At 48.2% G+C, this 57,132-nt stretch carries 59 protein-coding genes and 1 pseudogene (1 of these 60 running past the window's edge); 17 read left to right on the top strand and 43 right to left on the bottom strand.

The window, feature by feature from the left end:
* Positions 1 to 111 precede the first annotated feature (111 nt).
* Together nhaB and dsbB are read left to right on the top strand one after the other, a co-directional pair.
* Positions 112 to 1,695 carry a sodium/proton antiporter NhaB gene (gene nhaB, locus SAQUA_RS10850; protein WP_380673424.1) on the top strand — a complete coding sequence of 528 codons (1,584 nt, stop codon included), beginning with the start codon at positions 112 to 114 and terminating at the stop codon, positions 1,693 to 1,695.
* A 121-nt stretch (positions 1,696 to 1,816) separates the two neighbouring features.
* The gene (gene dsbB / locus SAQUA_RS10845) at positions 1,817 to 2,347 is read left to right on the top strand and encodes a disulfide bond formation protein DsbB (RefSeq protein WP_380673640.1); all 531 of its coding nucleotides are present in this window, start codon (positions 1,817 to 1,819) and stop codon (positions 2,345 to 2,347) included.
* Positions 2,348 to 3,086: 739 nt separating this feature from the next.
* Here the strand turns inward: dsbB and SAQUA_RS10840 are convergent.
* The 13 genes and pseudogenes from SAQUA_RS10840 to SAQUA_RS10780 all read right to left on the bottom strand — a co-directional run bounded on the left by SAQUA_RS10840 (position 3,087) and on the right by SAQUA_RS10780 (position 15,373).
* A complete protein-coding gene (locus SAQUA_RS10840) occupies positions 3,087 to 3,533 on the bottom strand; it encodes a YcgN family cysteine cluster protein (RefSeq protein ID WP_380673422.1) in 447 nt (148 codons plus the stop codon).
* A 229-nt stretch (positions 3,534 to 3,762) separates the two neighbouring features.
* Positions 3,763 to 4,395: a LuxR C-terminal-related transcriptional regulator gene (locus SAQUA_RS10835; protein WP_380673420.1), complete on the bottom strand. Its 633-nt coding sequence runs from the start codon at positions 4,393 to 4,395 to the stop codon at positions 3,763 to 3,765.
* 176 nt (positions 4,396 to 4,571) lie between these two features.
* Positions 4,572 to 6,149: a Wzy polymerase domain-containing protein gene (locus SAQUA_RS10830; protein ID WP_404413184.1), complete on the bottom strand. Its 1,578-nt coding sequence runs from the start codon at positions 6,147 to 6,149 to the stop codon at positions 4,572 to 4,574.
* A gap of 440 nt (positions 6,150 to 6,589) precedes the next feature.
* Positions 6,590 to 7,111 carry a fimbrial protein gene (locus SAQUA_RS10825; protein ID WP_380673418.1) on the bottom strand — a complete coding sequence of 174 codons (522 nt, stop codon included), beginning with the start codon at positions 7,109 to 7,111 and terminating at the stop codon, positions 6,590 to 6,592.
* A 10-nt stretch (positions 7,112 to 7,121) separates the two neighbouring features.
* A complete protein-coding gene (locus SAQUA_RS10820) occupies positions 7,122 to 7,652 on the bottom strand; it encodes a fimbrial protein (protein WP_380673416.1) in 531 nt (176 codons plus the stop codon).
* Positions 7,653 to 7,692: 40 nt separating this feature from the next.
* Positions 7,693 to 8,289, bottom strand: coding sequence for a fimbrial protein (locus SAQUA_RS10815; RefSeq protein ID WP_380673414.1), 597 nt, complete (start codon positions 8,287 to 8,289; stop codon positions 7,693 to 7,695).
* 29 nt (positions 8,290 to 8,318) lie between these two features.
* The gene (locus SAQUA_RS10810) at positions 8,319 to 9,029 is read right to left on the bottom strand and encodes a fimbria/pilus periplasmic chaperone (protein ID WP_380673412.1); all 711 of its coding nucleotides are present in this window, start codon (positions 9,027 to 9,029) and stop codon (positions 8,319 to 8,321) included.
* Between the two features lie 16 nt (positions 9,030 to 9,045).
* Entirely contained in the window at positions 9,046 to 11,526 is a 2,481-nt protein-coding gene (locus SAQUA_RS10805) for a fimbria/pilus outer membrane usher protein (RefSeq protein ID WP_380673410.1), read from the bottom strand.
* A gap of 82 nt (positions 11,527 to 11,608) precedes the next feature.
* A complete protein-coding gene (locus SAQUA_RS10800) occupies positions 11,609 to 12,046 on the bottom strand; it encodes a fimbrial protein (protein WP_380673408.1) in 438 nt (145 codons plus the stop codon).
* 180 nt (positions 12,047 to 12,226) lie between these two features.
* A complete protein-coding gene (locus SAQUA_RS10795) occupies positions 12,227 to 12,769 on the bottom strand; it encodes a fimbrial protein (RefSeq protein ID WP_380673406.1) in 543 nt (180 codons plus the stop codon).
* Between the two features lie 1,285 nt (positions 12,770 to 14,054).
* Positions 14,055 to 14,711 carry a fumarylacetoacetate hydrolase family protein gene (locus SAQUA_RS10790; protein ID WP_380673404.1) on the bottom strand — a complete coding sequence of 219 codons (657 nt, stop codon included), beginning with the start codon at positions 14,709 to 14,711 and terminating at the stop codon, positions 14,055 to 14,057.
* Positions 14,712 to 14,821: 110 nt separating this feature from the next.
* Positions 14,822 to 14,917, bottom strand: a pseudogene (locus SAQUA_RS10785) (lytic murein transglycosylase); the annotation flags it as partial.
* 183 nt (positions 14,918 to 15,100) lie between these two features.
* Positions 15,101 to 15,373, bottom strand: coding sequence for a YcgL domain-containing protein (locus tag SAQUA_RS10780; RefSeq protein WP_380673402.1), 273 nt, complete (start codon positions 15,371 to 15,373; stop codon positions 15,101 to 15,103).
* A gap of 136 nt (positions 15,374 to 15,509) precedes the next feature.
* On the opposite strand from SAQUA_RS10780, the gene minC reads away from it, so the two are divergent.
* The 3 genes from minC to minE are packed head-to-tail and all read left to right on the top strand — an operon-like array spanning position 15,510 to position 17,307.
* Positions 15,510 to 16,196, top strand: a complete 687-nt coding sequence (gene minC, locus SAQUA_RS10775; RefSeq protein WP_380673400.1) for a septum site-determining protein MinC — start codon at positions 15,510 to 15,512, stop codon at positions 16,194 to 16,196.
* A 25-nt stretch (positions 16,197 to 16,221) separates the two neighbouring features.
* On the top strand, positions 16,222 to 17,034 hold the full coding sequence (gene minD / locus SAQUA_RS10770) for a septum site-determining protein MinD (RefSeq protein ID WP_380673398.1): 813 nt from the start codon (positions 16,222 to 16,224) through the stop codon (positions 17,032 to 17,034).
* 3 nt (positions 17,035 to 17,037) lie between these two features.
* The gene (gene minE, locus SAQUA_RS10765) at positions 17,038 to 17,307 is read left to right on the top strand and encodes a cell division topological specificity factor MinE (RefSeq protein ID WP_380673396.1); all 270 of its coding nucleotides are present in this window, start codon (positions 17,038 to 17,040) and stop codon (positions 17,305 to 17,307) included.
* Positions 17,308 to 17,529: 222 nt separating this feature from the next.
* On the opposite strand, the gene rnd is transcribed toward minE, so the two are convergent.
* From rnd to SAQUA_RS10740, 5 genes are all read right to left on the bottom strand, one after another.
* Positions 17,530 to 18,651, bottom strand: coding sequence for a ribonuclease D (rnd, locus tag SAQUA_RS10760; protein ID WP_380673394.1), 1,122 nt, complete (start codon positions 18,649 to 18,651; stop codon positions 17,530 to 17,532).
* A gap of 88 nt (positions 18,652 to 18,739) precedes the next feature.
* On the bottom strand, positions 18,740 to 20,428 hold the full coding sequence (gene fadD, locus SAQUA_RS10755) for a long-chain-fatty-acid--CoA ligase FadD (RefSeq protein ID WP_380673392.1): 1,689 nt from the start codon (positions 20,426 to 20,428) through the stop codon (positions 18,740 to 18,742).
* Between the two features lie 209 nt (positions 20,429 to 20,637).
* A complete protein-coding gene (locus SAQUA_RS10750) occupies positions 20,638 to 21,243 on the bottom strand; it encodes a Slp family lipoprotein (RefSeq protein ID WP_380673390.1) in 606 nt (201 codons plus the stop codon).
* A 106-nt stretch (positions 21,244 to 21,349) separates the two neighbouring features.
* Positions 21,350 to 22,051: a tRNA (adenosine(37)-N6)-threonylcarbamoyltransferase complex dimerization subunit type 1 TsaB gene (gene tsaB, locus SAQUA_RS10745; RefSeq protein WP_380673388.1), complete on the bottom strand. Its 702-nt coding sequence runs from the start codon at positions 22,049 to 22,051 to the stop codon at positions 21,350 to 21,352.
* Between the two features lie 66 nt (positions 22,052 to 22,117).
* A complete protein-coding gene (locus SAQUA_RS10740; protein ID WP_380673386.1) occupies positions 22,118 to 24,025 on the bottom strand; it encodes an ATP-dependent DNA helicase in 1,908 nt (635 codons plus the stop codon).
* 133 nt (positions 24,026 to 24,158) lie between these two features.
* Here SAQUA_RS10740 and SAQUA_RS10735 point away from each other — a divergent pair, with 133 nt between their 5' ends.
* Entirely contained in the window at positions 24,159 to 24,503 is a 345-nt protein-coding gene (locus SAQUA_RS10735) for a RidA family protein (RefSeq protein ID WP_380673384.1), read from the top strand.
* A gap of 39 nt (positions 24,504 to 24,542) precedes the next feature.
* On the opposite strand, the gene mdtI is transcribed toward SAQUA_RS10735, so the two are convergent.
* The 4 genes from mdtI to zwf form a co-directional block, all read right to left on the bottom strand.
* The gene (mdtI, locus tag SAQUA_RS10730; protein ID WP_380673382.1) at positions 24,543 to 24,872 is read right to left on the bottom strand and encodes a multidrug/spermidine efflux SMR transporter subunit MdtI; all 330 of its coding nucleotides are present in this window, start codon (positions 24,870 to 24,872) and stop codon (positions 24,543 to 24,545) included.
* The gene (gene mdtJ, locus SAQUA_RS10725) at positions 24,859 to 25,227 is read right to left on the bottom strand and encodes a multidrug/spermidine efflux SMR transporter subunit MdtJ (protein WP_380673380.1); all 369 of its coding nucleotides are present in this window, start codon (positions 25,225 to 25,227) and stop codon (positions 24,859 to 24,861) included. Before mdtJ ends, mdtI begins: the two co-directional genes overlap by 14 nt.
* Before the next feature lie 775 nt (positions 25,228 to 26,002).
* Positions 26,003 to 26,644 (bottom strand): bifunctional 4-hydroxy-2-oxoglutarate aldolase/2-dehydro-3-deoxy-phosphogluconate aldolase, encoded by a 642-nt coding sequence (locus tag SAQUA_RS10720; RefSeq protein WP_380673378.1) that lies wholly within the window; start codon positions 26,642 to 26,644, stop codon positions 26,003 to 26,005.
* Between the two features lie 167 nt (positions 26,645 to 26,811).
* Positions 26,812 to 28,287 (bottom strand): glucose-6-phosphate dehydrogenase, encoded by a 1,476-nt coding sequence (gene zwf / locus SAQUA_RS10715; protein ID WP_380673376.1) that lies wholly within the window; start codon positions 28,285 to 28,287, stop codon positions 26,812 to 26,814.
* A gap of 419 nt (positions 28,288 to 28,706) precedes the next feature.
* On the opposite strand from zwf, the gene SAQUA_RS10710 reads away from it, so the two are divergent.
* The 4 genes from SAQUA_RS10710 to SAQUA_RS10695 all read left to right on the top strand — a co-directional run bounded on the left by SAQUA_RS10710 (position 28,707) and on the right by SAQUA_RS10695 (position 32,146).
* Entirely contained in the window at positions 28,707 to 29,579 is an 873-nt protein-coding gene (locus tag SAQUA_RS10710) for a MurR/RpiR family transcriptional regulator (RefSeq protein WP_380673638.1), read from the top strand.
* Positions 29,580 to 29,764: 185 nt separating this feature from the next.
* Complete coding sequence (gene pyk / locus SAQUA_RS10705) at positions 29,765 to 31,207, top strand: pyruvate kinase (protein WP_380673374.1); 1,443 nt, start codon at positions 29,765 to 29,767, stop codon at positions 31,205 to 31,207.
* A gap of 72 nt (positions 31,208 to 31,279) precedes the next feature.
* Positions 31,280 to 31,471 carry a hypothetical protein gene (locus tag SAQUA_RS10700; RefSeq protein WP_380673372.1) on the top strand — a complete coding sequence of 64 codons (192 nt, stop codon included), beginning with the start codon at positions 31,280 to 31,282 and terminating at the stop codon, positions 31,469 to 31,471.
* Positions 31,472 to 31,507: 36 nt separating this feature from the next.
* Positions 31,508 to 32,146 carry a leucine-rich repeat domain-containing protein gene (locus SAQUA_RS10695; RefSeq protein ID WP_380673370.1) on the top strand — a complete coding sequence of 213 codons (639 nt, stop codon included), beginning with the start codon at positions 31,508 to 31,510 and terminating at the stop codon, positions 32,144 to 32,146.
* Between the two features lie 55 nt (positions 32,147 to 32,201).
* Here the strand turns inward: SAQUA_RS10695 and lpxM are convergent, their stop codons facing one another.
* The 3 genes from lpxM to znuA form a co-directional block, all read right to left on the bottom strand.
* Complete coding sequence (lpxM, locus tag SAQUA_RS10690; protein WP_380673368.1) at positions 32,202 to 33,170, bottom strand: lauroyl-Kdo(2)-lipid IV(A) myristoyltransferase; 969 nt, start codon at positions 33,168 to 33,170, stop codon at positions 32,202 to 32,204.
* A gap of 216 nt (positions 33,171 to 33,386) precedes the next feature.
* Entirely contained in the window at positions 33,387 to 34,706 is a 1,320-nt protein-coding gene (mepM, locus tag SAQUA_RS10685; protein WP_380673366.1) for a murein DD-endopeptidase MepM, read from the bottom strand.
* 21 nt (positions 34,707 to 34,727) lie between these two features.
* Entirely contained in the window at positions 34,728 to 35,663 is a 936-nt protein-coding gene (znuA, locus tag SAQUA_RS10680; RefSeq protein ID WP_380673637.1) for a zinc ABC transporter substrate-binding protein ZnuA, read from the bottom strand.
* Positions 35,664 to 35,740: 77 nt separating this feature from the next.
* Here znuA and znuC point away from each other — a divergent pair, with 77 nt between their 5' ends.
* Both znuC and znuB read left to right on the top strand, forming a co-directional pair.
* Positions 35,741 to 36,502 (top strand): zinc ABC transporter ATP-binding protein ZnuC, encoded by a 762-nt coding sequence (znuC, locus tag SAQUA_RS10675; RefSeq protein WP_380673364.1) that lies wholly within the window; start codon positions 35,741 to 35,743, stop codon positions 36,500 to 36,502.
* Positions 36,495 to 37,280 carry a zinc ABC transporter permease subunit ZnuB gene (gene znuB, locus SAQUA_RS10670; protein WP_380673362.1) on the top strand — a complete coding sequence of 262 codons (786 nt, stop codon included), beginning with the start codon at positions 36,495 to 36,497 and terminating at the stop codon, positions 37,278 to 37,280. Before znuC ends, znuB begins: the two co-directional genes overlap by 8 nt.
* A gap of 33 nt (positions 37,281 to 37,313) precedes the next feature.
* Here the strand turns inward: znuB and ruvB are convergent, their stop codons facing one another.
* The 7 genes from ruvB to SAQUA_RS10635 all read right to left on the bottom strand — a co-directional run bounded on the left by ruvB (position 37,314) and on the right by SAQUA_RS10635 (position 43,036).
* Positions 37,314 to 38,318 carry a Holliday junction branch migration DNA helicase RuvB gene (gene ruvB, locus SAQUA_RS10665; protein WP_380673360.1) on the bottom strand — a complete coding sequence of 335 codons (1,005 nt, stop codon included), beginning with the start codon at positions 38,316 to 38,318 and terminating at the stop codon, positions 37,314 to 37,316.
* A gap of 17 nt (positions 38,319 to 38,335) precedes the next feature.
* Positions 38,336 to 38,950, bottom strand: coding sequence for a Holliday junction branch migration protein RuvA (ruvA, locus tag SAQUA_RS10660; RefSeq protein WP_380673358.1), 615 nt, complete (start codon positions 38,948 to 38,950; stop codon positions 38,336 to 38,338).
* A gap of 133 nt (positions 38,951 to 39,083) precedes the next feature.
* On the bottom strand, positions 39,084 to 39,605 hold the full coding sequence (ruvC, locus tag SAQUA_RS10655) for a crossover junction endodeoxyribonuclease RuvC (RefSeq protein ID WP_380673356.1): 522 nt from the start codon (positions 39,603 to 39,605) through the stop codon (positions 39,084 to 39,086).
* Positions 39,606 to 39,711: 106 nt separating this feature from the next.
* A complete protein-coding gene (locus SAQUA_RS10650; protein WP_380673354.1) occupies positions 39,712 to 40,455 on the bottom strand; it encodes a YebC/PmpR family DNA-binding transcriptional regulator in 744 nt (247 codons plus the stop codon).
* Between the two features lie 20 nt (positions 40,456 to 40,475).
* A complete protein-coding gene (gene nudB, locus SAQUA_RS10645) occupies positions 40,476 to 40,922 on the bottom strand; it encodes a dihydroneopterin triphosphate diphosphatase (protein WP_380673352.1) in 447 nt (148 codons plus the stop codon).
* Positions 40,922 to 42,706: an aspartate--tRNA ligase gene (aspS, locus tag SAQUA_RS10640; RefSeq protein WP_380673350.1), complete on the bottom strand. Its 1,785-nt coding sequence runs from the start codon at positions 42,704 to 42,706 to the stop codon at positions 40,922 to 40,924. Before aspS ends, nudB begins: the two co-directional genes overlap by 1 nt.
* Positions 42,707 to 42,847: 141 nt before the next feature.
* A complete protein-coding gene (locus SAQUA_RS10635) occupies positions 42,848 to 43,036 on the bottom strand; it encodes an FmdB family zinc ribbon protein (protein WP_380673636.1) in 189 nt (62 codons plus the stop codon).
* A 258-nt stretch (positions 43,037 to 43,294) separates the two neighbouring features.
* On the opposite strand from SAQUA_RS10635, the gene SAQUA_RS10630 reads away from it, so the two are divergent.
* The 5 genes from SAQUA_RS10630 to cmoB all read left to right on the top strand — a co-directional run bounded on the left by SAQUA_RS10630 (position 43,295) and on the right by cmoB (position 47,056).
* Entirely contained in the window at positions 43,295 to 43,867 is a 573-nt protein-coding gene (locus tag SAQUA_RS10630) for a hydrolase (protein WP_380673348.1), read from the top strand.
* Positions 43,868 to 43,940: 73 nt separating this feature from the next.
* Positions 43,941 to 44,756 (top strand): DUF72 domain-containing protein, encoded by an 816-nt coding sequence (locus SAQUA_RS10625; RefSeq protein ID WP_380673346.1) that lies wholly within the window; start codon positions 43,941 to 43,943, stop codon positions 44,754 to 44,756.
* A gap of 101 nt (positions 44,757 to 44,857) precedes the next feature.
* Complete coding sequence (locus tag SAQUA_RS10620) at positions 44,858 to 45,253, top strand: MAPEG family protein (RefSeq protein WP_380673344.1); 396 nt, start codon at positions 44,858 to 44,860, stop codon at positions 45,251 to 45,253.
* A 91-nt stretch (positions 45,254 to 45,344) separates the two neighbouring features.
* A complete protein-coding gene (gene cmoA, locus SAQUA_RS10615; RefSeq protein ID WP_380673342.1) occupies positions 45,345 to 46,088 on the top strand; it encodes a carboxy-S-adenosyl-L-methionine synthase CmoA in 744 nt (247 codons plus the stop codon).
* On the top strand, positions 46,085 to 47,056 hold the full coding sequence (cmoB, locus tag SAQUA_RS10610) for a tRNA 5-methoxyuridine(34)/uridine 5-oxyacetic acid(34) synthase CmoB (protein WP_380673340.1): 972 nt from the start codon (positions 46,085 to 46,087) through the stop codon (positions 47,054 to 47,056). The genes cmoA and cmoB overlap by 4 nt, the downstream gene beginning before the upstream one ends.
* Before the next feature lie 261 nt (positions 47,057 to 47,317).
* Here cmoB and ptsG read toward each other — a convergent pair whose 3' ends face one another.
* The 11 genes from ptsG to SAQUA_RS10555 all read right to left on the bottom strand — a co-directional run.
* On the bottom strand, positions 47,318 to 48,751 hold the full coding sequence (ptsG, locus tag SAQUA_RS10605) for a PTS glucose transporter subunit IIBC (RefSeq protein ID WP_380673338.1): 1,434 nt from the start codon (positions 48,749 to 48,751) through the stop codon (positions 47,318 to 47,320).
* Positions 48,752 to 49,073: 322 nt separating this feature from the next.
* The gene (locus SAQUA_RS10600; RefSeq protein WP_380673336.1) at positions 49,074 to 49,862 is read right to left on the bottom strand and encodes a metal-dependent hydrolase; all 789 of its coding nucleotides are present in this window, start codon (positions 49,860 to 49,862) and stop codon (positions 49,074 to 49,076) included.
* Positions 49,863 to 49,985: 123 nt separating this feature from the next.
* A complete protein-coding gene (gene holB / locus SAQUA_RS10595; RefSeq protein ID WP_380673334.1) occupies positions 49,986 to 50,972 on the bottom strand; it encodes a DNA polymerase III subunit delta' in 987 nt (328 codons plus the stop codon).
* Complete coding sequence (gene tmk / locus SAQUA_RS10590; RefSeq protein WP_380673332.1) at positions 50,972 to 51,610, bottom strand: dTMP kinase; 639 nt, start codon at positions 51,608 to 51,610, stop codon at positions 50,972 to 50,974. The genes holB and tmk overlap by 1 nt, the downstream gene beginning before the upstream one ends.
* Entirely contained in the window at positions 51,600 to 52,625 is a 1,026-nt protein-coding gene (gene mltG, locus SAQUA_RS10585) for an endolytic transglycosylase MltG (RefSeq protein ID WP_380673330.1), read from the bottom strand. Before mltG ends, tmk begins: the two co-directional genes overlap by 11 nt.
* 13 nt (positions 52,626 to 52,638) lie before the next feature.
* The gene (pabC, locus tag SAQUA_RS10580; RefSeq protein WP_380673328.1) at positions 52,639 to 53,436 is read right to left on the bottom strand and encodes an aminodeoxychorismate lyase; all 798 of its coding nucleotides are present in this window, start codon (positions 53,434 to 53,436) and stop codon (positions 52,639 to 52,641) included.
* Positions 53,437 to 53,582: 146 nt separating this feature from the next.
* Positions 53,583 to 54,824 carry a beta-ketoacyl-ACP synthase II gene (gene fabF / locus SAQUA_RS10575; RefSeq protein WP_380673326.1) on the bottom strand — a complete coding sequence of 414 codons (1,242 nt, stop codon included), beginning with the start codon at positions 54,822 to 54,824 and terminating at the stop codon, positions 53,583 to 53,585.
* A gap of 80 nt (positions 54,825 to 54,904) precedes the next feature.
* Entirely contained in the window at positions 54,905 to 55,141 is a 237-nt protein-coding gene (acpP, locus tag SAQUA_RS10570; protein WP_004719003.1) for an acyl carrier protein, read from the bottom strand.
* 154 nt (positions 55,142 to 55,295) lie between these two features.
* Entirely contained in the window at positions 55,296 to 56,030 is a 735-nt protein-coding gene (gene fabG, locus SAQUA_RS10565) for a 3-oxoacyl-ACP reductase FabG (RefSeq protein WP_380673313.1), read from the bottom strand.
* A gap of 13 nt (positions 56,031 to 56,043) precedes the next feature.
* Positions 56,044 to 56,973: an ACP S-malonyltransferase gene (gene fabD / locus SAQUA_RS10560; RefSeq protein WP_380673311.1), complete on the bottom strand. Its 930-nt coding sequence runs from the start codon at positions 56,971 to 56,973 to the stop codon at positions 56,044 to 56,046.
* 19 nt (positions 56,974 to 56,992) lie between these two features.
* On the bottom strand, positions 56,993 to 57,132 hold the final stretch of the coding sequence (locus tag SAQUA_RS10555; RefSeq protein WP_380673309.1) for a beta-ketoacyl-ACP synthase III. The gene runs 814 nt beyond the window's last position; only the last 140 of its 954 coding nucleotides appear in the window; the start codon falls outside the window, past its right edge — the gene reads right to left on this strand; the stop codon is at positions 56,993 to 56,995.

Here is a 57,132-nt window from a genome sequence, read left to right as displayed (position 1 = left end):
CAGTCACATAGTTATCTATGCTCCTGGGGCCTCGCAAGCTTGCCGCCTACAAGCAACTCGAATTTTTTTGGGTATAACGCAGTAACTAATTTTAAGGTTTCTCAAAAGAGTATGGCTATGACAATACGCTCGGCACTGATGAAAAATTTTCTCGGTGCATCTCCAAATTGGTACAAATTTGCCATCATCAGTTTCCTGGTAATCAATCCATTGGTCTTTTTTTTAGTCAGTCCTTTCATTGCAGGATGGCTATTAGTCGCCGAATTTATCTTTACACTGGCAATGGCACTAAAGTGTTATCCATTACAGCCTGGTGGGCTGCTGGCTATTGAGGCCATACTTATTGGCATGACCAGCCCTGCCCATGTCAGTGAGGAAATTGCCAATAACCTTGAAGTGATTCTGTTGTTGGTATTTATGGTCGCTGGCATCTATTTTATGAAACAGCTACTGTTATTTGTCTTTACTAAACTACTGCTAAACATTCACTCAAAAATGCTGTTGTCGCTGGCTTTCTGCGCTTCAGCTGCACTGCTTTCCGCTTTCCTGGATGCCTTAACAGTAGTGGCAGTGGTCATCAGTGTCTGTACCGGTTTTTACTCAATTTACCACAACGTGGCATCCAACAAAGCAGGGGATACTTCCGATCTCAGCGATGATAGCAGCTTTGAAAACCCTGATAAAAAGCAGACGTTGGAACAATTTCGTGCTTTCTTGCGAAGCTTATTGATGCATGCTGGTGTAGGTACTGCTTTGGGTGGCGTAATGACCATGGTGGGAGAACCGCAGAATCTGATCATCGCCAAAAGCGCCGGATGGGGGTTTGTGGATTTCTTCCTACGGATGGCACCTGTAACGTTGCCAGTGTTTGTTTGCGGGCTTTTGGTTTGCCTACTGGTCGAACGCTTTGGTGTATTCGGCTACGGTACTAAACTACCAGAGCGTGTTCGTAAAGTGCTAAAGCAGTATGATCGTAAGGCCACGGAAAAACGGAGTTCCCAGGAGAAAATGAAGTTGGCAGTACAGGCATTGATTGGCCTTTGGCTAGTCATTGCGCTCGCTTTCCACTTGGCTGAAGTTGGTCTGATTGGTTTGTCGGTAATCATTCTGGCTACCTCCCTATGTGGTATTACCGATGAGCATGCAATTGGCAAAGCATTTCAGGAAGCTTTACCCTTTACAGCGTTGTTAACCGTATTCTTTACCGTTGTTGCGGTGATTATTGAACAACATCTGTTTACCCCGGTGATCCAGTTTGTGCTCAAAGCGCCAGCCTCTGCTCAATTGTCTCTCTTCTATTTGTTCAACGGTTTGCTCTCTTCCATTTCTGACAACGTTTTTGTTGGTACCGTTTATATAAACGAAACGCGCGCGGCATTAGAGAATGGTTCGATTACACTAAAACAGTTCGAAATGTTAGCCGTAGCTATCAACACCGGTACTAACCTACCATCAGTAGCCACACCAAACGGCCAGGCCGCATTTTTGTTCTTGTTAACCTCTGCAATTGCACCACTGGTACGCATGTCTTACGGGCGTATGGTATGGATGGCATTACCTTATACAGTGGTACTTACCGTGGTTGGCCTGCTCTGCGTACAGCACACATTAGTACCGGCCACAGATTGGTTGACACAATGGCAGTGGTTAACACCCCCATCACTTGACGTAGGGGTATCAACCACTGCACATTAACCGCCATAACCACCCCCGTTAAGGCGATATTTTTCACTGAATAGTGTTCAGATCGCTGGCAGCGGGGATGAATTGGTTTACACTGCCGGTTCAATTGCTTACTGCATGGAAGAATATAGTTATGTTGCAATTCTTTAACCGTTGCTCGCAAGGGCGCGGTGCTTGGCTGTTGATGGGGCTGACTGCACTGATACTGGAGTTGGCCGCTCTCTACTTTCAGCATGTAATGATGCTGCAGCCTTGCGTGATGTGTATCTACGAACGAGTCGCACTGTTCGGGATCCTGGGAGCTTCGCTGATTGGCATGCTGGCGCCGAAGACACCTCTGCGTTACGTGGCTATCCTAGTGTGGATATATAGCGCTTGGGAAGGTTTACAATTGGCGTGGAAACATACCATGATCCAGTTGCATCCATCACCATTTAATACTTGTGATTTCTTTGTCAGTTTCCCTTCTTGGTTGCCGCTTGATAAATGGCTACCTGAAGTATTCCATGCTTCAGGAGACTGTTCAGTCCGTCAATGGCAGTTTTTGTCACTGGAAATGCCGCAATGGCTTGTTGGGATCTTTGCAGCCTATCTGCTAATCGGTGTTCTAGTGCTGATCAGCCAATTTGTACGCCAACGCAGACGTGATCTATTTGGCCGCTAGTAATCATCCTCAAAAACGGTGCCTATAGGCACCGTTTTTATTGAATAGTGTATAATTTCAAGAATTAACTTACATCAGGTATGCGTATAAAAGTAAACGAGCACAATAAGTGCTCCAGCTACAGCAAACAAACGTGCCATTTTCATTATTAAACTCTCTTACTGGGCAAAGGAGCCGACAAACTACCTAATATTTTGTTTAAAATGAAGCTTATCATACCTATTTGACGCGTAATTTACATAACCTTAACTTATTTTGCTAATGCATCCATTTTGTCACCCGGATACTCATTACAAAGCACCGAATCAGGTTTATAATTACTCCAACAACTATACTCACAGTGTATGGAGCTCTCTTCACTTTTTTATCCTAGCCTCGCTGTTATCTATGTTATTGAAACCACATTGATGCAGATTAAGTTATTTATAATGTTGAACATTCATATATCATTCACTGCAGATATTTTTAATGGCAACGAGTGAGAAGAATGACAATTAACTTCAATACTAAAAATGTCCGTTATTAACTCTGTAACCTAACGGCGAACTCGTATTGTTAACAAAACTCTGCTGCCACATACTAATACAACGAATCGGAGGTGAAATATGGTAAATGGTATTCTCACAGTGAGCGGCAACAACATCTCGACGCCTGGCAACAGAGTGGGTTAACCAAATAGCACTATTGTCAGCAACACGATTTAAACCCGGCGACCGTTTATGTGAGATATTATGGGTCGTCATTTAGCCCAACTCGGTTTGTTCAAAATGTGATCCTGCCAGTCTGTAACTTCACTTTCATGCACAGCTATATGACGCACTGTGATGCGTTCGCCGTGCATCGCTGCTTTTGAGCCACTAACCAATGGATGCCAAGAAAATAATGGCCTACCTTCACCGACCAGTCGATACGCACAAGTTGGCGGCAACCAGTCAAATGTAGTCAGATTCTCGCGAGTCAGTTTGATACAGTCCTCCTCAAGCTCGAAGCGGCGTTCATAGTTTCGGCACTGACATGACTTAATATTTAGCTGATCGCAGGCAACGTTAGTAAAATAGATCTCGTCGGTGTCTTCATCGATCAGTTTGTTCAGACAGCACTGCCCGCATCCGTCGCACAGTGACTCCCACTCCGCCTCAGACATTTCGTTGAGGGTTTTCTGTTGCCAAAAAGGGCGTTGTAACATATCGACATCCAAGACCAAGTAAAATGAACAGTTCACCCGAAAACAGGCTGGAAGTGCACTATATAGACACTCAACTTAAAAGGAAATACGCCAGCTGCACTTCAGGTTCCCTACATGCTGGTCTCGGCTACGCTGTCGCGGGTTGCTTTCAGCAGTTTACATGGCGCTTCGTTCCCTTTTACCTACCGGTGACTTAGTCATCAACATCGTTAACCGCCGTCACATATTATTACAATTGTTCGGAATGGATAAGAAAACGATACAAATCTATGTTCCGGCTCATATTGAGTTTTCTCATCGCTGAACGTTTTTGGCTACTCACAGTTTTGACGTTTTTTTTCAGAATACGCGATATATTGGAAATGCTGAACCCCATACCGATATAGCGAATGATTCTTTTCTCACTAAAACTAAGTTGCTGAAAATTACATCCCTCGCATGATGCACATTCGTCCTCTGATTTTTCTTTGCTATTGATTTCCCAAGGGTTCCAGAGCGCATCAAGCTTCGCGAGCAAAGTATCAACACTGTCATTTCTGAATAAAAAAACAGTATCCCGTATACAGGGCCGAACCGCAATTTTGACTAAATCCTCCGGCATACAGATCGGAACAACTCTCTGTTGCCCATTACTAACGAACGGGTAGCAACCGTAGTTATCAATACGCTCGTCCAATGGGCGAAATATCAGCCAGGATTCATCAGCAAAATTTTTATCATAGATGGTGAAATTAACTTTAACATTTTGATAAAAAAAATAACTCTCCAGCAATTTTTTTAAGCCATGTTCAAAGTAACGATCACTCTCTAATATTGATACATTAATCATAATTACCCCAAGAAAAACCATTTGACGAATCACACCGACACTCTTTTGCAAACAAGAGCAAATCGCCCTATACAGAGCTACAATTTGTTATCAAACTCCAAAATACAATTAGTTAACCACAGAGGAAACATTATTTATTGCATTTAGCAATCACATTACGAATAACAAGACCAAGGAAGAACCACTCATTAACATCATAGTAAGAAAAACTATTTCCCCATATTTTTTGTCAATGCATTAATCCGGGTGCTTTCAGGGAAAAGTAATTTAGCCTCTTGTGAGAACTCCTCTACTAGTAATGGATTATTGAGTATTTTACCAACAACAATCAAATTTGCATAAACGTTAGCATCAATGTCAACCATCACGTAATTACGCGCCCATTCCGTATATTGGATTAATAACCTATTATCTTTAGATTGGTTATAAGACAAAAGATCGTATAAGTGCCGGTCATAATCGTAACGCCTAGCCTGGCTCCAGGGGTTAATTAGTGCTGCAGGTGTTGGCAAAACCTTAAGTTGCTGTCTCTCTGCCCGAGTCAATACTCCAGCGGCATGGATCCCTGTAGCCATAAACAGAATTACCCCAACGGAGCCTGCAACCATTACCGACTGCAACCCACGGCTACCAAACTGCCTCCGACTCCGTAACCGTTTACCGCAGAGTGAGTCGAGTAATGCTAGTAGCAAAAGAAAAACTAGCCATGATGGCACTGCCATATAAAATGGATATTCTGTTTGGGTATGCAAAGCCAGCGGCAAGGTGATTAGGCCAACCCCAAAGGCGCTATATTCCCTGTTTTCAGCGCGGTCGTGTTGCCACGCTCTTATCAGTAAACTCAGGTAACCAGCAGCCAGCAGCAACATACCAGCCAAGGCAACTATACCCCCTTCCATCCAGCCATAGAGTAGTTCGTTATGGGGGTGATCGGCATGTTCACCGATCAATATCGGGGGTTGTTGTTGAATAAGGAAGTGGTGAAAGTGGTAATCGAAACTGCCATAACCCCATCCCAATAATGGCTTTTGTGCAATCATCGCTAACGTCTGTTTCACCATTATCCAGCGATAATAGTTGGAACCAGGATGATCAAGACTCTCTAGAGTGGGATTACCCAGCATAGCAAAACCGATCAAAATGCCGCATAGCATAGCCACAGTGCCTACAATGGTCATTTGCCGCTGTTGGCGTAGTAGTACCAGCATCGTAGACGCCATTAAGCAAGCGCCAATCCAACCAGTACGAGACCTCATCACCACTATCAAGGCTGTTATCAAAGTTACCAGCAACACCAGCAGGCAACGCCGAACCAGCATTTTGCATTGGCTTTGCAGCAATAGACAAAGCGTAGCACCCAGACCAGTTGCTAGAAATGTAGCCATCACGTTGGTTTGTTGGAAAATACCGTATGGTCGTGCTTTACCGACGTTGAATTCAAACCAGTTACCCGGTTGTAAAACATACATCTGCAAAAGCACAAGCCCGCTTTCCACTACTGCTGCGCCTAAAATCAGCCACAGCACGACTTTAATAGCAGATTCTCGTAAGCAACCTTGTAGTAGCACCAGATAAAAAGCAGCACCGCCTAACATACCCATCACTCTGAATGACGAGTATTCCCGCCAAGGGCTAGCGCTATAAAACCATGGTAAACACAGCATTAGAATACCTAATAGGAAAAGTCTGCTGCTGCTCGTCATTACCCATTGCTCAGGTTCTAAACCTAAACGGCCTAACAGGCAGATAGCTAGTACTATCAGCGCCATCACCAACCATGCCAGCATGTTTCCTGGTAGGGCTAGCCCGCTGCCTCCCATATTGGGAATATAAACGTGCATTATGATCAAAAGATAAAAACCGAGTATCCACAAGACAATTTTCTGACGAATGTTGTTGAACAATATAAAGCCCACCTTTTATACACCGCATATAGCAGCAATTAAAATAATACGAAGCTTGTCAATCACTGACTTTTCGTCTACATTCTGTCTCATTTATTATCATGGATAGCGTCATAGTCAGAAAAATAACCGCCACTGTTTAAACTTGACAAGTAAAGCTCCGCAACCGCCTATCTTCACCCGATTAGGTATGTCTCATATAAAACAACACCCAGCAGCATGAAAGTGAGTAAGCATAATTGCATAAATAGGAAACTTACCTTTATAAATAATCAAGCTAAAGAGAACCCATTTACGTTTAAGCGAAAATTTAAACATCCCACTCATTCGTATTCTAAGTTAAATATGGCAGTCGCACTGAACTCTCCTTCCTTGACACCGCGATTTTCAATACTCTTTTTCGATGCTTGCAAATAAGCCTTTATTTCCAAATATGTTATACCTTTGCGCAAGGTAAATTTTGCTTTCCCACGATTAATCGCTAGTGGTTCTCCCTGTTCTGTTTCAAGAACAATGGCTATACCTTTAGCATCACCGGTAACTGCCAATAACCCTGGTTGTTCCGAGTCATCTTCCCCAGTAAAAGATATGCTTACGCTTTTAGCTATATCAACATCGCATTGTTCGAGCATGATTACAAAACTTTCAGGGGCGCTCCGCGGATGAAGATAGAAATTTCGCGAAGGAATGCTATTAAATTTAACCTGCCGTTCAATTGAGTCTATATTTACTACGCAAGGCTCTGCTACCAGATCTCCAGAGATTCGAAGGTCAACCGCCTCAGCAAATCCTGGAAGGAGAATAGAAAAAAGCGACAAGTTCAGCCATAAATAGAATATACGCATGTCGACACCTTCAGTTATATCTGGAAACAACTGTAGCATTTGCAACAAAGCTACCCTCTGATAATGGTGCGCTATCACTTATTTTCACAGGAATGACCTTTAGCAAAAAACTGGCACTTCTATTTACATCAAAAAACTGGTTGAGTGATATTGCACGGTTATTCCCGGCGTTATATAACGCAATCCCCAAATTGTCTCTATTCGTCTGTAAGACGTTTGCTTTGCCGATAACGCTCTCCCCTTGGATCTGCAGCTGTAAAGGGGCTAGTGTGCCAGCATCGCAGGTGATAGGCAGTGTTTTGATTACAGCATAGTTTTTACCATCAATTTTATCGATGCCTATCTTTTCAAAAGAAATACTTATGGTTTCATCATTATTAATTTTGCAGGGGGCGGGAGCAAAAACCCGGCCAGAGAATGAGAGCGCAAGACCGCCAAAATTAGCAAGGGCCTTTTTTGGCAATACGGCAGATGAAAGAAGTGCCAACAGTAGCAGCCCCCAAACTCTCCCTTTTAACCCTACTGTTAAAGCTGAATGCATGACGAATTCCTATTGCAAACCTTTTGTGAATCAGCGCACTTCAGAGATAATCTAACTTGAAATTGATCAGTGTCGAAAACGTTCCTAGCTTAAGTTCACCTACGCCCTTTTCCAATTGGGCATAAAATACCAAGCTGTTATCACCCTGATCGAGTAGTAACGGGCTGCTACGCACGCCTGGATAAATTTGCCGTTGTTCACGATCGGAAAGCCTTAATGCAACACCTTTTGCCGTACCCCGCAGCCGGAAAAGCTGGCCTCCGCCACTTAGTTGCTCGCCTAGAAATGTAATAAATACTGCGGGTTGCTCAGGAGCATAAATATCCGTGCCACCTTGCTGATTGTCATGCAAATCGGGAGCACTGCTGCCACAGTCGAGCAGCTTAAGGCGAAATGCAACAGGCGGAGTTCTTGTTCCAGGACGTGCAACCCTGTAACTAGGGATCGCGCCCAAATCAACAGTCTGCTCTTCCGACTCCATTGCCAACACACAGGGTGAAAGCATCATGTCACCACTTACTTGCAGTTCCCCATACATGCCATCAACATTCCAATTGTCGGCCTGCCTGGCACAGGCTTTTCCAGCCATCAGTAAAAGGCCCACCAGAAATGCACAACGGTAGAAAGATGCTTCCATTTTATCCATACTCCTTGCTGCACGTTCTATCAGGATTTCATTGCCTGACAGCGTTCACCTTGGCAATTGAAAGTGAGTTCTGGTCGACCACCATAGTCATTGATGTAAGTCAGTACAGGTGTATGCAATTGCGGGGTTTTCACACTTTCAGCAGATTTAGGGGCAATCATCACAGGGGAAATATTTGAGCCAGGCTTTCCCTTCTCCGTCAAATCAATCACAGTGACAAAATAGGGTGTCGGGTTTTCAATACGGTATCCCGTTGCAGTTTTAATCAATTGCAACTGTTCCTGCCAGACCGCCCCCCTTTCCGGTGTGATTGCTGCAGGGCGATAGAACAGTTTGATTTTGGTTTGCAACGCAATCTGCATAACATTTGGTTTTTCACTCCGCGGAGGGATCTCACGCAGATTAAAATAAAACAACGATTCGCGGTCCTGTGGCAAAGACGAAACTGCCGGCAAACTGGTAATTCTAATCATGCTTTTGCCTCCTGCCTCGAGCCTTTGTACAGGAGGCACTACTACCAATGGCCCAGTAATTTTTCTATTTTCTGCATCTTCTATCCATGCCTGAGCAAGATAAGGTTGTTGTTTATTATCATTATTAATGTTTAAACTTACCGATTTTACTTCACCATTATAAATTACACGTGTACGATCAAGCGCTAAAGCGGCCTCTACTGCCTGTGTGCTCAATAGTAATGTGCACCCGAGTGCCAGAGTTCTTATTTTTTGCATAACTATTTCCTGTTGATTAGTTCATTGAATGGCACGGCAATAGCAACTGAGCTAATGGTGGTAGCGATTTTGGTATTTCCACATAACACTGTTTCTGGCCGTTCCAAACCACGTCCAATTGCTCTCCAAAGCTGATACCGCTTAAATATGCCAATCCACCATCACTCAAAACTGCTAGTTCTTGACCTTTACGATTCATCACACTGGCGCCAAACGGTGGATGGCTTCCATCAGACAGCGCCAAAATGGCCAGTACTTTTGCCCCCTTAAGCAAAGAGAACTGGCGATAACCTATTGCACCTTCGGTCAAAGATGATTCCACCACTGACTTGCTGGCTTCAACATCATCATCCAACTGATTAACATCGATGCTGGTGCTAGTCAGATAATAGCTACTCATATCGGTCACTACGCCAATACCCCATCTGTTAGTGCGTACACGCCCCCCTTCAACAGGTACATTCCCTACCCCTCCGGTATCAACCAGCAGACGGGTATTACCGTTGCCCCCCCCAGGATGCAGTGCAGCCCCTTTACCAGTGACCGTTGCGCCGCCCTGCAGGGATAACCCTAAAGAGGTGAAACTGTTCTGTACATAGGAAGCATTGACACTCATATCGGAAAAGTCGCCGCGATGGCTGAAATAGCCACTCACTTGGCCGTTAGTGCCGTTCCCTCCACCACTGGAAGTACCGCCAGTTAGGCGGTAGCTGTTTCTATTATCTATACGACCGTAATACCCTAAAGAATGGCTATAGCGGCTGTTGTTGGTCTGGCCGCTATAACTGAGAGTTCCGTTGCCCATAGGAAGACTCATACTGAGGAATAAAGTGTCATTCTTTTGACCATTAAATTTACTACGAGTAGCAGAGAGACTGACTGCAAGATTTTTCAAACTTGCAAAATCGAAGTAACGGCTTATAGAAATGTTATAGCGATCATTATATGGCTGGTCCCAATAGGTTTGATGGCTATAAGATAGATAGGCCGTGACGCTGGCATCTTCAAAACTCTTATTCGCCGTAATGGTGTAAAGCTCTTTATCCTGACCTACGCTACCATCATGATATCGAGATTCAAGATATTGCCCCATCGACATAAACTCACGCTCGGAGAAGCGATACCCCGCGAAGGTCACTTCGCCGTTAATCTCATCGAAACGCTTCGAATAACTCAGACGCCAAGATTTACCGACACGGCTATCTTGACCAGGAATACGAGCCCAAGATTGGGTAACATCAGCAGAAAGAGCACCAAAATTATACAGATCGCGACCAAGACCTATCGCCACTGCGTTATAATCCCCGGCAAACGTTCCCCCACCATAAAGCGACCAACTGTTTGCCACTCCCCAAGAGAAGTCGCCATTTGCAAACATCGGGCCTTCAATGCCGTGATCATAAGTAGATGGACGCCCAAAGGCCGTAGTGTAACGGACCTGACCAGGACGGGTCAGATAAGGTATGGTAGCAGTGTCAACCTGAAAGGTTTGTGTATTGCCATCCTGTTCCTCTACCCTTACATCCAGCCTCCCGTTCACCGCACTGCTCAAAGATTGAATACGAAACGGCCCCGATGCGACCGTAGTTTCATACAATACCCGCCCCTGTTGTGAGATGATCACTCTAGCATTAGTCCGAGCGATCCCACTCACTTCCGGCGCATACCCTCGTAAAGAGGGGGGCAGCATTCTTTCATCCGAAGCAATCCCCACACCGGTATAGCGCCAACTATCGAACAGGTTTGAATTGATAAAGTTCTCCCCCAATGTCAGAGTCGCCCCCATTTGCGGTAACGCGCGGAAGGCATACATCCGGCTCCAGGCGAAATTGCGCTGGCTATCTTGCCCTCGCGATGCAGAGGTATAACTCCCCTGATAGTCGCCACGTAACCTCCAGGAACCGATGTTGGTACCAGTCGTACCACTAACACTGGCATTTTTCATCTGATCATCACCCTGCAGCCAAGTAACAGCGGAGTTGACGTTATAATCCAGAAGTAGTCCTGGAATACCATTGTCCCACTGTGAAGCAGGCACCCAGTTCGGGTCAGTGTATTCCAGCAAGGCTTGAGGAATAGAAATCCTCAGAGCTGCATTGCTCAAGTCACCACTTACTGTCGCTCCAGATAAAGCGGAAAGATCAGCACAAGCGTTATCATGCCAGTAGGTGATTTTGTCCTGGGCTGAGATTGTTAAGCCCAATCGTTCAACCATCTCTGGTGATAGGCAAGCCTCAATACTGTCTTTTTTACCATCTCGGGCATAGAAGGGAATTGTGAAATCTGCTAGTTGATGGTTATTAATCATCAACGTTAATAGGTAATCTCCTGGCAAGATATAATTAGCTGTTGCAAAGCGCGAGAAATCGATATTTTTCTTGTCTTCAGCATCGAGAATATCGGTGTTAAACTCAACAGAGTAGGCGATTTTACCAGCACCAAACAGAGCAAATAAAATAGCGATACAGAGACTATGTGGTTTTAATTTTAGCTTCATACGGTTTTACCCACTATTCCCTTACTTTCGCCTATGCTTAGCTATATTCCATTAATCAATACTGTGGATGAAAAAATCCGTCTTAAAAATACTCAATCATAAAACGGACATTTGCCTGGAAAGTACCGGTTTTGATTTGATGTCGAGTCTTGTTAAGAGTTAATGAATATTTCAAAACCGTGTCTCCAGAAGGGAGAGTAATCCCTGATAGAGCGACGCCAGGTATTACATCGTTACCTTGAGCATCTTTGATACCAAGTCCGATCCCTCGCGCATCGCCCTGGTTTGCAATAGATTTCCCATCCCTTGAACGTAACCCATCGAAGGTAATCCTTATACCTTGAGTATTTTCTAGCAAACCCGGAAGTAAATCACAGTTAGTCAGACGAATATTAAACTCTACCTCAGAGCTAGCGCTGTGTTTTTCAATATTTTTAATCGGTATAGCCCCCAGACTTACTGACTGAAAAGCACTCCCTGCTTCAATAGCACAAGCCGAAGCAAGAATTTCACCGCTCATATTAACTTCACCTTCACCAAGCAACTTAGCCTCGGCACATACAATACTTAATGTGCAAGAGAGCAAGATAATCGATGGTATGAGAAGTCGTCTCATTTGTTGTTTTTTCCTTTTGGTAAACAAACGGACGAACCGAAGATAGGTATGCGGAAAATACCGCATACCCTCAGCCTTTAGCGATTATTCATAATCAAGGGTAAAGTCTGCTACGCTGGTGAATTCGCCTGGTACAACAGGAGCAGAAGCTGTCAGACCTTTCAGATAAGCGGAGAAATTCAGAGTATTATCGCCTTCAATCATTTTGCGCAGAGTCGTTTTCTGCCCAAGCACGATCTGATTGCTGTTACCATCTGTAACCACGACGCCTGCACCTTTCGCAGTACCGGTAATCCCCAGCAGGTTAGCATCAGCGCCAGGTCCCGCAGATGCGCCACCAAAGGTAATGGATACGGTTTTCCCAATAGCAGTAGCATCACAGCCAACCAATTGAATTGCAAAATTCGTCGGTTTAGAGGTTCCCTGATTTGCCAATTTAACGCGAGCTACCTGACCCAGATTGACATTCTGCCCGTCACCATTGTTCCCTTCAGCAATGGAGCATGGGGCATCAAGGATATCACCACTGAAATTGATTTTACCCGCACCGCCATTGGCCGCGTTAGCACCAATAGATGTGACCCCCATAGCCATAACCACTGCTAACATCAGCTTATTCATCTTCATATTGAGTCCCTATGATTCAAAATCTAGTAAGTTCTTCCGCTTCTCTACTCATTAAAGAAGACTGTTGAATTTTTTAAAAAAGAATCCTTCAACACTATAAAAACAGTAGGAATCATATTTTAAAAACCTGTTGATAAATCAAACCCTTTATCTGACAGGTTGCAAAAATAATACAAACACCAGTGAACTAAGGAAACCAATATTAACCAACAAAGGCAAAAACAAATTTTAAAACCAATTAAACTAGGATTTTTCTTATAAATCAAGCGGCAATAATCAGCAAAAACCATAAAATGGCATAAAACACCAAATAAAATATTTTAAACAATTTTATTGATGGTAAATGTAACTAAAAACAGTTATAAATTTTATTTAAAAGAAAATTTTCTGTATAAGCAACCAAATCGGACTCTACTACTCAATCATCTTGCCGATGCTGTCAGAAAAAGTGAGAGCAATGAAATAAATGAGCTAAATGATTGATTAAAAAGGATATAAAACGCGTTTGAAATAGTCTAACTATTTGTATTACAGGCACAATGGATAGGCAGATAACTAACAATAAAACATTGCTTATAACTTTAAGTCTATAAAATACAGATGTTTTATATTGTATAAAAAGCATGCAACTTAAACATAGTTACGAATCAAGTCAAAAAACGTCTAAAGACATAGATGCACAAAGCCTAAAGAAGATGTTTATATTGAGCTGACGAACATTGCACCTTACGTAATATTTTAAATCTTGCGATCAATATACCTATCACGACAAAAATTATAGTTGTATATGCAGTGTCCACCCAGATTAATTTCATCACCACTGCAGATGAGCTAAACAGGCAATTACAAAGGGTTAACATATAATGTATTGAGTCCTATTAGCTACCGTTCGGTACTGTAGCTCCGAAACTTTATGAGCAAGTATCCGTATTAACACCGTCGAAAAATCAGTATTAATTACTAAAAAAACTACTGACTGGAAGGGTACCAAGGGCGCTGATGAGATTGGATTTTATGAAATGAGTAAAATCATGATTGTCGTATTCATATAAGCCACATCTATGGAAAGCGGTTTTATAATGCCGATGCAGTAACTTTTTTTGTTAAGAAAATTTGATGAGCGCTTCTTTATGCTCAAATTTTTGTGAATTGCAGGCAATTAGACCGTTATCTCCAACATACGATCACTGAGTTTACCAGATGACTATGAACCTCATCCTTGAGGTTCATCTTTCAAGCTGTCGACAACTCCGCTGTCAATCCAGTATTACAGCTTTGATTAAGCCTAAATCACACGGGTACTGAGTGCTTTTCCATTAAGAGAAATTTTCAGCATATCTCCAGAAGCCATCGGGCCAACGCCCTGAGGCGTCCCCGTCAGGATGATGTCACCAGCACGCAGCGTGAAGAAACGGCTCATATAAGCAATTAATGGTAAAATAGGCGTAATCATATCCCGCGTATTACCTTGCTGGCGCAACTCATCGTTTACTGTAAGGGATAACTCGACATTTTGCGGGTCGCCAAACTCAGCAACAGGAATAAAACCGGAGATAGGGCAAGAGCCGTCGAATCCTTTGGCTTTTTCCCAAGGCTGCCCGGCCTTTTTAAACCCTGCCTGCAATTCACGCAAAGTTAAATCCAGCGCAACGCCATAACCCGCAATAGCCCGGGCAACGCGATCCTCATTAGCCTGCTTTAGGGGAGTACCAATAAGTACCGCAAGCTCCACCTCATGATGAACAGCACCCAAACTTTTAGGGATTGCTACCGGTTGCCTGATGTCACACAACGCTGTTTCAGGTTTGATAAAAAGCACAGGTTCGGGTGATATTGAATTTCCCATTTCCTTAATATGGTCAGCGTAGTTGCTGCCCACACAAACTACTTTGCTCACTGGGAAATCAAGCAACGCTCCTTGCCAGTCTCTATGTTGATACATACCGCCTCTCCCAACCACAGTTTAGGGGCTCGCTATACCAAGCCCGTGATACGAAAAGAGTGCCGTTCCAGGCACCTGGAGGGTACAACCCTTATTGTGCAATACCATCCAGCCATCATCCCCACACTAATCGCAAAATGATACGCACGATTCCAGCGCATGAGAGTACGGAAGTTATCATAAACCAGAAAAGTACGCCCTTGCTGTTCGCCTAACATGATCGGCCAATTTCTCACACCAGAAACTAAAGCCATTTGCACCCCACTCAACCACGCTATGAACCTGTACATCATTCAATCCCGGATCTCAGCAGTTGACCTCGGCCACAAGTCTATTTGGGAATATTCGGAGAAGGCAGCATTTAGCTGACACACGGTATTCAACCAAATTTATTTATCAGAGTCAGACAGGTGAAGGTTTAATAAATTTTCCACAGGTGGTGGAAACTGCAGATAAAAGCCTTCCTGTTTCAATGCTTCTTTCACTTTTTCGATATCCGCTGACGCTAACTTCTTGCGTCCGTCGAGTGAAAGCATCATGGCAAACTGTGGTGTACCGAAGCTTTTCATCAGTTCTTCAGGTACACGCGAGAAATCGTCTTTTTTTTCGACATAAAGATAAGTTTGATCACGTTTTGAGCTTCTATAGATCACACAAAGCATTTTTTTAACTCTATTTAATTGAGGCAGCGTCTTGCCTGGATATAACTCTGACTATAACATGCTTATAGTACTTCGGAATATCGCGCCCCGAATGGTATTCCGGGGATTTAAAGTTGCTGAGACTGAGTCAGGATAGATGTCACAATCGCCAATTGAGCTAAAAGGCAGCAGTTTTACCCTATCGGTTGTTCATTTACATAGTTCAGAACCCGAGGTAATACGTCAGGCACTTCAGGAGAAGGTGGAACAAGCCCCAGCTTTTCTTAAGAATGCCCCTGTTGTAATAAATGTTGCAGCGCTGGATAGCGACGCGAACTGGAGAGAAATTCAACAGGCTGCCACAGCTGCTGGATTGCGAGTTGTCGGTATCAGCGGTTGTAAAGATGAGCGGCAAAAGCGTGCTATTGCACGAGCAGGTCTCCCCTTCCTTAATGAAGGTAAAGGTCAGAGAATGGCCGCTCAAGCACATGCGATAATACCAGACAATGCCCCTGCTAAAACGCGTATCATCAGTACTCCGGTCCGTTCTGGGCAACAGATTTATGCCCGCAATAGCGATCTTATTGTCACTAGCAGCGTCAGCGCTGGTGCTGAATTAATTGCCGATGGCAATATTCATATTTATGGCACCCTGCGAGGAAGGGCATTGGCTGGAGCCTCAGGGGATACCAGGTGTCAGATTTTTTGCACACACCTGGGGGCTGAGCTAGTCTCTATCGCAGGGCAGTACTGGTTGAGTGATCAAATCCCGTCCGATTTCTTCGGGCAGGCAGCGCGTCTCAGCCTGTCGGATAATGCATTAACCATACAACCTTTAAATTAAGCCCTTTTGACAAGGAATCCATTTCATGGCACGCATTATTGTTGTTACATCGGGTAAAGGGGGCGTTGGCAAGACCACATCAAGTGCGGCCATTGCTACCGGTCTAGCTCAGAAAGGCAAGAAAACCGTAGTGATCGACTTCGATATCGGCCTACGTAATCTTGACCTTATCATGGGGTGCGAACGCCGCGTAGTCTATGATTTTGTTAATGTAATTCAGGGTGATGCCACGCTGAATCAAGCCTTAATCAAAGACAAACGTACCGATAACCTCTACATCCTGCCCGCATCACAAACGCGTGATAAAGACGCACTGACCCGTGAAGGCGTTGAGAAGATCCTCAATGATCTCGATGAGATGGCGTTCGAATTTGTGGTTTGTGACTCACCGGCAGGTATTGAGACTGGTGCATTGATGGCATTGTATTTTGCCGATGAAGCTATCATTACCACCAATCCCGAAGTCTCTTCGGTTCGTGACTCTGATCGTATTCTAGGTATCCTTGCCTCCAAGTCACGCCGTGCCGAAAAAGGCGAAGCGCCAATCAAGGAACATCTGCTACTGACACGTTACAACCCGGGGCGCGTCAGCCGTGGCGACATGCTCAGTATGGAAGACGTGTTGGAAATTCTCCGCATTCCGCTGGTTGGCGTGATCCCTGAAGATCAGTCCGTATTGCGTGCCTCGAACCAGGGCGAACCTGTTATTCTTGATAGTGAGTCTGATGCTGGTAAAGCCTACGACGATACCGTTCACCGCCTGTTAGGAGAAGAACGCCCATTCCGCTTCATCGAAGAAGAGAAAAAGGGCTTCCTGAAACGCCTTTTTGGGGGATAAACCATGGCCTTGTTAGACTTCTTTCTGTCCCGCAAAAAACCAACAGCCAGCGTTGCCAAGGAACGGCTGCAAATTATCGTTGCAGAACGCCGTCGCAGGGATAGCGAACCACACTATCTGCCTGATTTAAAACGCGATATTCTGGCTGTTATTTGTAAATACATTCAGATCGACCCCGAAATGCTGCATGTGCAGTTTGAGCAAAAAGGGGACGATATTTCGGTTCTTGAACTTAACGTGACCCTACCGGAATCTGAAGAAACTGATAAATGATGTGGCGTATTAAGTGCCCCTGTATATTCCATACAGGGGTCACTGTATAAAATACCAGTCATTTAAGTAGCCAATAGAAATAAAACGTGCAGTTGCGTTGAAATAAAGTCCAATATCATTCTAGCTGAACTCTTTTTGGCTGAATTCTGGCATTTTTGATTTATGTGATTTTTTAGCAAGCGGAACAATTTGATTAAACTGTCCCGCCATTGTTCCAATCGATTAGTACTCTTGTAGGATACTCAGCAAGGGTTGCGCCAATAATTCCCCACGCCAGCCATTGATTAACTCCGGTAATGTGTCACTCTCTTTCAATTTCCAGTGCCAGTTCAGCAGTTGGTTAATCTGCCGACGGGAAGCCAATAATTCAACGCTTAAACCATTTTGCTCACTCACAGTGGTAATTGCGGCTTTTATTTCCTTGAATACTTTCTTATAGCCAGGCTGATCGATCAGATTGATGATCGGTTCGGGCAAAACAGAATCGTCGAGTGCATTGGCTTCCTCAACCAGCGCCACCAGCGTTTTGCCATGGTAGCGTATCTCCGGACCGCTCAGCCCAAGCGCATCAAGTTCACCGAATGAGGAAGGCATATAACGGGCAACCGCCCAAAGATTCTCTTCACGCACCACAAAGTTTACCGCCAGATCGCGCTCACGGGCTTGTTGAAGGCGCCACGCAGCCAATTTCTGTAGGCATGCCAATTGGCGTGGACGCAACTGCCAAGCATTATTAATCTCACGATAGGCCAACTCAGGAGCCAATGTTTCGCTGCGACGTTGGCAAAGCAACAGACATTCATCCTCTGCTGCCTTAGTGCAACCGGCCTCTTCGGTTTGCTGCATCAATTTTTTTGCCATTGGCAACAGATAGAACACATCAGCAGCAGCATAAATGCACTGCCGCTCGGTCAATGGCCGAGCTAACCAGTCGGTACGTGACTCACTTTTGTCCAGCTCGACGTTCATGTACTCCGCCACAAGTTTGGCAAAGCCACAAGATAGCGCGTGCCCACTGAACGCGGCCAGGATCTGGGTATCGATCATAGGTTTTGGTAATGCTTTAAAGGCATTAAGAAAAACCTCTAGATCTTCACTGCCCGCATGTAAAAACTTCACCACAGCGGTATCACCCAACAAATCAATAAAGGGCTGCCACTGCTTAATCGGCAACGGATCAATTAGTGAGAGTTGTTCGCCATCGTATAGCTGGATCAGGCCCAACTGCGGATAGTAGGTTCGGGTGCGAACAAACTCAGTATCCAACGCAACCTGGGCATAGTTTCTTGCCTGCTCGCAGACTTGCTGCAATCCGGCGTCGGTAGTGATCAACTGATAATTCAAAACGTCATTCTCTCGGTCATTTGTGTGGTTCAAACACAACAACGCCGGCATTCACCGGCGTTGCTGAAAAGGTGTTACGACAACTAACCTAAGCGGCATTAGCAGCCTTGGTTTTTTTCTGTTCGTCACGCAACTCACGTCGCAAAATTTTGCCGACATTCGATTTTGGTAATTCGTCACGAAACTCAACAATTTTGGGCACTTTATAACCCGTCAGGTGTCTGCGACAGTGGGTAAGTAATTCTTCTTTAGTGAGTGACGCGTCTTTCCTCACTACACAAATTTTCACTGCTTCCCCAGAAGCACCACTTGGCACACCGATGGCCGCACATTCAAGTACCTTCGAATGCTGGCTGACGACATCTTCGATCTCATTCGGATAAACATTAAATCCTGAAACCAGGATCATATCCTTTTTACGGTCGATGATGCGAATAAAGCCTTCATCATCCACCATAACAATATCACCGGTTGCCAACCAGCCGTCATGTAATACTTCGTCCGTTGCATCAGGACGTTGCCAATAGCCTAACATAACTTGCGGCCCTTTAACCCAAAGTTCACCGGGTTCCCCCCGAGCCACATCTTTGCCATCGTCATCCACCACGCGAATATCGGTCGAGGGCACCGGCAGACCGATACTTCCGCTGTAATGCATTAAATCGTGTGGGTTGCCAGACACCAAAGGTGAACACTCTGTCAAGCCATAACCTTCCAACAAATGTTTGCCTGTCAGCTTTTCCCATCTTTCAGCAACAGCTTTCTGTACCGCCATTCCACCACCCACTGACAGCCGTAGGGAGGAGAAATCAAGCTTCTGGAAATCTTCATTGTTCAACAGCGCATTAAATAGAGTGTTGACCCCAGTCATGGCACTGAATGGATATTTTGCCAGTTCCTTAACCATCCCAGGAATATCACGTGGATTGGTGATCAGTAGGCTGCGTCCCCCCAGTTCAATAAACAGCAAACAGTTTACCGTCAAAGCAAAGATGTGATAGAGAGGCAAGGCAGTTACCACCAACTCTTGCCCATCACGAAGTAACGGTGCATAGGCTGCTTTGGCCTGCGCCAGGTTGGCCTGCATATTACGATGAGTCAGCATCGCCCCTTTGGCAACCCCGGTCGTACCACCGGTATACTGCAGGAAAGCCAGATCCGAATTGATAACATCAGGCTTCACATATTGCAAACGGCGGCCACGCTGTATCGCACTGCGGAAAGAGATCGCATCAGGTAGGTAGTATTTGGGCACCAGTCGTTTGATGTACTTCACCACGAAGTTAACTAAGGTCCCTTTGGCAGCAGATAGCTGATCGCCCATGCGGGTCAGGATGACGTGCTTCACTTGCGTTTTGAACACCACTTTTTCCAGCGTATGAGCAAAGTTTGAAACGATCACAATGGCGCTGGCACCACTGTCGTTTAACTGATGCTCTAACTCTCGCGGTGTATAAAGCGGATTTACGTTAACCACAACCATTCCTGCACGCAGGATACCAAACAGTGCTATCGGATACTGCAACAGGTTAGGCATCATTAGTGCAACGCGGTCCCCCTTCTTCAACCCAAGCTCATTTTGCAGGTAAGCGGCAAAAGCCCGGCTGCGCTCCTCCAATTTGCGGAAAGTCATTACCTCCCCCATATTGATGAAGGCGGGTTGATCCGCATAGCGTACGGCTGCATTTTCAAAAACTTCGATCAGTGATGAGTAGTGATCGGCATCAATTTCTGCCGGAACATCTGCTGGGTAACGTTTTAACCAGACCTTTTCCAAGCTATTACTCCTGAAATCATTACTAATTTTCATCGCAGCCCCCAAAATCACAGCCTGATTTAACAATATTTTAACTCAGCGTACCAGTTTGGGTTTTAAACAATATTCAGGTTGCGAGGTGCGTCACTAATTACCAACACATCAAGACACCTAAATAGAAAAGGCGACCATTTAGCCGCCCTAGCAAAATCTCCTTCTACCCGTATGGTTTACTGGGTAACGATGGTCTGTATTTGTGCAGGGCCTGGGTTATACCAGCCTCCCCAGCCAGGCCCCCAGTGTCCACCGTGCGGCCCCCGCCCCCAGCCAGGCCCTGGTCCCCATGGCCCCATAGGCTGCGGCGGCATAATGATTTGCTGAGCAATGCGCCAACGTTTGAAACCATTAGCATCCATGGTGACAAATCGGTAAGGCGTCGAGCCAATCTTTCCTTCATGAATACCAGTAATAGGCCCGACGACGGTAACCAGTTGTCCTCTGAAATCAATCGGATCGAGAAAACCATTAACCGTAGCCAGTATGCGTCCTTGCGATGGTTCGCCAAGAATAGGGCGAGCACCTGAGTCCAACGGCACTGCAGCAATCTCCAGTATCGTTCTGCCACGCTCATTAACCATTGCCGCGACCGTACCACCAAAGCGCCCTTCAACACCCTTAAACAAATTTGGTGCATTTTGCACCGTAGAGATATCGGTTACAGGTGTAGCGCTCGTTCCCTGAATAGCATCTGGTATAGTCACACAACCGGAGAGCGCCAACGCGCTGCCAGCGATTGCCAGCGTTAACAATTTTCTACTTAAAGTATGGGTTAACATCGTCGCAATCTCCTGTAATAACTGTAACTTCGACCGCGTTACGTGATGCAAGTTGCAGGCGCTGTATCTTCAACCTTGTAACAGCAACACTTTAATAATAGTGTAATTATTCACGCCCCGGCAGTTTCTTCCAGGTAACTTCATTACGCAGATAAGTAGGTTCAGCATTTTCTACACTTACAGCCAAGCCTTGCTGCCAGGCTCTAAGTGCCAATGGCAACATATCTTCAGCATGCGGCAACAACATTTGCCCATCGGTAAGGTTGAGAGACGTGCCCGCAACCAGGTCAGGATAAGTTTGCCACCCGGTTCCTGCATAGGCCCAGTTCCCCTGCAAGTGGTATGCTCGCTCAAACGCTTGCTGCGGAGACAGCACCGCCTCCCCTTCGCTCTCCAGCCAACAGCCATTTGGCTGACGCTCAAACTGTCCCCAATAGACTTCTCCCATCCGCGCGTCGATTGTTGCCAATACGCGTTGTGCACCGCTCATCCGCCAGGCACCTTGCGCCATGGTTTGTAGCGTGGAAATGCCAAGCATCGGCAGATCGGCTCCCAGCGCCAGACCTTGGGCAATCCCAATGCCTATACGCACACCGGTAAAACTGCCAGGGCCGCGGCCAAACGCCAGCGCATCCAGTTGAGAAAGGGTTAGTTCAGACTCAGCAAGCGCCTGTTGTACCAACGGTAGAATGCGTTGGGTGTGCTCGCGTGGGCACAACTCGAACAGGACGTGAGTTTCGCCTTGATTCCAGATAGCAACAGAACACGCTTCTGTCGCCGTATCGATCGCTAAAATTCGCGTGGACATGCCAAACCTCAGGCGGGAAAAATCAGTGGTTTAATAAAGGGCGCATATTGTAGCACGGCCCTATGGCTACGCATATCGGGCCTTAAGGAAGGCTATCGCCTGCGCCAGATCGCGGGTGCGCGGCGTTGGCGGCAAACTGTTGAGGAACACTTCACCATAGGGCCGCATGACCAAGCGATTATCACAAATGACCAACACACCGCGATCATCGGTATCGCGGATCAGGCGGCCAACACCCTGTTTAAGCGTGATTACCGCATCGGGTAGTTGGACATCATTAAATGGATCGCCACCACGTAAGCGGCAATCCTCAATACGGGCTTTTAATAGCGGATCATCTGGTGAAGTAAACGGCAGCTTATCGATAATGACACAAGAGAGCGCATCGCCCCGGACATCAACGCCCTCCCAGAAACTGCTGGTTGCGACCAGCAACGCATTCCCGGCCTCAACAAACTGCGCCAGAAGTTGGCCTTTACTCGTTTCTCCTTGTAATAAGACCGGCAGCGCAAGCGTGGCTCGGAATTCCTCAGCCAATTCGCGCATCATTTGGTGGGAAGTACATAGGAAGAAACAACGTCCTTGGTTGGCTTCTATCAATGGCCGCAACATCCGGGCCAATTGACGAGCCCCTCCTGGCTGATTTGGCGAGGGCAGAAAACGGGGGACACAGAGTAATGCCTGATTGGCATAGTCAAACGGGCTTTGCAGCAGCAAGGTTTTAGCCTTATTCAACCCCAGGCGTTCGGTGAAATGGCCCATTTGCTCGTTAACCGAGAGTGTTGCCGAGGTAAAAATCCAACTACCGGGTTTTTCATCAAGCATTTCGCGAAAGCGATCGGCTACGGTGAGCGGCGTCAATGCCAATACAAAATGCCGTGAGTTGCATTCATACCAGTAACTAAATCCCGGCTCGCCGACCTCTTTCAACCGCTTGAGACGAGCACGATATAACGTAACGCGCTCGAAAGCCGCATCCAGTAAAGCTGAGCGCCCAAGAGATAGCTTAACCACGTCGTAGCACAATTCCAGCGCATCATCGAGTAACAGCAATGCACGCTGGACGTTTGGCTGGGCAAGTACTTCGCGCAAGTTGCCACGGAATCCAGGCTCACCCAATGCTAAGCGAAAATCCTGCGTACTCTGGCTAAGACGATCGGCACTTTTTTGCAGTTGCGCGGTATCACGAACTTCGGTGCGATAGGCAATAGTAATGTCTTTTGCTACGTCCAACAGTTGGCGGCTGGTCAGTTGTTTGCCAAAGTATTGGCTGGCAATATCCGGAATTTGATGTGCTTCGTCGAAGATCATCACGTCCGCTTCCGGTATCAGCTCGGCAAATCCCCCCTCTTTGACCACCATATCGGCCAAAAATAGATGGTGATTCACCACCACCACATCTGCATCCATTGCCCGACGTCGTGCTTTAACTACAAAGCACTCTTTATACAATGGGCAATCACTGCCCAGACAGTTATCGTTAGTGCTGGTCACCAAAGGCCAGACAAAACTGTCTTCTGCCACATCACTGCACGAACTAATATCACCCTCTTCAGTTTGGGATGACCAACTACGCAGCCGCACCAAATCGATCAATGTCTGCCCTGCCAGTTCACCACCCGCCATGGACTGCTGCTCCAACCGTTCCAGACACAGATAGTTGGCTCGCCCTTTGAGGAGAGCCAATTTTCCTTTATATTTTAAGGCATTGGCAACAGTAGGAAGGTCACGCGTATAGAGTTGGTCCTGTAATGCCTTGGAACCGGTGGAAATAATCACCTTACGTTTCGAACGCAATGCCGGTGCCAGGTAGGCATAAGTCTTCCCGGTACCGGTCCCTGCCTCAACCACCAGTTCCTGTTTGAAATTGATGGCTTCGGTCACCGCCTCAGCCATTAATTTCTGCGGCTCACGGGGTTTAAAACCATTGATTGCCTGCGCTAATGCGCCTTCTGGTGCGAAATCGTCTATCACGCTATCTCTCTGCCGGTGTCATTCAGCGGTGATTATGCCAAGCCCGTTAAGCCGCTACCACCGACTTTATCAGCAACCACATCCTATAAAGGCTGTGTTATCCTTATGATGTTGAAGATATGGAGATAAATGAATGAACATCGAACGAATTGATCCAGCACAACGGTGGTCAGAAGCAGTGATCCACAATGACACCATTTATTACACTAGCGTGCCGGAAAACCTTGATGACGATGCAACGGCACAAACCGCCAATGCGTTAGCAGCGATTGACGTGCTGCTTGCACGCGTGGGATCTGATAAAAGCAGGATTTTAGATGCCACCATCTTTCTAGCAGATGGCAATGATTTCGCCGCTATGAATGCGGCTTGGGATGCCTGGGTTGTCGCAGGCAATGCCCCAGTACGTTGTACCGTGCAGGCGCGGCTGATGAACCCGAAATTCAAAGTTGAAATCAAAATTATTGCAGCTCTCTAAAAAGAACACCGCAGGCCATGACCTGCGGTTTAGCTTCTTTTACGCCAGCTTGATGATCACCATGCCTGTCAGCAACAATGCCAAGCCAACCCAGCCTTTCGCATTCAACCGCTGGCCGAACAGGATCCAACCGGCAGCGATTGTGGCTGCAATACCGAAACCGCCCCACAACGCATAAGCAACCGATAGGTCGATCCCCTTTACCGCCTGGGCCAACGCACTGAACGCAGCCAGTACCGTCAGCAAAGAGAGCAATCCCATCCAAATCCTGCGGAAACCATCGGACATTTTCAGAAAGATGTTGGCGACTATTTCAAGTACGATAGCAAGTGCCAGAAACCCAATGTGATACAACTCAAGCTGTTGCATGGTCGCCACCTTGTGGGTTTACCTGTTTTCGTGTTTTACGAGTCCCTGATTTCACCAACAGGATCCCGGCGATCAATGTTACCAGGCCAAACACTTTCAAGGCGGAGATTGGCTCATCAAACAGCATAACGCTGAACAGAGTAATAAACAGAATGCCAATCCCTTCCCACAGCGCATAAGCCACGCCCAATGCAACTCGCTTTACCGCTAATGACAGCATGATGTAAGAGCCAGTAATCATCACATACATCACAATATGCCCGGTCATTCCACCACTGACGCTGGCGTATTTCATAGACAGGGTACCTATAATCTCAGCAACAATGGCAAAGCCTAAAAAGATCCAATAAATCATTATTTTTCTCCCAAACGGTGAATATCACTCGCTAAGGCGTGTTTATCCCAATGTATCTCATCAAACAGCCGCACAGCGACACTTGAGACATAGAAATCCCTGGGGATAAACCTACCCGAACGTATCAATAATGTTTGCCCGGAAACGCCAAACGACGGTCAGTCAAACCTGTCATCGGTACCGGTTAAGGGAAAAGGCGCTATAGCTCGCTGCACCAGTGATGCTCACTGGCAAGGATGGCAGAAAGGAAAAGCTGGCAAGTAGAAGTTCTGAGGGTAATTCCATTAAGTATCATCATAATTATTCTATATCTTCAGCCGCACACCGTGCGATTTGCCCAATATCCTCATGAATGTAAAATTATCTACCGCATTATTTTTACCACAGCAAATAAAAGAAAGCAAACCGCCATTTTCGCAAAAAGTGAGGAAAAACGTTCTATAAATAAGAATGTTAATACTTTTAAAAATTAAGAAAGCCTAAAATCACGCTTGAATTTTATCAGGAATATAGCCGCAAAATTACAGCCCAAACTCAGCCGCAATGCGGATTAAACCTGTGCTTGTAAACCGAGGCAACTCAGCTTAAAACTTTTGCAAACCTGGGCAGTCATAAAGAGTGATTACCGGTAGTTTTCCCAGTGGTGCGGCTATTAACCTATCGCTATGCAAACTCAACGATGCAACTGGTATAAACGGCGAAGTAGTAGGAATGACCGGCAAAAAAAATGCCAATCACAATGGATTGGCATCAACAGAAAAACGACTTTGTTTACTTACGCTTTTGCTCCCTCGACAGCTTCACGCGCCAATTCAGTGATACGGGCATAATCACCTTTTTCCAGCGCATCTGCCGGCACCAACCACGAACCACCGATACACAGCACGCTCTTCAATGCCAAGTAATCACGATAGTTGTTCGGTGTGATGCCACCCGTCGGGCAGAAACGAACCTGCGAGAAAGGCCCGGCAATTGCTTGCAACGCCTTGACGCCACCGTTGGCTTCGGCCGGGAAAAACTTAAACTCGCGCAGACCATGATCCATTCCCTGCATCAGTTCAGAAACCGTACTGATGCCTGGGATCAACGGAATGCTGCCTGCAGTAGCGGCTTGCAGCAGGCCGGCAGTCAACCCTGGGCTGATAGCGAACTGTGCTCCAGCCTCAGTTACCTCATGCAGTTGTTGCGAATTAATCACCGTTCCAGCGCCAATAATGGCATCAGGCACTTCTTTAGCAATTGCGCGAATAGCATCCATCGCACAGGGGGTACGCAAGGTCACTTCCAACACGCGTACACCACCTGCAACCAATGCTTTAGCCAACGGGACTGCATGTTCCAGTTTGTTGATCACAATTACCGGAACGACTGGGCCGGCCGTCAGGATCTGCTCAGCACTGGTTTTCCAGTTTTTCATCGTCGTTATCTCCACTACTTTCGGTTGGTGTATGGCACGCCCCTGCCACAGGGCTCCGCATCACTACGGATTCCGATCGTACCTCCAGGTAAAAATCCAGCAGACAGGCTGTTGCCCGTCAGATACTCCACTTCTCTCCCAAAGAGAGAGAAGATATACAACAATACTTATTCGAACTCATTCCAGGAACGGCCATCGCGGGTGATCATCGCTACAGACGCAACCGGCCCCCAAGTCCCAGACTGGTAAGGTTTTGGCGCTTCATTATCCGCTTTCCATGCATCCATGATGGAGTCTACCCATTTCCATGCCTCTTCTACTTCATCACGACGCACAAACAACGCCTGGATCCCACGCATGGTTTCCAGCAGCAGACGTTCGTAAGCATCTGCCACGTGTTCTTGGTTGAAGGTTTCTGAGAAGCTCAGATCAAGCTTGGTAGTCTGCAAGCGATGCTTGTGATCCAGCCCTGGCACCTTGTTCAGCACCTGGATATCGATCCCTTCATCCGGTTGTAGGCGGATGGTTAGTATGTTCTGCGGCAGTTGCTGATATGAGTCGCGGAATAGATTCAACGGTGGGTTTTTGAAGTAGACCACCACCTCTGAGCACTTGGTTGGCAGGCGTTTACCGGTTCTTAGGTAGAATGGCACGCCAGCCCATTGCCAATTGTCGATATCAACACGAATGGAGACGAAGGTTTCGGTAGAACTGCTCTTATTCGCCCCTTCTTCTTCCAGATAGCCGGGCACTTTCTTACCCTGGACAAAGCCTGCAGTGTACTGCCCACGAACCGTGGTTTCACGGACATTGGTGTGATCGATACGGCGCAGCGAACGTAGCACCTTTACTTTCTCATCGCGGATGCGGTCAGTGGTTAAATCTGCCGGTGGCGACATGGCGATCATCGTCAGGATCTGCAGCAGATGGTTCTGGATCATGTCACGCATCTGACCAGCCTGATCGAAATATCCCCAGCGGCCCTCAATTCCCACTTCTTCCGCCACGGTGATTTGCACATGATCGATAGTGCGATTATCCCAGTTAGACGAAAACAGCGAGTTAGCGAAACGCAATGCCAACAGGTTCAGAACCGTCTCTTTGCCCAGATAGTGGTCAATACGGTAAACTTGGCATTCGTTAAAATATTCCGCGACCTGATCGTTGATCACCCGAGAGGATGCCAGATCGGTACCGAGCGGTTTTTCCATCACCACACGCGTCGGTTCTTTATTCAGCTTGGCCTCTCCCAGACCTTTGCAGATAGCGCCAAAAGTGCTTGGTGGCATGGCAAAATAGTTAATGGTGGTGCGATTTTTCTGATCCAGCATCTTGCCGAGACGAGAGAAATTCTTGCTGTCATTGACATCCAGATTACAAAAATCCAGACGAGCGCTCAGCGTAGTCCACAAGTTGTCATCAAGCTTTTCTTTCAGGAAGGTGTCTAGCGCTTCTTTGACTATCTTGGTATAGGATTCTTTATCCCACTCGGCGCGGCCTACACCAATAATACGGGTATCCGGGTGAATGTGGCCGGCTTTCTCTAATTGATACAGGGAAGGCAGCAGTTTACGACGCGCCAAATCGCCTTTCGCGCCGAAAATAACCAGGTCACACGCCTGGGCTGTAGAGGTTACCGCCATGTTCATCTCCTCGTTTCAGGATAATTGTAATTTTCTTACATTACTAATGTACTCTCTTTGACTACAGCCAGTAAACCCAGATCAAAAGCGGAAGATAAAACACAGGGCCAGCCCTGTTAACCCCGACGTGAGGCTGATGTTGTTGCTAACGAGAGGGAGTGTAATTATCTATCTTTTTTGACGCTCTTTTACCATTATGAAAGTTAGACACAGGTCATGTTCTGGTGAAAAAAACCAGCATATTCCATGTCGACACTGCCAACGTCTACCAGCACGTAGTATATTTTCACTAAACTGGCATTGATTTCTCCTTTGATTGAAATCGACTTACCCTATGAGTTTCAGGCTACAGCCAGCGCAACCTCAACTGGAGTGGCCTAAGAAATGGCGGGTACAAAACCATGAGTGACTCTCGTTATATGAATACGCTGGAAAAAATCCAGAGCCATCTGGAGCTCCTGAGCAAATCTGAAAGGAAAGTCGCCGAGGTGATCCTGGCCTCCCCACAAACTGCAATTCACTCCAGTATCGCCACGCTGGCAAAAATGGCTGATGTCAGTGAGCCTACCGTTAACCGTTTTTGTCGCCGACTTGATACTAAAGGGTTCCCTGATTTCAAACTCCATCTGGCACAAAGCCTGGCAAACGGTACACCGTACGTAAACCGCAACGTCGAAGAAGACGACAGCGCAGATGCCTACACCAGTAAAATCTTTGAGTCAGTGATGGCCAGCCTTGATACAGTAAAGGCAAATCTCGACATTACCGCTATCAATCGTGCGGTTGACCTACTCACACAGGCAAAAAAAATCTCTTTCTTCGGGTTAGGCGCTTCGGCAGCCGTTGCGCACGATGCGATGAACAAATTCTTCCGTTTCAATATCCCCGTGGTCTATTTTGACGATATTGTCATGCAACGTATGAGTTGCATGAACTCCTCCGAAGGCGATGTCGTAGTATTGATCTCGCATACCGGGCGAACCAAAAACCTGGTGGAAATGGCACATCTGGCGCGGGAAAATGACGCCACCGTGATTGCCATAACCTCTCGAGATACACCGCTGGCCAAAGAGGCCACCCTTGCACTGCTATTAGATGTGCCGGAAGACACTGACGTTTATATGCCAATGGTATCGCGAATCGCTCAGTTAACGCTCATAGACGTTCTGGCGACAGGATTTACCTTGCGCAGAGGACCTAAATTCAGAGATAACTTGAAGCGGGTCAAAGAAGCGTTGAAGGAATCGCGTTTTGATAAGGGCGCTTCCATTACCAAGAGCTTTGACTCTTAACTGATTTTAAATCCGCTGCCTCGTCTCGATTTGCTCGGCGGAAATATAGGTTGTACCGTGTTAGTACGCTCGTACGGATAACCCGAGTGAAATATCAGCAGAGTACCCTCGCTGAATACGGTCGGTTTCGTTATTCGACGTTATCGCAACACCAATACTTGCTTTACCAGTCAACGGAGTAATACATGTCCAGACGGCTCAGAAGAACCAAAATCGTAACCACACTGGGTCCGGCTACTGACCGCGACAATAATCTGGAAAAGATCATTGCCGCAGGCGCAAACGTAGTTCGGCTTAACTTTTCTCATGGTACTGCAGAAGATCATCAACTTCGTGCAAATAAAGTACGTGAGATTGCCGCAAAATTAGGGCGTCACGTCGCTATCCTGGGCGATCTTCAGGGTCCGAAAATTCGCGTATCCACCTTTAAAGAAGGGAAAATTTTCCTTAACGTTGGCGACAAGTTCCTCCTTGATGCCAACCTGTCAAAAGGTGAAGGCGATAAAGAAAAAGTGGGTATCGACTACAAGGGTTTACCTGCCGATGTCGTTCCTGGCGATGTACTGCTGTTGGATGATGGCCGCGTACAGTTGAAAGTGCTTGAAGTTCAGGGCATGAAAGTGTTTACCGAGGTCACGGTTGGTGGTCCACTGTCGAACAATAAGGGCATCAACAAGCTGGGCGGTGGGCTGTCTGCCGAAGCACTGACTGAGAAAGACAAAGCCGATATTATAACCGCGGCCAAAATTGGCGTCGATTATCTTGCCGTTTCCTTCCCACGTACTGGTGAAGACCTCAACTATGCGCGTCGTCTGGCGCGTGATGCGGGCTGTAACGCTAAAATTGTGTCAAAAGTGGAGCGTGCCGAGGCCGTAGCCAGCGACGAAGCGATGGATGACATCATCCTGGCTTCCGATGTGGTGATGGTTGCCCGTGGCGATCTGGGTGTGGAAATCGGCGATCCGGAGTTGGTCGGGATCCAGAAGAAACTTATCCGTCGTGCCCGTACGCTGAACCGTGCAGTAATCACTGCCACGCAGATGATGGAGTCGATGATCACCAACCCGATGCCAACCCGTGCAGAAGTTATGGACGTGGCAAACGCCGTGCTGGATGGTACCGATGCAGTAATGTTGTCCGCAGAAACAGCTGCCGGTCAGTATCCTGCTGAAACGGTTGCCGCAATGGCACGTGTTTGCCTGGGCGCGGAGAAAATCCCAAGCATCAACGTTTCCAAGCACCGTTTGGACGTGCAGTTCGACAATGTCGAAGAAGCCATTGCCATGTCGACAATGTATGCCGCCAACCACCTGAAGGGTGTGACAGCCATCATTGCGATGACCGAATCTGGCCGTACCGCGCTCATGATGTCCCGCATCAGTTCCGGTCTGCCAATTTTTGCCATGTCGCGCCATGAGCACACATTAAACCTGACAGCACTTTATCGCGGAGTGACCCCGGTCTACTTCGGCAGTCATGGTGATGGTGTCGCCGCTGCCAATGATGCAATTGGCCGGTTACGTGAAAAAGGTTATCTGGTTTCTGGCGACTTAGTACTCGTCACCCAAGGTGATGTTATGGGTACTGTGGGTACGACCAATACCTGTCGTATTCTGCGCGTAGAATAACCGTACTTCTGAGTATTGAGGCCAGTCAGTTGACACTGACTGGCTTTTTTATTTCTGTCTTGAGAGTTTTTTATGCTGCACCAACATCTACCCCAACATCATGATTCACTGGATCTCGATGGACGACAATTAGAGCAACTGGATGAAAAAGATCTGCGCGGCTCCGAGTTGCAAAAAATCAGCTTATATAATAATCGCCTGACTCACTTTCCTGAGCAGATTTTTCGCCACCGAGACTTGAAAGTACTAGGCTGTGTCCCTTAATTGCCCGCCGAAGTCGGCCTCCTAACAAAGTTGGAGATGTTGGATTTTGGCCACAACTGTGCAACCTCGCTTCCAGAAGAAATAGGCACGTTGCGCAATCTGCAATACCTGTATTTGAGTGACAACGGCTTCAGCCAGGTACCCAATTCAATGACCCAGTTGCAGCAACTGCGTTACCTGAACATGACGGATGATAAGCTTACGCTCTTTCCGCAGGAATTTTATTCGTTGGCGGCGTTACAAGAGCTTCGACTTTACAATAACCAAATTGCGGCACTGCCAGCCAACAGCAGCAAGATGTGTCAGTTACGCGAGTTACACCTGATGAATAATCGTCTGGAAACTCTGCCTGAGGAAATTGCTCAAATGGCAGCATTACAAGTAATAGATTTGGAAAAGAACGCGATTGCGCGTTTGCCAGAACAATTCTGCCAACTACAAAAACTGACTACGCTCAATCTACGCTCCAACCTACTGACCGAGCTACCAGAAGAATTTGGTAAATTAAGTTCGTTAGTTTCATTGAACCTGCGTGCAAACCGTCTGACCAGGCTGCCGCAGAGTATGGGGAAAATGAAGGCTCTGCGACGGCTAGATTTGCGCTGGAATAGCCTAAGCCATTGCACACCAGTAATCGAACAACTGATCAAGCAAGGCTGCATGGTCCATTACTAAAATCAAAAAAGCCGAGCAGATATTCACCACTCGGCTCGGCACAGAGTCATGGCACTTAGCGATATAAATCATCCCTCACGTAGGGCTCTATCTCACCTTCTTTGCGCGTTTTCAGCAATTTCAAGATCCATGTGTACTGTTCCGGATGCGGCCCAACCAGGTTTTCAACTTCTTCATTCATCCGGCGTGCAATCCGCTGCTCATCGGCCTCGGCCAGATCGTCCATCGGCTCACGGATAGTGATATCGAGCATACTGGTTTTACCGTCATAGACAGGAAACAGCGGAACAATCGCCGCCTTGCAAACTTTCATCAGACGGCCAACGGCTGGTAGCGTGGCTTTGTAGGTCGCGAAGAAGTCTACAAACTCACTATGCTCCGCACCGTGATCCTGATCTGGCAGATAGTACCCCCAGTATCCCTGACGTACTGAACTGATAAACGGTTTGATGCCATCATTCCGGGCGTGCATACGGCCACCAAACTTCCGGCGCACAGTATTCCACAAGTAGTCAACCAGTGGATTACTTTGGTTATGGAACATCGCCGCCATCGGTTGCCCACGTGCAGCCATCAACATCGCCGGTACATCAACGGCCCAACCGTGTGGCACCAGAAAAATCACATTACGACCTTCCTCGCGAATTTTATCCAGCACTTCCTCACCGTGCCAGCGCACACGCTTGAGGACCTTTTCCGGGTTGGTACATGCCAATTCAGCCATCAGAACCATGGATTGCGGCGCGGTAGCAAACATTTGATCAATAATATGTTCGCGTTCGGTTTCAGGTAATTCAGGCAGACAATAAAGCAGATTAATACGGGCACGGCGGCGAGCACCTTTGGCTACTTTGCCAGCAAGCTTACCAATCGCTCCCAATACCGGATCACGCATACGCGCTGGGATCAGCGAAATGCCAGCCATTAGGCCGGTTCCCAACCACACCCCCCAGTAACGCGGGTGGTAAAAGGCCTTTTGAAATTGCGGGATGAACTCTACGTTCGATTTATTCTCTTTTTGCATGAACCAGCTCTTAACAAAACGCGTCAGCTCGAAAAGTACAACCATATCCCGTCATATTTCGTACTATGGCCTGTGATTAAAGCGTATAGCTACCAATGGTCACCACAGTTTAAAATATGAATGGGACATTAATTGCTAAATGTTCCCGAGCAGGCGCTAATAAAAAAACATCGGCCCAAAATCAGGCCGATGGTAGCTTCGACGGCGCAGAAGTCATTAATCCAACTGCAACTGTGGAAGCACTTCTTTTACTTGTGCCAGGTAATCGCTACGATCCTTACCGCTTAAGCCTTCAGAGCGCGGTAACTTGGCCGTCAACGGGTTTACAGCCTGTTTGTTAGTCCACAGCTCATAGTGCAAATGTGGGCCCGTTGAACGCCCGGTATTACCAGAGAGTGCAATGCGATCACCACGTTTCACTTTCTGACCTGGCTTGACCAACAGTTTTTTCAGGTGCATGTAGCGGGTGGTATATTGGCGACCATGGCGGATCGCCACATAATTTCCGGCTGCTCCACTCTGTTTGGCAATTACAACCTCCCCATCCCCAACGGCCAGCACAGGGGTACCTACCGGCATAGCAAAGTCGACACCTTTGTGCGGAGCGACACGCCCGGTCACCGGGTTAACGCGGCGCGGATTGAAGTTGGAAGAAATACGGAACTGTTTCATGGTAGGGAAACGCATAAACCCGCGCGCCAAACCAGACCCTTGACGATCATAGAATTTGCCATCGTCCGCACGGATCGCGAAATAGTCTTTGCCGCTACTGCGCATTCGCACGCCTAAAAGTTGGCTTTGTTCGCTTTTACCGTCAAACTCTTCACGTGACATAAGCACTGCGAACTCATCGCCCTTACGCAATTTGCGAAAATCAAGTTGCCACTGCAGTGCCTTAATTACCGTATTGATTTCAGAACGGGTAAGGCCCGCGGCTGCCGCACTGCTCACAAAACTGCCGTTCAGTTTGCCGCTCAGCACCTTGTTGCGCCACTCGCCCTTCTGTGTTTCCTTGGTTTCTTTAAAAGTATTCCCCGAACGCTCATACGTGCGTGTTTCGCGTCTGGAAACTTCCCAGGTTAACCGTTGCAGATCGCCTGCATCGTTAAGTGTCCATGAGAGTTGCTGGCCAATCTTCAGATTACGCAGGTCGCGATTCTGAGAGGCCAGTAAAGAAACATCGGACATTTCTATGCCGTATTGAGTCAGAATACTGCCAAGTGTGTCACCGGTGGAAACAACATATTCGTGCACCCCCTCTTCACCGGAAACCTTCTGGTCCAGTTCATCCTGTGGGATTTCATCATCGGGTGTTGGCTGATCGGCATCGATCGGTTCACTGGCTTCAGGCAGTAAAGAACGCAACTGATTGGACTCTAACTCGACATTTTTAACGATAAGGTTATGTTCTGGGTGATAAGAAGGCCGCCAAATAGCGACAGCCAACGTGACTACTGTCAACGACCCCAACATTACGCGGTGGGGCCGAGGCAGGTTGTTATACGCCAGAGTGATAGTTCGTACTATCTTCTGCACTCGATGATATCCTCATAAGCTTTACTTCAGGCAGCTCACGTACTGGTTGGACAGCGCTGTGAGGAAGTTCCCATAGCTGTCTTTACCCAGTGCGATACCTGTGCCAAGCGGGTCCAGCGTTCCAGAACGCACTTTAGTCCCCTCGGCAATGGTATTAATTACGGCCGGTCTGAATTGTGGTTCAGCAAAAACGCAGACTGCTTTCTGCTCAACCAACTGTGTTCGAATTTGGTGTAAACGCTGTGCGCCGGGCTGAATTTCAGGGTTAACGGTAAAATGGCCCAAAGGGCTCAAGCCGTAGTGTTTCTCAAAGTAGCCATAAGCATCGTGAAAAACAAAGTATCCTTTACCTTGCACAGGCGTAAGCATATTAACAAGATTTTTGTCAGTTTGCGCTAGCTGATCCTCGAACTGGCGCAGGTTTGCGTTTAATTTGTCCTTATTTTGCGGCATAAGTTCCAACAATCTATCGTGAATAGCGATCGCGGTCACTTTTGCCACCTCTGGTGACAACCAGACGTGCATATTATATTCACCGTGGTGATGATCATGGTCACTTTCCTCATGTTTTTTCTCCCCGGAGGCAGGCTCGTGATCATGTTCGTCATCACCTTTCATCAATAGCGGTTTTACAGCCGGCAGTTCACTGATCGCCAGTTGCTTGTTAGCTGGGATCTGCTTCAAAGATTTAGTTAAGAAAGCCTCCATGTCTGGCCCCACCCACAGCACCAGATCGGCACTGCGCAGCCGTTGAATATCCGATGGACGCAGTGCGAAGTCGTGAGGTGATGCGCCATCAGGTAACAATACCTCTGTAGGAGTGACTCCATCGGCAATCGCTGAGGCAATGAATCCTAAGGGGCGAACAGACGTCACTACCGCCGCTGTTGCGCTGCCGGTCATCATTAACGCACTTGCGAGCAATGTATATTGCAGCCATTTAATTTTCCGTAACATCATTAGTAACCCCATCGTTTTTGGTAAAGAAGCGTGATATTATAACATTCGGTTGGTTCTGCAAATGTAATCACAACATGTCTACACTGGCAACGCTTAAAAACATCTCCGTATCATTTGATACTAAACGGGTACTGACAAATATCTCGCTCAATCTGCAACCTGGGCGCATTCTGACATTACTGGGGCCTAACGGAGCTGGTAAGTCAACGCTGGTTCGCGTGGTGCTTGGGCTTATTGCGCCAACGACAGGCACAATCGAATGCCAGCCGGGTCTGCGTATTGGCTATGTCCCGCAAAAACTGCATCTTGATGCGACTCTTCCTTTGACGGTCAACCGTTTCATGCGTCTAAAACCCGGCGTTAAAAAGGCTGATATTCTGCCCGCTCTTAAACGAGTCCATGCCGCTCATCTGCTGGAACAGCCGATGCAAAAGCTTTCTGGTGGTGAAAATCAGCGGGTGCTTCTGGCGAGAGCGCTGTTGAATAACCCGCAGTTGCTGGTTCTGGATGAACCCACGCAAGGGGTTGACGTTAATGGTCAGTTAGCGCTGTACGATTTGATTGACCAATTACGCAAAGAGCTGGGTTGTGCCGTGCTGATGGTCTCCCATGATTTGCATCTGGTAATGGCAAAAACTGATGAAGTGTTGTGCCTAAATCAACATATCTGTTGCTCAGGCACGCCAGAAGTCGTGTCGATGCATCCCGAATTCATCGCCATGTTTGGTCATCGTGGAGCAGAGCAGTTGGCTATTTATCGCCATAACCACAATCATCGCCACGATTTGCAAGGAAGAATTGTGCTGAAGAAAAACGGAGCCGCAAAGCATGATTGAACTGTTACTCCCCGGCTGGCTGGCTGGTGTTTTATTAGCGGCTGCCGCTGGCCCTCTTGGTTCGTTCGTTGTCTGGCGGCGAATGTCATACTTTGGCGATACGCTGGCGCATGCTTCCCTACTCGGCGTGGCCTTCGGCTTGTTACTGGACGTTAATCCATTTTATGCCGTTATTGCCGTTACGCTGGTGCTTTCCCTGATGCTGGTCTGGCTGGAGCGCCGCCCACAGCTTTCGATGGATACGCTGCTCGGTATCATGGCGCATAGTGCGCTATCGCTAGGTTTGGTAGTGGTTGCACTGATGTCTAATGTGCGTGTCGATCTGATGGCTTACCTGTTTGGGGATTTGCTATCGGTAACTCTCAGCGATATTTGGATGATAGGTATTGGCGTGGCTATTGTGCTGCTGGTGTTGTGTTGGCAGTGGCGTAACTTATTGTCTATGACTATCAGCCCAGAAATGGCACATGTTGATGGTGTTAATCTGCCCCGCGCGCGCACTATCCTGATGCTGGTTACGGCATTGACTATTGGGCTGGCAATGAAGTTTGTTGGCGCACTGATTATTACCTCATTACTGATTATTCCCGCCGCCACCGCACGGCGCTTCGCGCGCACCCCCGAGCAAATGGCCAGTTACGCAGTTTTGACAGGGATTATTGCAGTTACCGGCGGGCTAACCTTCTCCGCATTTTATGATACTCCTGCGGGCCCTTCGGTGGTGTTAAGTGCTGCGGCACTGTTTGTGCTGAGCTTATCGAAGAAACAGCAGGCCTGATTACCAAACCAGGGGCTATCAGCCCCTGGTCTATTACTCTTTCCGCTCAATGCCAAAGTGTTTATAGGCGTGGCCAGTTGCCATTCGGCCACGCGGGGTTCGCTGAATGAACCCTTGCTGGATTAAGAACGGTTCAATAACGTCTTCAATAGTTTCACGCTCTTCGCCAATAGCCGCTGCCAGATTATCCAAGCCCACTGGACCACCACTGAACTTGTCAATAATTGCCAGCAACAGCTTGCGATCCATATAGTCAAAGCCTTCCGCATCAACGTTCAGCATATCCAGTGCCTGCATGGCTACCTCTCCGTTGATAGAACCATTGGCGCGAACCTCTGCAAAATCACGCACACGGCGTAACAGACGGTTGGCAATGCGGGGCGTTCCACGTGCACGCCGCGCTATCTCATGCGCACCATCACCAGAAAGCGCCAGCCCCAGACAATTGGCACTGCGAGAGACTATGTGCTCAAGATCGGCAACCTGGTAAAACTCCAGGCGCTGGACAATACCAAAACGATCGCGTAACGGCGAGGTTAATGAACCCGCGCGCGTCGTTGCACCAACAAGGGTAAATGGAGGAAGATCGAGTTTGATCGAGCGCGCTGCCGGGCCTTCACCAATCATAATATCCAGTTGATAATCTTCCATGGCTGGATACAGAACTTCTTCTACCACAGGTGATAAGCGGTGGATTTCATCGATAAACAGAACGTCGTGAGGCTCCAGATTGGTCAGCATGGCAGCAAGATCGCCAGCTTTCTCAAGTACAGGCCCAGAAGTAGTTCGCAGGTTAACGCCCATCTCGTTGGCAACAATGTTTGCCAAGGTGGTTTTACCCAATCCAGGCGGGCCGAAAATCAGCAGATGATCCAATGCATCTCCGCGCTGTTTTGCTGCCTGGATAAAGATTTCCATTTGCTCACGCACGTGCGGCTGACCAACATACTCCGTCAACAGCTTAGGCCTGATTGCGCGATCCAGAACCTCTTCTTCGTTGAACGGTTCAGCAGAAATCAGGCGGTCGGCTTCAATCATTTTCTACCCCTTGGCCCCTACAGTGCGGCACGGAGTGCGTCGCGGATTAAGGTTTCACAATCAGCACCCGGCTTGGCAACTTTGCCAATCATGCGGCTAGCCTCCTGAGGTTTATACCCAAGTGCCACCAGCGCGGAAGCAGCTTCGGCTTCAATGTCCATTTCAGCCGCTTTTGCCGCAGTCGCTGGCAGATTGATTTCGCTGCTGTTATTGAACAAATCTCCGTTCAATCCTTTAAAGCGATCTTTCATCTCTACCACCAGGCGCTCTGCAGTTTTCTTGCCAACGCCAGGTAATTTCACCAATGCGGTGATCTCTTCACGCTCTACCGCGCTGACAAACTGTTGAGCTGACATACCGGAGAGGATCGCCAGTGCCAGCTTCGGCCCAACGCCATTCACTTTGATCAGTTCGCGGAACAACGCGCGCTCTTGTTTATCATTGAACCCATACAGTAGCTGTGCATCTTCACGCACCACAAATTGGGTAAACACGATAGCCTCTTGCCCCAGCTCCGGTAGCTCGTAAAAACAGGTCATTGGCATATGGACTTCATAACCAACGCCGTTGGCTTCCAATAACACTAACGGTGGCTGCTTTTCCAGAATGATTCCTCTGAGACGACCTATCATTACCCCTCCTGAATGGATCGCTGTATGTGGCCTGCCGCCACACAATAATGGCTAAACTTATACCATAAAAAAGGCTGGATGAATATCCAGCCCGCATCAACTTGGCATCTTTCAAGACAATACCGCTGCGGCATCAGCGCAAACGGCCCCGAGCCAGATTCAACCGCCCTTCACTCATCCGCAGTATGTTCTGGCTGAGATGACAGTGGGTGATGGCAATCGCCAACGCATCGGCGGCGTCTGCCTGCGGGTTAGCGGAAAGCTTTAACAACGAACGTACCATATGCTGAACCTGAGCCTTTTCAGCCGCCCCGGTCCCAACCACCGTCTGCTTAACCTGACGCGCTGCATATTCAAACACTTCCAGATTCTGATTGACGGCGGCAACGATCGCTACGCCACGCGCTTGCCCCAACTTGAGAGCTGAGTCCGGGTTTTTTGCCATAAACACTTGTTCGATAGCAAAAAAATCAGGCTGAAACTGCGTGATAATTTCGCTGACGCCTGCATAAATCAGTTTTAAGCGCGTTGGAATATCATCGACTACGGTACGAATACAGCCGCTGGCAACATAGGTCAGTTGGCGGCCCTGCTGGCGGATAAGGCCATAGCCGGTGACGCGCGAGCCGGGATCAATTCCCAGTATTATCGCCATAGCTATCACCACCCTGCATTAAGTTTAAGGCGGTGTCCTGATCTTACTCGGAACACCGCCTAAATAGCCTGGCGCTGCCGGAAGGCAATGCCATTAATCGATTATCTTACAGCGTAGCTGCGATCTCGTCAGAAATCTCACCGTTATGGTAAACCTCCTGCACATCATCACAATCTTCCAGCATGTCGATCAGACGCAGTAACTTCGGTGCAGTTTCCGCATCCATATCCGCTTTGGTTGAAGGGATCATGGAAACTTCAGCCGCTTCAGCTTCAAAGCCCGCTGCTGTCAGCGCGTCTTTTACTTCCCCCAGATTTTCCCAGGCAGTAAAAACATCTATTGCACCATCATCATAGGTCACAATATCTTCCGCACCCGCTTCCAGTGCAGCTTCCATCACCTGGTCTTCATCCAGACCCGGAGCATAGGTGATCACCCCTTTTTTGGTGAACAGATAAGCAACGGAACCGTCTGTACCCAAGTTACCACCACATTTAGTGAACGCATGACGCACTTCTGCAACGGTACGGTTACGGTTATCACTCAGGCACTCGATCATCACCGCAGTGCCGCCCGGACCATAGCCTTCATAGATGATGGTTTCCATATTCGTATCATCATCACCGCCGACACCACGGGCAATAGCACGGTTCAGAGTATCACGCGTCATGTTGTTTGACAGCGCTTTGTCGATAGCGGCGCGCAGACGCGGGTTAGCACCTGGATCGCCCCCACCCAGTTTGGCTGCGGTGACCAGCTCACGGATTATTTTGGTGAAAATCTTTCCGCGTTTGGAATCTTGCGCCGCCTTGCGGTGCTTAGTGTTGGCCCATTTACTATGACCTGCCATAAAAATATCTCCAAAAAGAACTACTGGACAGAATGGATCACAAACTCTTCAATCGCCTGCTGATTACTCCATGACTTGGTCAGCTTGACTGCTTCCGTCGCCTCAAGCCACTGGTATGCGTGATGTTCGGTCAGCACCGGATCACGCTCTTCAGGTAACGCCAGGCAGAACCAGTGTTCTTTGTTACGTGTAGTACCCGGCGCATAGCGATGTCGCAGATGGACAAAGAGTTCAAATTCCACACAGCGCTGGCAATCAAACAGAGGAAGAGCCTCTGCTTCGATATCGATACCGATCTCTTCCATGACTTCGCGCTGTGCAGCACGCGACGGCGATTCAGCATCCTCCAGGCTGCCGGTAACCGACTGCCAGAACTCTGTATCGTCACGCCGCTGTAACATCAGCACCCGACCACTGGATTTTGCATAAATCACCACCAGAATAGATTCGGGTCGCTTGTAATTCATCACTCGCTCTCTTGCTCGGCAGAGCCTTTCTTAACTACGCTAATGGCCAATTCCTGCAACGAAGCCGGATTGGCAAAGCTTGGTGCATCAGTCAACAGACAGGCCGCTGCGGTGGTTTTCGGGAAGGCGATAACGTCACGGATGTTATCGGTTCCTGTCAGCAGCATAACCAGACGGTCAAGGCCGAATGCCAGGCCAGCATGTGGCGGAGTTCCATATTTCAGTGCATCCAGCAGGAAGCCAAACTTCTCACGCTGCTCATGTTCGTTAATACCGAGAATGCTAAATACCGTCTGCTGCATTTCACTGCGGTGAATACGCACGGAACCGCCACCCACTTCATAGCCATTCAGTACCATGTCATAGGCATTGGCGATAGCGGAAGCAGGATCTTGCTGCAGTTCTTGCGGGCTCATATCACGCGGTGCGGTGAACGGGTGATGCATCGCAGTCAGGCCGCCCTCGCCATCTTCTTCGAACATCGGGAAGTCGACAACCCACAGCGGAGCCCAACTGTCCAATTTGGTCAAGCCAAGATCTCGGCCCAACTTCAGACGCAGAGCTCCCATGGCGTCGGTGACAATTTTGAAACTATCGGCACCGAAGAACAGAATGTCACCGGTCTGCGCATTAGTTCGTGCCAAAACGGCTTCCAGTACTTCAGCACTGAGGAATTTGGCAATCGGACTTTGCACACCTTCCATACCCGCAGCACGATCGTTGACCTTCAGCCATGCCAGCCCTTTAGCACCATAGATGTTGACAAAAGCACCGTATTCGTCGATCTGCTTACGCGTCAACTGTGCACCACCCGGTACACAAATTGCCGCTACACGCCCTTTGGCATCGTTGGCCGGGCCAGAGAATACTTTGAATTCAACGTCTTTTACCAGGTCGGCAACATCTACCAATTCCAGCGGGTTCCGCAGGTCTGGTTTATCAGAGCCGAAACGGCGCATCGCTTCAGCAAAGGTCATTATCGGGAATTTACCCAGATCGACACCTTTCACTTCCAGCCACAACTCGTGTACCAACTGTTCCATTACCTGCCGAACCTGCTCGGCAGTCATGAACGAGGTTTCCACGTCAATCTGGGTGAATTCTGGCTGACGATCGGCACGAAGATCTTCGTCACGGAAACATTTGACGATCTGATAGTAGCGATCAAAACCAGACATCATCAGCAATTGTTTGAACAACTGCGGAGACTGCGGCAACGCATAGAATTTGCCTTTATGCACACGGCTTGGCACCAAATAATCACGCGCGCCTTCCGGCGTCGCCTTGGTCAGCATCGGGGTTTCAATGTCGAGGAAACCTTGGCTGTCCATAAAACGGCGTACAAAACTGGTGATCTTGGCACGAGTTTTCAGGCGATCGGCCATTTCTGGACGACGGAGGTCCAGATAGCGATATTTCAGGCGCGCCTCTTCGGTGTTGGTCTGGTTAGAGTCCAACGGCAGAGGTTCTGAGCGGTTAATGATCTCCAGTGCATGAGCAAACACTTCAACCTCACCGGTAGCCATATCTTTATTGATTTGGCTTTCCGGGCGGGCACGAACAGTCCCCACGATTTGAATGCAGAACTCGTTACGCAGTTCGAAAGCTTTATCGAATGCCGTTTTCTGATCCGGATCGAAGAACACCTGAACAATACCTTCACGATCGCGCATATCAATAAAGATCAGCCCGCCCAAATCGCGGCGGCGGTTGACCCAACCACACAAAGTGACTTCCTGGCCTACATGGGCCAGATTCAACTGCCCGCAATATTCAGTACGCATACGCTATCCTTTTACTTAAGCCGATTCCGCCGGAGCATAACTGTTGCTGTCCGCACGGTTGTTATCTATACCCGTCCCTTTAACGCCTCAGCGGAATTGTCTACCACCTGCGGCTTGAGATCCCTAGGGTATAACGAATTCTTACTTGCCCGGTTTAAAATCTGTCGCATACCAGCCAGTACCCTTTAACTGGAAACCGGTGGATGAGATCAACTTGGTTAATGTGGGCTGCCCACACGCCGGGCACTCTGTCAGCGGCGCGTCGGAAAATTTCTGTAGTTTCTCTAATCGGTGTTTGCATGCACCACATGCATATTCATAAATCGGCATAGGTCGTTGGATTAAAGAGTGATGAAAAAAGGTGGCCATTATAAAGGAAATTCATGCGCCAGATAAGTACGAACACGGCATTGTTACCATGCTAAATGACATCTCTCTGGCTCAGAAAACACATTAGTTAACAATTTCCCCCTCATCCAGTAGCAGTTTTTTCACCTAACCCTCATCGCCCTCCTTGCTATCGCGCCTGATTACATACCAAACTGCCACTCTGATCCTTATCCACTCTCACAATGAGATGTATTTATTATGTTGAAGCTTGATCCCCAAACAACGGCTCTAGTGCTGATCGACCTGCAAGAGGGTATTCTGCCTTTTGCTGCTGGTCCACACAGCGCAAGCATAGTTGTCACACACGCAGCACACTTGGCTGGACGTTTTCGCACGCTGAATGCACCCGTATTTCTGGTTCGAGTCGGCTGGTCAGACTCATTTGCCGAAGCGCTGAAGCAACCGGTAGACAAGCCTTCTCCTGCTCCAGTTGGCGGATTACCCGACTCATGGTGGACATTCCCGAATGAACTTGCGGTTCAGGATAGCGATGTGTTGATCACCAAACGCCAATGGGGGGCATTCTACGGTACCGATCTAGACCTGCAATTGCGCCGTCGTGGTATCAAAACCATAGTCCTCGGGGGCATTGCGACCAACATCGGGGTAGAATCCACCGCCCGCAACGCTTGGGAGCACGGCTATGAGTTGGTGATCGCTGAAGACGTATGCAGCACTTACAGTACTGAGATGCACCTGTTTGCCTTCGACAATATCTTCCCACGCATCGCTCGCGTGCGCAGCACCAGCGAAATTCTCGCGGCACTCTAGGCTATGGCTTGAAAGACTGAAAAGATAACGCTACGGTTGTTGTCAGAACGTGAACAAGGAAGATAACGGCATCATGTATATCGGACTACCGCAATGGCAACACCCTGCCTGGAATCGCATTGGCCTACGCGATTTGGCTGACTACAGCCGTTACTTTAATTGCGTTGAAGGCAACACGACTTTCTACGCACTGCCGAAACCGGAAATTGTGCATCGTTGGCGTGATATGACAAATGACGACTTTCGCTTCTGTTTTAAATTCCCCTCGGAAATCAGCCATAAAGCGGCATTACGCCATTGTGGCGCTGACATTAAGGCATTTTATGACTGCCTGGACCCGATTCAGACACGTATTGGGCAGCTTTGGCTACAGCTTCCTGCCGCTTTTGCTCCCGAGCATCTGAGTGTATTGTGGGCTTTCCTGGATGACTTACCACAAACCTTTACTTACGGTGTTGAAGTGCGGCATCCGGCATTTTTCGCCAAGGGTGAGGAAGAACGAATCCTTAATCAGGGCCTGCATCAACGTGAAATCAACCGCGTGATCCTTGATAGTCGCCCGATACACAACGCCATCGCCTCCACGGCAGCAGTTCGTGATGCGCAACAGAAAAAGCCAAAGCTTCCTGTTCATGCCATTATTACCGCCAATAACCCTCTGGTACGTTTTATTGGCGGGAATGTTCTGCAGGATAACCTGCGCTGGTTTGAGGTATGGCAACAGAAACTCCCCCTCTGGTCTGAACGACATAGCCCCTATCTATTTATACATACGCCAGATAACGGCGATTCCCCGCAACAGGCACAAAAAATCTGGCAACGGCTGCGTCAGGTCATTCACAATCTACCGCCAGCGCCAGACTGGCCCGAACAGAACGATCTGTTTTGAACAATTAACCTGATTGATTCCAACGGTTATTTCCTGGCGACAGGCGCAGTAATGGCAGTTATGATGCTTGCTGCAAGAGTTGATTAGGAATGGAGTGAAAAATGGTAAGCGCGCTCTATGTAGTGCTTGGCGCATTGTTGTTGATCAAACTCTCTTTTGACGTGGTCAGGCTCAGAATGCAGTATCGGGTCGCCAGTGGTGACGGAGGTTTTTACGAACTGCAAACCGCGATCCGTGTTCACGGCAATGCAGTAGAATACATCCCAATCGCCGCAGTACTGTTGGTGATTATGGAGATGAACGGCGCTGAAGTCTGGATGGTTCACCTTTGTGGCCTGATGCTGATGGCAGGCCGATTGATACACTACTATGGCTTACGCAACCACGAAATCCGCTGGCGCCGCTCAGGTATGGCAGCTACTTATACCTCGTTGATATTGATGATTATTGCCAATATCTTCTACCTGCCATGGGACATTATATTCAGTCTGCATTGATGCTCTGCTCAGGCGGTAAAGCCGCCTGCTTCTGCCCTACCCGGTTTTCTGTTAACATACGCGCCTTCGAATTCTGACCTGATTTGCCGCTATGCCAAACCGCGATACACTTTTTTCCGCTCCAATTGCCAAATTGGGCGACTGGACTTTCGACGAGCGCGTTGCTGAAGTCTTCCCAGACATGATCCAGCGCTCTGTTCCTGGTTACTCGAATATCATCTCAATGATTGGTATGTTGGCCGAGCGTTTCGTTCAGCCGGGAAGTCAGGTTTATGACCTGGGATGTTCACTCGGCGCAGCAACGCTTTCAATGCGCAGAAATATTAAAGTCGCAGGTTGTAACATTATTGCGGTCGATAACTCACCTGCGATGGTCGAGCGCTGCCGCCGCCATATAGACGCCTTTCGCGCTGATACACCGGTAGAGGTCATTGAAGCTGATATTCTGGATATCCACATTGAGAATGCCTCAATGGTAGTACTGAATTTCACGCTGCAATTTCTTGAGCCAGCAGACCGCCTGCGCTTACTCAGCCAGGTTTATCAAGGACTTCGTTCCGGCGGCGTATTAGTGTTATCAGAAAAATTCAGTTTTGAAGATGAGAATGTCGGTGAATTGTTGTTTAACATGCATCATGACTTCAAGCGCGCAAACGGCTATAGCGAGTTGGAAATCAGCCAGAAGCGCAGCATGCTTGAAAATGTGATGCTGACTGACTCTGTCGAGACGCATAAAGCACGGCTTAATCAGGCTGGCTTTAAACATCCAGAAGTCTGGTTCCAGTGTTTTAATTTTGGTTCACTGATCGCCCTGAAATCAGGAGAGGTTGCATGATTGAGTTTGGGGATTTTTATCAGCGCATCGCCAAGAGCCCGCTCAGCCACTGGCTAGATACGCTGCCGGCGCAAATCAGTGCATGGCAACGTGAATCATTGCATGGCAAATTCAAGCAATGGTTCAATTCAGTAGAACATCTACCATCCTTAACGCCAACGCGGCTCGATTTATTGCAAGGCGTTCACGCAGAAATGGAACAACCGCTCTCGGCGGGTCAGCTCGAAGGCATCGAAAAAATGCTGCGTACTCTGATGCCATGGCGCAAAGGCCCTTTTTCTTTGTATGGCATAAATATCGATACAGAGTGGCACTCCGACTGGAAATGGGACCGAGTGTTGCCACATATCTCTCCCTTAGCTGGCCGCACCATTCTCGATGTCGGATGTGGCAGCGGTTACCATTTGTGGCGAATGGTCGGTGCCGGAGCCCATCTGGCGGTTGGAATTGATCCAATGCAATTGTTCCTGTGCCAATTCGAAGCCGTGCGTAAACTACTGGGTGGCGATCAACGCGCGCACGTATTGCCACTAGGGATTGAACAGTTGCCAGAACTAGCCGCCTTCGATACGGTTTTCTCAATGGGCGTGCTTTACCATCGCCGCTCCCCACTGGATCATCTTTATCAGTTGAAGAGCCAGTTGGTTTCAGAAGGTGAATTAGTGTTGGAAACTCTGGTTGTTGAAGGTGATCGTAACCAGGTTTTGGTGCCAGGAGACCGCTATGCGCAGATGCGTAACGTCTACTTTATCCCCTCAGCTGAAGCACTTAAGTGCTGGCTGGAGAAATGCGGTTTCGTAGACGTCAAAATTGTTGATATCTGCCCCACCAGCACCGAAGAACAGCGTAGAACCGATTGGATGATCAGTGAGTCGCTTGCCGAGTTCCTGGATCCAAACGATCACAGCAAAACTGTTGAAGGTTATCCAGCCCCTCTACGAGCGGTATTGATTGCCAAGAAGCCCTGAGCTGGTATCGGGCAACGTCTATCCGTTGGCAAAAGTCAGGCATGAAAGGCCTTTGTTAAGCAATAATATGTTTTTTACATTTTCACAACATTTAAGTCAGCGTTGTTCACGATTCTTAACTAAAGTTAAAGTGTTGGTATCGCGCCAACACCAGTGAAACATTTAATCATTTTGCCCTGAGCACCTCTACCCTGTTCAGGGCTTTTTTTTAGTACAAAAAAGGGGCGGCTTTCGCCGCCCCCGTAAACTCCCCTGCCTGAATTAATGGTTACGGATGTAATCATCCATATCAGTTTTCAGGTTATCCGATTTGGTACCAAATATAGCCTGAACGCCAGAGCCCGCGACAACAACGCCCGCAGCGCCCAACTTTTTGAGGCCAGCTTGGTCAACCTTGGATACGTCAGCCACGCTAACACGCAGACGAGTGATACAGGCATCCAGGTTTGTGATGTTTTCTTTACCGCCGAATGCCTGAACTAAAGCAGCAGACATTTCAGAACCGGTCTGAGTCACCTGATCGGAAGAGTTATCTTCACGGCCTGGGGTTTTCAGATCCAGTTTGGCAATCAACACGCGGAAGATGGTGTAGTAAACCAGACCGTAGATGATACCAACGATTGGGAACAACCATATTTTGCTGCTGTTGCCGCTCAGTACGATGAAGTCGATCAAGCCATGCGAGAAGCTGGTACCGTCACGCATACCCAACAGAATACAGATTGGGAATGCAAGGCCAGCCAGGATCGCGTGGATAACGTACAGGATCGGTGCAACGAACATGAAGGAGAACTCGATCGGCTCGGTAATACCGGTCAGGAACGAGGTCAAGGCTGCGGAGATCATGATCCCGCCGACTTTGGCACGGTTTTCAGGCTTGGCTGAATGCCAGATGGCAATCGCCGCTGCAGGCAGACCGTACATTTTGAACAGGAAACCACCAGACAACATACCCGCGGTTGGGTCACCCGCCATGTAACGAGGAATGTCGCCATGGAAGACCTGACCCGCTGCGTTGGTAAATTCACCAATTTGCATTTGGAAAGGCACGTTCCAGATATGGTGCAAACCAAACGGTACCAGAGCACGTTCAACAACACCGTAGATACCAAACGCCACTACTGGGTTTTGATAAGCTGCCCATTGTGAGAAAGTTTGGATACCAGTACCGATAGGAGGCCAGATAAAGGACAGGATCACGCCCAGAACAATGGCAGCCAGCCCCGAAATGATCGGCACGAAACGCTTACCGGCAAAGAAGCCCAGGTATTCCGGCAATTGAATGCGGAAGAAGCGGTTAAACATGTAGGCGGCAATAGCACCGGATATGATACCCCCGAGCACACCTGTATCTGCCAGGTGTTTGGCGGCTATCTCCTCTGGAGGTAAGTGCAGAACCAACGGAGCAACCACAGCCATGGTTTTCACCATGATACCGTAAGCCACTACTGCGGCCAGTGCAGAAACACCATCGTTGTTAGTGAAGCCCAGGGCAACACCGATGGCAAAAATCAAAGGCATATTGGCGAATACAGACCCGCCAGCTTCCGCCATCACATGAGAGACTACCGCAGGTAGCCAGCTGAAGTTGGCGGAACCGACGCCCAGCAGGATACCTGCGATAGGCAATACGGATACCGGCAGCATCAGCGATTTACCTACTTTCTGCAGGTTTGCAAATGCGTTCTTGAACATAGTTGAGTGTGCTCCTGAGTAATAGTGCTTTGCTACTTCCTCGCGAATTTTCGCGTTGCAGAGGGGGGAGAGAAACCTCTACATATCAGGGTGTCTGAGCACCCCTTGAATTTTTACGGAGAGTAAAATAAATACCCCAAACAATGTTTGATGGCAGTCACGTTTCAATGAAGAAGCCATGTATTTTTCTAAAATCGTCTACATTTTGTAAAAAAAGATGAAAAAAAACGGCCACGGTCATAAAACGGGTGTGAACATTACCCGTTTTATCGATTAATTACGAGCTTAAAAAAAACTCCCCATCATCGACGTTGAGTTAACTTTAGGCGAAAGATGCAAGATTGATATGAAATAAACGTGAAAAGTTGGCGGTAGTTGCTTCAGCCAGGTTTTCAAGGCTTACCCCCTTCAGTACAGCGAGGTATTCAGCAACATCACGCACATAGGCTGGCTGGTTTTCTTTGCCCCTGTGCGGCACTGGAGCTAAATATGGTGAGTCGGTTTCCACCAGCATTCTATCCAGCGGTACATAGCGTGCAACTTCTCGCAACGGTTCGGCATTGCGGAACGTAACAATGCCTGAAAACGAGATATAGAAGCCAAGATCCAACAATGCTTTAGCAGTAGGAAGATCTTCAGTAAAACAATGCAGTACCCCACCACAATCTTGCGCATTCTCTTCACGCAAAATAGCCAACGTATCTTCACGCGCATCACGAGTGTGCACAATCACTGGCTTGTTGAGCTCCCTGCCAATACGAATATGTTCGCGAAAAGAGGCTTGCTGCAAAGGTAGACTGTCTTTCTGATAGAAATAATCCAACCCTGTTTCACCTAGCGCAACAACCTGCTCTGCAACTGCTAAACGGCGAAGTTCTGCATAATCGTATCCGTCCTCCAGATTCAGCGGATGGACGCCGCAGGAGAAAGCTACATCACTTCGCTGACCAATCAATTGGGTCATAGCCTGATAGCCCGGCAGTGTAGTAGCAACGGCAAGGACATAACCCACATCTCGTGCTTTGGCCTTTACCAAGGCGTCATCGACATTGTTATGCAATGTGGAAAAATCCAGGCTATCAAGATGACAATGAGAATCTACTAAAAACATGATAATCAACTCTTTTACAACATATGAAGATATGAATAACAGGGAGAGCTCAGGTTGCACCATTTTTTGACCACCAGAGCTTTACCCAGCGTTCAAAGGACCGCCAGCAACGCTAACGAGTGGTTAAGGAGCGCAGCCTATCATCTGTTCCCAACTGAGCAACTGTTCTGTCAGCAATAGTTCGCGGTTAACACCGCTGATACTGAGCAGTTGATGGCGACAGTTAAGCCACTTTTGCATGATCTGCTGTAGCGAGGAACTACTCAGGCGTTGTGCTAATTGTTGTACTAGCATTAGTTGATCCTGATTCATGACATAACTCGCCGCACCCTGCTGCCATTTAAGCGCATCCAACAGTAACGCGCATAACCAATGTAGCCTTTCAGCTACGTCATCATGATTCAGCACGGGTAACAGCATTAACATGTCGCACTGCGGCAAAGCTGCGCTTAGCGCGTTACACAGTGAGGCACGCTGCTGCCACTGCTCAAGCTTTAGCAGCGCTTCGGCAGCGATAGGGGCACCACCATGCAAACGCAGTGCAGTAAGACGAACAATTGGATCCCCCCCGTTCTGGCGGTCTAGCCAACGCAAGCCAAGCTGCTCGTCAGGGCTGGCAAGATGCCAGTAAAAACAACGACTGCGCAGCGTGGCCAGCAAGCGTGAAGGGTCGCTGCAACCTAGCAAAAAGTAGGTGTTGGCTGGGGGCTCTTCCAAGGTTTTCAACAACGCATTAGCGGCAGCCTCTGTCAGCAATTCAGCCTGCGACAGCCACACCACTTTCGCTCCACCTTGCTGAGCATGCGAATAAAGGATCTCTATCACCTGGCGGACCGGCTCAACACCCAGGCTGCTTTTACCCTTTTCTGGTGCCAAAATGTGGTAATCAGGATGGTTACCCGCCAACATTAACCTGCAGCTATGGCATTCTCCACAGCTCTTTTCACCTTTGCGTTGCTGACAAATCAGCCAACGGCCTAATGCGTAGAGCAATGCGGCATCACCGTTACCTGGAACTGCATGTACCAACAAGGCATGGTGACCGCGACCGGCAGCATATTGCCCCACCAAATGACGATACGGTGTATTAAGCCACGGATACCAATTCATTACCGATCTTCCTGCTGTTGTAGCCATTGTGATACGACCTGACGAATATCAGCACTGACCTGTTCCAACGTCTGCGCTGCATCGATGGTAACGATACTTTCATCCTGCGCCGCCAATTCCAGATAGCGTGCGCGAGTTCTTTCGAAGAACGGTAAAGCTTCTTGCTCAATGCGATCCAGTTCCCCGCGGGCGCGAGCTCTTTGCAAACCAACCAACGGCGGTAAATCGAGATAAAGTGTCAGGTGCGGACGAAAATCACCAAGCACGGTATCACGCAGTGAGGTCATCAAGTCCTGGTCAACACCTCGCCCTCCCCCTTGATAAGCTTGCGAGGAGAGGTCATGACGATCACCAATAACCCAAGCCCCTCGTGCCAGTGCAGGCATAATGACGGTTTCAACCAGTTGGACTCGAGCTGCATAGAGCATCAGGACCTCTGCTTTAACCGTTGGCAACTCACCATCCGTTCCTCGTTTGAACAGATCGCGAAGTTTTTCCGCCAATGGCGTACCACCCGGTTCACGGGTAAATACTATGTCCTTGATACCCTGCTCGCGCATCACACTGACGATAGTGTCACGTGCAGTTGTTTTGCCCGCACCTTCCAGACCTTCAATGACGACAAATTTACTTTTCATTCTTTTCCTTTTGCGCCTTACGATAGGCGCGCACGGCTTCATTATGGCTGTTCAGATTAGTGGTAAATGTATGTCCACCTTTACCGTCAGCAACAAAGTAGAGATAGTCGGTTTTTGCCGGATTTGCGGCAGCCTCAAGCGAGGCGCGGCTTGGCATGGCAATCGGCGTTGGCGGCAGTCCACTGATCACGTAGGTGTTATAGGCCGTTGGGGTTTCAAGATCCTTGCGGCTGATAGTACCGGTGTAACTTTCCCCCATACCGTAAATAACGGTAGGGTCGGTCTGCAAACGCATGCCCAAACGCAAGCGATTGATGAATACCGAGGCAACTTTTGTTCTCTCTTCAGGCAGTGCCGTCTCTTTCTCGATAATCGATGCCATAACCAGCAATTCCTTCGCCGTTTTATACGGCAAGCTGGCATCCCGCGACTGCCAAATATCCTGCAATGCTTTTTCCATCCGAACGTGGGAACGTTTCAGTAAGGCCAGATCGCTGGTGCCAGCGGTATAGAGGTAGGTATCCGGGTAGAAAAGCCCTTCAAGGCTGGTACCTTCCGGCAACCCGAGCGCAACCGCGATTTGGGCGTTATCTTTACCCGCCAAACTGTGTTTGACATATTTGGACGCCTGCAACACCTGTAACCAGTCTCGCAGGCGTAAGCCTTCAATAAAACGTGCGCTAAACTGCGCCTCTTTTCCACTGGCCAATAGTTGCAACATTTGGCGCAACGTCATTCCAGGTGTTAAGCGATAGGTACCAGCCTTGAACTCGGCCAATTCTGGCTCCAAACGCAGCAACCAGGGGAACCATCTGCCGCTGTAAATCAGTTTATCGCGAACCAGTAGCCCTTCCAGCGCAACACGCCCGGTGCCTGCAGGCAGTTTAAAGTAAGTTTCCTGCTGAAGAGCCAGCGGCGCATCAGCAAAACGTTCTACTTTCTGATAGCCCCAATAAAGCGAGGCTAAAATCAGAATAACGACTAGCAAAACAATCTTTAGCTTTTTTCTTTTCATCAATCAGCCATATTTAACAGTGCACTCGCAAAAAATCATACAGTTGGCGCGAACGATAGCGCCATGACTGCGCTGTATTCACCGGCAGCAAAGGCATCAGTGAGTTACATACTAAAACTTCGTCCGCATCCGCCAGCGTCTCTAGCGGCTCACTGACATGATGCAACCTGTATTCAGTAGCCGTTAATAACACCATCACTTTGCGGCGCATCACCCCTGCGACACCGGCATGCTCAAGACTTGGAGTAAAGATATCCCGTCCCTTGCGCCAGAATAAATTGGCCGCACAGCATTCCACTAGCATCCCCGTGGTGTCAAGCACCAGCGCTTCATGGGCATCCGTCTGATCCAGGTGTGTGCGGATCAGTACCTGTTCCAGACGATTAAGGTGTTTCAGCCCTGCCAGCAAAGGACTCCGAGCCAATTGAATTGGGCTAAGAGCGAGTTTGATCCCCTCTTCACGCCATTGGTGATACTGTTTTGGATAAGTGCTGCACGAGACAATCCTGGTAGGGTTTTCACAACCGAGAGAGCTGTAACCCCTTCCCCCACTACCACGGGTAAGTATGACTTTGACTACGCCAAGTGGTATCGAGTCTGCTGCATGCTGCATCTCGCGTTCGACTGACACCCAATCCACTTCAGACAACAGCAAACACCTAGCTGCATGCTGCAAACGTTCAAGGTGCCAAGGCAGGAGATCAATTTTTCCCTCTACTACCCTGGCTGTAGTGAAGCAGCCGTCGCCGAACTGTAAACCGCGATCGCTAGCTGCTAGAGCATCTTGCTGCTGCCCGTTGATCCAGTACATACGCTCCTCCGTCATAGTGAGTTTCCAGTACAGCATAAGCAGCGTAAAAACCGATAGCTGTCAGAATCCGGACGTTCGCTATCTGGCACGATAAAAAAAACCCGGCCAAAAAGAACCGGGCTCGTATTCGCTTTATCTTCGCTTTACTAGACTCGACGGAAGATCAGCGAACCATTAGTGCCACCAAAGCCGAAGGAGTTACACAAGGTGTACTCCATATCTTTTGTCTGGCGCGCTTCGTGAGGCACAAAGTCCAGGTCGCAACCTTCATCCGTGCTATCCAGGTTAATAGTGGGAGGAACCGCCTGATCACGAAGTGCCAACACGGTGAAGATAGACTCAATGGCTCCGGCAGCCCCTAATAGGTGACCGGTCATCGATTTGGTAGAGCTCACCATAACGCGCTTGGCATCACTGCCAAAAACGGATTTTACCGCTTGCGCCTCGGCTTTATCTCCCGCTGGTGTCGACGTGCCATGCGCGTTGATATAGCCGATTTGTGCTGGTTTCGCACCAGCATCAAGCAGGGCATTTTCCATTGCCAACGCTGCACCCGCACCGTTCTCCGGTGGAGATGTCATATGATAAGCATCACTGCTCATGCCAAAACCGACAATCTCTGCGTAAATTTTTGCTCCACGTTTCTTCGCGTGTTCGTACTCTTCAAGCACCATCATGCCTGCCCCGTCACCGAGCACAAAACCATCACGGTCTTTGTCCCAAGGGCGGCTTGCAGCCTGTGGATTTTCGTTACGCGTTGAAAGTGCGCGAGCGGCACCAAAGCCACCAACGCCCAGAGGAGTGCTAGCTTTCTCAGCACCACCGGCAAGCATTACATCTGCATCATTATAAGCAATGATACGTGCAGCATGGCCGATGTTATGCACACCTGATGTACAGGCAGTTGCTATAGAAATGCTAGGACCGCGCATGCCATACATGATGGTCAAATGGCCGGCGATCATATTGACAATGGTTGAGGGCACAAAAAACGGACTGATTTTACGTGGGCCACCGCTCACCAGCGAACTGTGGTTCTCTTCAATCAATCCCAAGCCACCAATGCCTGAGCCAATTGCGGCACCAATACGTGTGGCGTTAGCCTCGTTGATATCCAACCCCGCATCTTGCATGGCTTGCATGCCAGCAGCGATGCCGTATTGAATGAAAGCGTCCATTTTGCGTGCATCTTTACGCGAAATGAATTCTTCAGAATTAAAGTTCTTTACCAAGCCAGCAAAACGCGTTGCATAGGCAGTAGTATCGAAATGGTCAATCAGGCTGATGCCACTCTGACCGGCAAGAAGAGCGTTCCATGTGGACTCTACAGTATTGCCGACAGGAGACAACATGCCCAGTCCGGTCACAACTACTCGACGCTTAGACACGTTTGTCCTCCAAGGAGGGAAATATGACACTAGGGATAGAAAAAACTTAGGCGGTCGAGTGACCGCCTAGATATGTTCGCTTACTGTTGGCTAGCGTTGATAAAATCAATAGCTGCCTGAACAGTAGTGATCTTCTCTGCTTCTTCGTCTGGAATCTCGGTGTCGAATTCTTCTTCCAGTGCCATTACCAGCTCAACGGTGTCAAGAGAATCAGCGCCCAGATCTTCAACAAATGAAGCGTTATTCAAAACCTCTTCCTGTTTAACACCCAATTGCTCAACAATGATTTTCTTAACGCGTTCTTCGATAGTGCTCATACTCTTAAATTTCCTATCAAAACTCGCTTTCGCGATGGTTTTCGTAGTGTATAAAATGTTGAAAAAGATGCAACTAAATCCCGGCTGGTCAAACCACGATTTTACGCTATTTTGCGGTTTTTACCCCAAATAACGCAAATAGTTTTCGCATTTTTTAAATCATGTACATGCCGCCATTGACATGCAGTGTTTCACCGGTGATGTAGCCAGCCTCGTCAGAGGCTAAAAATGCAACAGCGCTGGCGATTTCTTTAGCATCCCCAAGCCGGCTTGCCGGAACCTGAGCCAAAATGCCTGCGCGTTGATCTTCTGTCAACGCCCTTGTCATGTCCGTCTCAATAAAGCCAGGAGCCACGACGTTGACCGTAATGCCACGCGAAGCAATCTCACGTGCCAAAGACTTACTAAAACCAATTAGACCGGCTTTAGCCGCCGCGTAGTTAGCCTGCCCTGCGTTCCCCATGGTACCCACAACAGAACCAATGGAGATGATACGGCCAAACCGCTTTTTCATCATAGCTCGCATTACCGCTTTTGACAGGCGGAATACGGAAGTCAGATTAGTGTCAACAATATCTTGCCACTCATCATCCTTCATTCGCATCAGCAGGTTATCACGCGTAATCCCGGCATTATTCACTAAAATGTCGATTTCGCCAAATTCCTCACGAATCGAAGCTAATACATTCTCAATTGAGGCCGTATCAACAACGTTCAACATATAGCCTTTGCCGTTTTCACCCAGATAGCCACTGATAGCCTCAGCACCGCTTTCAGTGGTTGCTGTACCTATCACTTTAGCACCGCGTGCAACAAATAATTCTGCAATAGCTCGGCCAATCCCACGGCTTGCGCCTGTGACCAGAACAATTTTTCCTTCGAAGCTCATCGTTTTCCTCTTCTTATTGTTCAAGCGCCGCAGCCAAGCTGGCGGTATCATTCACCGCTACCGCGGTCAGAGTATCGACAATCCGTTTGGTCAGACCGGTCAGAACTTTACCTGGACCGATCTCCAACAGCTGAGAAACGCCCTCTGCCGCGATGAACTCAACGCTTTCAGTCCAACGTACCGGGTTGTAAAGCTGGCGCACTAAAGCGTCGCGTATTGCTTCAGGCGCGGTTTCGGCATGGACGTCAACATTATTTATCACAGGCACTGTCGGTGGATTGAAAGTGACTTGCTGTAGGGCTACCGCCAACTTTTCTGCAGCGGGTTTCATCAACGCACAATGCGAAGGAACACTCACTGGCAACGGCAGCGCACGTTTTGCACCTGCAGCCTTACAGGCCGCCCCCGCACGTTCAACTGCTTCTTTAGTGCCAGCAATGACCACTTGCCCTGGGGAGTTGAAGTTTACCGGTGAAACCACCTGGCCCTGGGCCGATTCCGCACAGGCCTTGGCGATAGATTCATTATCCAGCCCAATGATGGCATACATGGCACCGGTACCCTCAGGCACTGCTTCCTGCATCAGTTTGCCACGTAGTTCCACTAAACGAATGGCCTCAGAAAAGTCCAGCACACCAGCACATACCAGTGCAGAATACTCACCCAAACTATGACCAGCCATCATTGCAGGCATTTTACCACCCTGCTGTTGCCAGGCCCGGAAAATAGCTACGGAAGCCGCCAACAGAGCAGGCTGTGTCTGCCAGGTTTTGTTCAGTTCTTCCACCGGACCAAGCTGCACCAATTGCCACAGGTCATAGCCTAAAACTGCGGAAGCTTCACTGAAAGTTTGTTCCACAATAGGAAACTGTGTTGCCAAATCGGCAAGCATGCCAACAGTTTGTGAACCCTGCCCTGGAAAAACAAATGCAAATTGCGTCATTTTTTATCTTCCTGTCAAATCAAAAGCGAACCAGCGCCGAGCCCCAGGTAAAGCCTCCACCAAATGCTTCCAGCAACACTAGCTGACCACGCTTGATACGGCCATCGCGAACAGCTTCATCAAGCGCTGAAGGTACAGAGGCAGCAGAGGTGTTACCAT

This window comes from Serratia aquatilis, assembly GCF_044865145.1.
Classification (GTDB): Bacteria; Pseudomonadota; Gammaproteobacteria; order Enterobacterales; family Enterobacteriaceae; genus Chania; species Chania aquatilis.
The sequence above is the reverse complement of the archived record's forward strand: the minus strand, read 5'-3'. Positions and strand labels throughout refer to the sequence as shown.

Excerpts from the sequence above, each read along its gene's own strand:
- nhaB (WP_380673424.1), top strand. The coding sequence starts at position 112 with ATGGCTATGACAATACGCTCGGCACTGATGAAAAATTTTCTCGGTGCA.
- minC (WP_380673400.1), top strand. The coding sequence starts at position 15,510 with ATGTCACAATCGCCAATTGAGCTAAAAGGCAGCAGTTTTACCCTATCG.
- mltG (WP_380673330.1), bottom strand. The coding sequence starts at position 52,625 with ATGAAAAGAAAAAAGCTAAAGATTGTTTTGCTAGTCGTTATTCTGATT.
- fabD (WP_380673311.1), bottom strand. The coding sequence starts at position 56,973 with ATGACGCAATTTGCATTTGTTTTTCCAGGGCAGGGTTCACAAACTGTT.
- SAQUA_RS10825 (WP_380673418.1), bottom strand. The coding sequence starts at position 7,111 with ATGCGTATATTCTATTTATGGCTGAACTTGTCGCTTTTTTCTATTCTC.
- mdtI (WP_380673382.1), bottom strand. The coding sequence starts at position 24,872 with ATGCAACAGCTTGAGTTGTATCACATTGGGTTTCTGGCACTTGCTATC.
- SAQUA_RS10780 (WP_380673402.1), bottom strand. The coding sequence starts at position 15,373 with ATGCTTTGTGTGATCTATAGAAGCTCAAAACGTGATCAAACTTATCTT.
- minE (WP_380673396.1), top strand. The coding sequence starts at position 17,038 with ATGGCCTTGTTAGACTTCTTTCTGTCCCGCAAAAAACCAACAGCCAGC.
- acpP (WP_004719003.1), bottom strand. The coding sequence starts at position 55,141 with ATGAGCACTATCGAAGAACGCGTTAAGAAAATCATTGTTGAGCAATTG.
- SAQUA_RS10815 (WP_380673414.1), bottom strand. The coding sequence starts at position 8,289 with ATGGAAGCATCTTTCTACCGTTGTGCATTTCTGGTGGGCCTTTTACTG.
- SAQUA_RS10750 (WP_380673390.1), bottom strand. The coding sequence starts at position 21,243 with ATGTTAACCCATACTTTAAGTAGAAAATTGTTAACGCTGGCAATCGCT.
- SAQUA_RS10600 (WP_380673336.1), bottom strand. The coding sequence starts at position 49,862 with ATGTTTTTAGTAGATTCTCATTGTCATCTTGATAGCCTGGATTTTTCC.
- SAQUA_RS10810 (WP_380673412.1), bottom strand. The coding sequence starts at position 9,029 with ATGCAAAAAATAAGAACTCTGGCACTCGGGTGCACATTACTATTGAGC.
- SAQUA_RS10620 (WP_380673344.1), top strand. The coding sequence starts at position 44,858 with ATGGTAAGCGCGCTCTATGTAGTGCTTGGCGCATTGTTGTTGATCAAA.
- mdtJ (WP_380673380.1), bottom strand. The coding sequence starts at position 25,227 with ATGATTTATTGGATCTTTTTAGGCTTTGCCATTGTTGCTGAGATTATA.
- znuA (WP_380673637.1), bottom strand. The coding sequence starts at position 35,663 with ATGTTACGGAAAATTAAATGGCTGCAATATACATTGCTCGCAAGTGCG.
- dsbB (WP_380673640.1), top strand. The coding sequence starts at position 1,817 with ATGTTGCAATTCTTTAACCGTTGCTCGCAAGGGCGCGGTGCTTGGCTG.
- SAQUA_RS10790 (WP_380673404.1), bottom strand. The coding sequence starts at position 14,711 with ATGTATCAACATAGAGACTGGCAAGGAGCGTTGCTTGATTTCCCAGTG.
- cmoA (WP_380673342.1), top strand. The coding sequence starts at position 45,345 with ATGCCAAACCGCGATACACTTTTTTCCGCTCCAATTGCCAAATTGGGC.
- tmk (WP_380673332.1), bottom strand. The coding sequence starts at position 51,610 with ATGAAAAGTAAATTTGTCGTCATTGAAGGTCTGGAAGGTGCGGGCAAA.
- SAQUA_RS10830 (WP_404413184.1), bottom strand. The coding sequence starts at position 6,149 with ATGCTGGCATGGTTGGTGATGGCGCTGATAGTACTAGCTATCTGCCTG.
- cmoB (WP_380673340.1), top strand. The coding sequence starts at position 46,085 with ATGATTGAGTTTGGGGATTTTTATCAGCGCATCGCCAAGAGCCCGCTC.
- SAQUA_RS10800 (WP_380673408.1), bottom strand. The coding sequence starts at position 12,046 with ATGAGCGGTGAAATTCTTGCTTCGGCTTGTGCTATTGAAGCAGGGAGT.
- znuC (WP_380673364.1), top strand. The coding sequence starts at position 35,741 with ATGTCTACACTGGCAACGCTTAAAAACATCTCCGTATCATTTGATACT.
- ruvA (WP_380673358.1), bottom strand. The coding sequence starts at position 38,950 with ATGATAGGTCGTCTCAGAGGAATCATTCTGGAAAAGCAGCCACCGTTA.
- aspS (WP_380673350.1), bottom strand. The coding sequence starts at position 42,706 with ATGCGTACTGAATATTGCGGGCAGTTGAATCTGGCCCATGTAGGCCAG.
- SAQUA_RS10700 (WP_380673372.1), top strand. The coding sequence starts at position 31,280 with ATGCTGCACCAACATCTACCCCAACATCATGATTCACTGGATCTCGAT.
- minD (WP_380673398.1), top strand. The coding sequence starts at position 16,222 with ATGGCACGCATTATTGTTGTTACATCGGGTAAAGGGGGCGTTGGCAAG.
- SAQUA_RS10650 (WP_380673354.1), bottom strand. The coding sequence starts at position 40,455 with ATGGCAGGTCATAGTAAATGGGCCAACACTAAGCACCGCAAGGCGGCG.
- pabC (WP_380673328.1), bottom strand. The coding sequence starts at position 53,436 with ATGTACTGGATCAACGGGCAGCAGCAAGATGCTCTAGCAGCTAGCGAT.
- ruvB (WP_380673360.1), bottom strand. The coding sequence starts at position 38,318 with ATGATTGAAGCCGACCGCCTGATTTCTGCTGAACCGTTCAACGAAGAA.
- ruvC (WP_380673356.1), bottom strand. The coding sequence starts at position 39,605 with ATGGCGATAATACTGGGAATTGATCCCGGCTCGCGCGTCACCGGCTAT.
- tsaB (WP_380673388.1), bottom strand. The coding sequence starts at position 22,051 with ATGTCCACGCGAATTTTAGCGATCGATACGGCGACAGAAGCGTGTTCT.
- lpxM (WP_380673368.1), bottom strand. The coding sequence starts at position 33,170 with ATGCAAAAAGAGAATAAATCGAACGTAGAGTTCATCCCGCAATTTCAA.
- zwf (WP_380673376.1), bottom strand. The coding sequence starts at position 28,287 with ATGGCGGTAACCTCTACAGCCCAGGCGTGTGACCTGGTTATTTTCGGC.
- SAQUA_RS10735 (WP_380673384.1), top strand. The coding sequence starts at position 24,159 with ATGAACATCGAACGAATTGATCCAGCACAACGGTGGTCAGAAGCAGTG.
- pyk (WP_380673374.1), top strand. The coding sequence starts at position 29,765 with ATGTCCAGACGGCTCAGAAGAACCAAAATCGTAACCACACTGGGTCCG.
- SAQUA_RS10820 (WP_380673416.1), bottom strand. The coding sequence starts at position 7,652 with ATGCATTCAGCTTTAACAGTAGGGTTAAAAGGGAGAGTTTGGGGGCTG.
- fabG (WP_380673313.1), bottom strand. The coding sequence starts at position 56,030 with ATGAGCTTCGAAGGAAAAATTGTTCTGGTCACAGGCGCAAGCCGTGGG.
- SAQUA_RS10805 (WP_380673410.1), bottom strand. The coding sequence starts at position 11,526 with ATGAAGCTAAAATTAAAACCACATAGTCTCTGTATCGCTATTTTATTT.
- SAQUA_RS10720 (WP_380673378.1), bottom strand. The coding sequence starts at position 26,644 with ATGAAAAACTGGAAAACCAGTGCTGAGCAGATCCTGACGGCCGGCCCA.
- SAQUA_RS10630 (WP_380673348.1), top strand. The coding sequence starts at position 43,295 with ATGTTGAAGCTTGATCCCCAAACAACGGCTCTAGTGCTGATCGACCTG.
- SAQUA_RS10695 (WP_380673370.1), top strand. The coding sequence starts at position 31,508 with ATGTTGGATTTTGGCCACAACTGTGCAACCTCGCTTCCAGAAGAAATA.
- SAQUA_RS10635 (WP_380673636.1), bottom strand. The coding sequence starts at position 43,036 with ATGCCGATTTATGAATATGCATGTGGTGCATGCAAACACCGATTAGAG.
- SAQUA_RS10840 (WP_380673422.1), bottom strand. The coding sequence starts at position 3,533 with ATGTTACAACGCCCTTTTTGGCAACAGAAAACCCTCAACGAAATGTCT.
- ptsG (WP_380673338.1), bottom strand. The coding sequence starts at position 48,751 with ATGTTCAAGAACGCATTTGCAAACCTGCAGAAAGTAGGTAAATCGCTG.
- SAQUA_RS10710 (WP_380673638.1), top strand. The coding sequence starts at position 28,707 with ATGAATACGCTGGAAAAAATCCAGAGCCATCTGGAGCTCCTGAGCAAA.
- holB (WP_380673334.1), bottom strand. The coding sequence starts at position 50,972 with ATGAATTGGTATCCGTGGCTTAATACACCGTATCGTCATTTGGTGGGG.
- SAQUA_RS10625 (WP_380673346.1), top strand. The coding sequence starts at position 43,941 with ATGTATATCGGACTACCGCAATGGCAACACCCTGCCTGGAATCGCATT.
- znuB (WP_380673362.1), top strand. The coding sequence starts at position 36,495 with ATGATTGAACTGTTACTCCCCGGCTGGCTGGCTGGTGTTTTATTAGCG.
- nudB (WP_380673352.1), bottom strand. The coding sequence starts at position 40,922 with ATGAATTACAAGCGACCCGAATCTATTCTGGTGGTGATTTATGCAAAA.
- SAQUA_RS10795 (WP_380673406.1), bottom strand. The coding sequence starts at position 12,769 with ATGAAGATGAATAAGCTGATGTTAGCAGTGGTTATGGCTATGGGGGTC.